Origin of the sequence: Clostridioides sp. ZZV15-6388 (assembly GCF_020657755.1) — a bacterium.
Taxonomy (GTDB): Bacteria; Bacillota; Clostridia; order Peptostreptococcales; family Peptostreptococcaceae; genus Clostridioides.
Map to the genome: position 1 here is coordinate 1 of NZ_JAGWCU010000019.1, position 57,671 is coordinate 57,671.

At 28.3% G+C, this 57,671-nt stretch carries 52 protein-coding genes and 2 pseudogenes (1 of these 54 running past the window's edge); 15 read left to right on the plus strand and 39 right to left on the minus strand.

Translation table 11 applies throughout. The features are described 5' to 3' along the window. Positions 1 to 857 precede the first annotated feature (857 nt). From KGF48_RS12275 to KGF48_RS12305, 7 genes are all read left to right on the plus strand, one after another. The gene (locus tag KGF48_RS12275; RefSeq protein WP_227868081.1) at positions 858 to 1,760 is read left to right on the plus strand and encodes an ABC transporter permease subunit; all 903 of its coding nucleotides are present in this window, start codon (positions 858 to 860) and stop codon (positions 1,758 to 1,760) included. Continuing rightward, the gene (locus tag KGF48_RS12280; protein WP_227868082.1) at positions 1,747 to 2,502 is read left to right on the plus strand and encodes an ATP-binding cassette domain-containing protein; all 756 of its coding nucleotides are present in this window, start codon (positions 1,747 to 1,749) and stop codon (positions 2,500 to 2,502) included. Before KGF48_RS12275 ends, KGF48_RS12280 begins: the two co-directional genes overlap by 14 nt. Positions 2,503 to 2,656: 154 nt before the next feature. Next, positions 2,657 to 3,694, plus strand: coding sequence for an ABC transporter substrate-binding protein (locus tag KGF48_RS12285; RefSeq protein WP_227841468.1), 1,038 nt, complete (start codon positions 2,657 to 2,659; stop codon positions 3,692 to 3,694). 799 nt (positions 3,695 to 4,493) lie between these two features. Beyond that, the gene (locus tag KGF48_RS12290; RefSeq protein ID WP_227868081.1) at positions 4,494 to 5,396 is read left to right on the plus strand and encodes an ABC transporter permease subunit; all 903 of its coding nucleotides are present in this window, start codon (positions 4,494 to 4,496) and stop codon (positions 5,394 to 5,396) included. Beyond that, the gene (locus KGF48_RS12295; RefSeq protein WP_227840084.1) at positions 5,383 to 6,138 is read left to right on the plus strand and encodes an ATP-binding cassette domain-containing protein; all 756 of its coding nucleotides are present in this window, start codon (positions 5,383 to 5,385) and stop codon (positions 6,136 to 6,138) included. Before KGF48_RS12290 ends, KGF48_RS12295 begins: the two co-directional genes overlap by 14 nt. A 153-nt stretch (positions 6,139 to 6,291) precedes the next feature. Next, complete coding sequence (locus tag KGF48_RS12300) at positions 6,292 to 7,314, plus strand: CD0873 family tyrosine ABC transporter substrate-binding lipoprotein (protein ID WP_227840085.1); 1,023 nt, start codon at positions 6,292 to 6,294, stop codon at positions 7,312 to 7,314. 32 nt (positions 7,315 to 7,346) lie between these two features. Further along, entirely contained in the window at positions 7,347 to 8,363 is a 1,017-nt protein-coding gene (locus KGF48_RS12305) for an ABC transporter substrate-binding protein (protein WP_227830166.1), read from the plus strand. 213 nt (positions 8,364 to 8,576) lie between these two features. Here KGF48_RS12305 and KGF48_RS12310 read toward each other — a convergent pair whose 3' ends face one another. The 4 genes from KGF48_RS12310 to modA form a co-directional block, all read right to left on the minus strand. Continuing rightward, entirely contained in the window at positions 8,577 to 9,134 is a 558-nt protein-coding gene (locus KGF48_RS12310) for a sugar O-acetyltransferase (RefSeq protein WP_227840086.1), read from the minus strand. 5 nt (positions 9,135 to 9,139) lie between these two features. Further along, a complete protein-coding gene (locus KGF48_RS12315; RefSeq protein WP_227830164.1) occupies positions 9,140 to 10,216 on the minus strand; it encodes a sulfate/molybdate ABC transporter ATP-binding protein in 1,077 nt (358 codons plus the stop codon). Continuing rightward, positions 10,217 to 10,900 carry a molybdate ABC transporter permease subunit gene (gene modB, locus KGF48_RS12320; RefSeq protein WP_227830163.1) on the minus strand — a complete coding sequence of 228 codons (684 nt, stop codon included), beginning with the start codon at positions 10,898 to 10,900 and terminating at the stop codon, positions 10,217 to 10,219. A gap of 148 nt (positions 10,901 to 11,048) precedes the next feature. Further along, on the minus strand, positions 11,049 to 11,861 hold the full coding sequence (modA, locus tag KGF48_RS12325; RefSeq protein ID WP_227840087.1) for a molybdate ABC transporter substrate-binding protein: 813 nt from the start codon (positions 11,859 to 11,861) through the stop codon (positions 11,049 to 11,051). Between the two features lie 192 nt (positions 11,862 to 12,053). Here modA and KGF48_RS12330 point away from each other — a divergent pair, with 192 nt between their 5' ends. Next, positions 12,054 to 12,983: a helix-turn-helix transcriptional regulator gene (locus tag KGF48_RS12330; protein ID WP_227840088.1), complete on the plus strand. Its 930-nt coding sequence runs from the start codon at positions 12,054 to 12,056 to the stop codon at positions 12,981 to 12,983. Positions 12,984 to 13,143: 160 nt separating this feature from the next. On the opposite strand, the gene KGF48_RS12335 is transcribed toward KGF48_RS12330, so the two are convergent. From KGF48_RS12335 to KGF48_RS12370, 8 genes are all read right to left on the minus strand, one after another. After that, on the minus strand, positions 13,144 to 13,593 hold the full coding sequence (locus KGF48_RS12335; protein WP_227868083.1) for a hypothetical protein: 450 nt from the start codon (positions 13,591 to 13,593) through the stop codon (positions 13,144 to 13,146). A gap of 283 nt (positions 13,594 to 13,876) precedes the next feature. Then, on the minus strand, positions 13,877 to 14,848 hold the full coding sequence (locus KGF48_RS12340) for an alpha/beta hydrolase (RefSeq protein WP_227840090.1): 972 nt from the start codon (positions 14,846 to 14,848) through the stop codon (positions 13,877 to 13,879). Between the two features lie 189 nt (positions 14,849 to 15,037). Continuing rightward, on the minus strand, positions 15,038 to 15,892 hold the full coding sequence (locus KGF48_RS12345; RefSeq protein WP_227840091.1) for a protein-ADP-ribose hydrolase: 855 nt from the start codon (positions 15,890 to 15,892) through the stop codon (positions 15,038 to 15,040). Positions 15,893 to 16,225: 333 nt separating this feature from the next. Next, on the minus strand, positions 16,226 to 17,170 hold the full coding sequence (locus tag KGF48_RS12350; protein WP_227840092.1) for an ATP-binding cassette domain-containing protein: 945 nt from the start codon (positions 17,168 to 17,170) through the stop codon (positions 16,226 to 16,228). Further along, positions 17,163 to 18,188: an ABC transporter ATP-binding protein gene (locus KGF48_RS12355; RefSeq protein ID WP_227840093.1), complete on the minus strand. Its 1,026-nt coding sequence runs from the start codon at positions 18,186 to 18,188 to the stop codon at positions 17,163 to 17,165. The genes KGF48_RS12350 and KGF48_RS12355 overlap by 8 nt, the downstream gene beginning before the upstream one ends. A 73-nt stretch (positions 18,189 to 18,261) precedes the next feature. Continuing rightward, positions 18,262 to 19,830, minus strand: a complete 1,569-nt coding sequence (locus KGF48_RS12360; protein WP_227868084.1) for an ABC transporter substrate-binding protein — start codon at positions 19,828 to 19,830, stop codon at positions 18,262 to 18,264. 115 nt (positions 19,831 to 19,945) lie between these two features. Next, the gene (locus tag KGF48_RS12365) at positions 19,946 to 20,857 is read right to left on the minus strand and encodes an ABC transporter permease (protein ID WP_227861965.1); all 912 of its coding nucleotides are present in this window, start codon (positions 20,855 to 20,857) and stop codon (positions 19,946 to 19,948) included. Beyond that, positions 20,841 to 21,827, minus strand: coding sequence for an ABC transporter permease (locus KGF48_RS12370; RefSeq protein ID WP_227840096.1), 987 nt, complete (start codon positions 21,825 to 21,827; stop codon positions 20,841 to 20,843). Before KGF48_RS12370 ends, KGF48_RS12365 begins: the two co-directional genes overlap by 17 nt. A gap of 349 nt (positions 21,828 to 22,176) precedes the next feature. Here KGF48_RS12370 and KGF48_RS12375 point away from each other — a divergent pair, with 349 nt between their 5' ends. After that, positions 22,177 to 22,611 carry a MarR family winged helix-turn-helix transcriptional regulator gene (locus tag KGF48_RS12375; RefSeq protein WP_255642517.1) on the plus strand — a complete coding sequence of 145 codons (435 nt, stop codon included), beginning with the start codon at positions 22,177 to 22,179 and terminating at the stop codon, positions 22,609 to 22,611. Between the two features lie 2 nt (positions 22,612 to 22,613). Further along, entirely contained in the window at positions 22,614 to 23,012 is a 399-nt protein-coding gene (locus tag KGF48_RS12380) for an HsmA family protein (RefSeq protein WP_227840097.1), read from the plus strand. A 120-nt stretch (positions 23,013 to 23,132) separates the two neighbouring features. Here the strand turns inward: KGF48_RS12380 and KGF48_RS12385 are convergent, their stop codons facing one another. The 5 genes from KGF48_RS12385 to KGF48_RS12405 all read right to left on the minus strand — a co-directional run bounded on the left by KGF48_RS12385 (position 23,133) and on the right by KGF48_RS12405 (position 27,977). Continuing rightward, complete coding sequence (locus KGF48_RS12385; RefSeq protein ID WP_227840098.1) at positions 23,133 to 23,357, minus strand: NifU family protein; 225 nt, start codon at positions 23,355 to 23,357, stop codon at positions 23,133 to 23,135. Between the two features lie 35 nt (positions 23,358 to 23,392). Continuing rightward, the gene (locus tag KGF48_RS12390) at positions 23,393 to 24,760 is read right to left on the minus strand and encodes a M20 family metallopeptidase (protein WP_227840099.1); all 1,368 of its coding nucleotides are present in this window, start codon (positions 24,758 to 24,760) and stop codon (positions 23,393 to 23,395) included. 82 nt (positions 24,761 to 24,842) lie between these two features. Further along, complete coding sequence (locus KGF48_RS12395; RefSeq protein WP_227840100.1) at positions 24,843 to 26,357, minus strand: DUF6179 domain-containing protein; 1,515 nt, start codon at positions 26,355 to 26,357, stop codon at positions 24,843 to 24,845. A 23-nt stretch (positions 26,358 to 26,380) separates the two neighbouring features. Next, a complete protein-coding gene (locus tag KGF48_RS12400; RefSeq protein ID WP_227868085.1) occupies positions 26,381 to 26,815 on the minus strand; it encodes a DUF6323 family protein in 435 nt (144 codons plus the stop codon). Between the two features lie 250 nt (positions 26,816 to 27,065). Beyond that, the gene (locus KGF48_RS12405) at positions 27,066 to 27,977 is read right to left on the minus strand and encodes a recombination protein NinG (RefSeq protein ID WP_227830147.1); all 912 of its coding nucleotides are present in this window, start codon (positions 27,975 to 27,977) and stop codon (positions 27,066 to 27,068) included. A gap of 304 nt (positions 27,978 to 28,281) precedes the next feature. On the opposite strand from KGF48_RS12405, the gene KGF48_RS12410 reads away from it, so the two are divergent. Next, a complete protein-coding gene (locus KGF48_RS12410; RefSeq protein WP_227868086.1) occupies positions 28,282 to 28,635 on the plus strand; it encodes a GIY-YIG nuclease family protein in 354 nt (117 codons plus the stop codon). Positions 28,636 to 28,969: 334 nt separating this feature from the next. Here the strand turns inward: KGF48_RS12410 and KGF48_RS12415 are convergent, their stop codons facing one another. The 10 genes from KGF48_RS12415 to treC all read right to left on the minus strand — a co-directional run bounded on the left by KGF48_RS12415 (position 28,970) and on the right by treC (position 40,462). After that, complete coding sequence (locus KGF48_RS12415) at positions 28,970 to 29,908, minus strand: cell wall-binding repeat-containing protein (protein ID WP_227840103.1); 939 nt, start codon at positions 29,906 to 29,908, stop codon at positions 28,970 to 28,972. A 102-nt stretch (positions 29,909 to 30,010) separates the two neighbouring features. After that, entirely contained in the window at positions 30,011 to 31,246 is a 1,236-nt protein-coding gene (locus tag KGF48_RS12420; RefSeq protein WP_227840104.1) for a glycosyltransferase family 4 protein, read from the minus strand. 44 nt (positions 31,247 to 31,290) lie between these two features. Continuing rightward, the gene (locus KGF48_RS12425; RefSeq protein ID WP_227840105.1) at positions 31,291 to 32,145 is read right to left on the minus strand and encodes a hypothetical protein; all 855 of its coding nucleotides are present in this window, start codon (positions 32,143 to 32,145) and stop codon (positions 31,291 to 31,293) included. 128 nt (positions 32,146 to 32,273) lie between these two features. After that, on the minus strand, positions 32,274 to 33,449 hold the full coding sequence (locus KGF48_RS12430) for a phosphoribosylaminoimidazolecarboxamide formyltransferase (RefSeq protein WP_227868087.1): 1,176 nt from the start codon (positions 33,447 to 33,449) through the stop codon (positions 32,274 to 32,276). Positions 33,450 to 33,547: 98 nt separating this feature from the next. After that, on the minus strand, positions 33,548 to 34,432 hold the full coding sequence (locus KGF48_RS12435) for a fumarylacetoacetate hydrolase family protein (protein WP_227868088.1): 885 nt from the start codon (positions 34,430 to 34,432) through the stop codon (positions 33,548 to 33,550). Positions 34,433 to 34,786: 354 nt separating this feature from the next. Then, a complete protein-coding gene (locus tag KGF48_RS12440; RefSeq protein ID WP_227868089.1) occupies positions 34,787 to 35,299 on the minus strand; it encodes a PTS glucose transporter subunit IIA in 513 nt (170 codons plus the stop codon). A gap of 60 nt (positions 35,300 to 35,359) precedes the next feature. Further along, entirely contained in the window at positions 35,360 to 36,142 is a 783-nt protein-coding gene (locus tag KGF48_RS12445; protein ID WP_227868090.1) for a sulfite exporter TauE/SafE family protein, read from the minus strand. Between the two features lie 92 nt (positions 36,143 to 36,234). Further along, positions 36,235 to 37,356, minus strand: a complete 1,122-nt coding sequence (locus KGF48_RS12450; RefSeq protein WP_227840109.1) for a radical SAM/SPASM domain-containing protein — start codon at positions 37,354 to 37,356, stop codon at positions 36,235 to 36,237. A gap of 64 nt (positions 37,357 to 37,420) precedes the next feature. Next, complete coding sequence (locus tag KGF48_RS12455; protein WP_227868091.1) at positions 37,421 to 38,785, minus strand: sulfatase; 1,365 nt, start codon at positions 38,783 to 38,785, stop codon at positions 37,421 to 37,423. An 18-nt stretch (positions 38,786 to 38,803) separates the two neighbouring features. Next, positions 38,804 to 40,462: an alpha,alpha-phosphotrehalase gene (treC, locus tag KGF48_RS12460; RefSeq protein WP_227868092.1), complete on the minus strand. Its 1,659-nt coding sequence runs from the start codon at positions 40,460 to 40,462 to the stop codon at positions 38,804 to 38,806. A 282-nt stretch (positions 40,463 to 40,744) separates the two neighbouring features. On the opposite strand from treC, the gene treB reads away from it, so the two are divergent. Then, entirely contained in the window at positions 40,745 to 42,184 is a 1,440-nt protein-coding gene (treB, locus tag KGF48_RS12465) for a PTS trehalose transporter subunit IIBC (RefSeq protein ID WP_227830135.1), read from the plus strand. Positions 42,185 to 42,295: 111 nt separating this feature from the next. Here the strand turns inward: treB and treR are convergent, their stop codons facing one another. From treR to nifV, 9 genes and pseudogenes are all read right to left on the minus strand, one after another. Next, positions 42,296 to 43,009, minus strand: coding sequence for a trehalose operon repressor (gene treR, locus KGF48_RS12470; RefSeq protein WP_227868093.1), 714 nt, complete (start codon positions 43,007 to 43,009; stop codon positions 42,296 to 42,298). A gap of 257 nt (positions 43,010 to 43,266) precedes the next feature. After that, positions 43,267 to 43,962: a CPBP family intramembrane glutamic endopeptidase gene (locus tag KGF48_RS12475; RefSeq protein WP_227841343.1), complete on the minus strand. Its 696-nt coding sequence runs from the start codon at positions 43,960 to 43,962 to the stop codon at positions 43,267 to 43,269. Between the two features lie 28 nt (positions 43,963 to 43,990). Next, positions 43,991 to 44,302 carry a helix-turn-helix domain-containing protein gene (locus KGF48_RS12480; RefSeq protein WP_227433351.1) on the minus strand — a complete coding sequence of 104 codons (312 nt, stop codon included), beginning with the start codon at positions 44,300 to 44,302 and terminating at the stop codon, positions 43,991 to 43,993. Between the two features lie 189 nt (positions 44,303 to 44,491). Then, positions 44,492 to 44,698, minus strand: a pseudogene (locus tag KGF48_RS12485) (NAD(P)H nitroreductase); the annotation flags it as partial. 143 nt (positions 44,699 to 44,841) lie between these two features. After that, entirely contained in the window at positions 44,842 to 45,336 is a 495-nt protein-coding gene (locus KGF48_RS12490; protein ID WP_227841341.1) for a GNAT family N-acetyltransferase, read from the minus strand. A gap of 33 nt (positions 45,337 to 45,369) precedes the next feature. After that, on the minus strand, positions 45,370 to 45,819 hold the full coding sequence (locus KGF48_RS12495) for a MarR family winged helix-turn-helix transcriptional regulator (protein WP_227830131.1): 450 nt from the start codon (positions 45,817 to 45,819) through the stop codon (positions 45,370 to 45,372). A gap of 249 nt (positions 45,820 to 46,068) precedes the next feature. Next, entirely contained in the window at positions 46,069 to 47,061 is a 993-nt protein-coding gene (locus KGF48_RS12500) for an isocitrate/isopropylmalate dehydrogenase family protein (protein ID WP_227482972.1), read from the minus strand. A 20-nt stretch (positions 47,062 to 47,081) separates the two neighbouring features. Beyond that, the gene (locus KGF48_RS12505) at positions 47,082 to 49,007 is read right to left on the minus strand and encodes an aconitate hydratase (protein ID WP_227841342.1); all 1,926 of its coding nucleotides are present in this window, start codon (positions 49,005 to 49,007) and stop codon (positions 47,082 to 47,084) included. A 24-nt stretch (positions 49,008 to 49,031) separates the two neighbouring features. Further along, the gene (gene nifV / locus KGF48_RS12510; RefSeq protein WP_227433357.1) at positions 49,032 to 50,225 is read right to left on the minus strand and encodes a homocitrate synthase; all 1,194 of its coding nucleotides are present in this window, start codon (positions 50,223 to 50,225) and stop codon (positions 49,032 to 49,034) included. A gap of 445 nt (positions 50,226 to 50,670) precedes the next feature. Here nifV and KGF48_RS12515 point away from each other — a divergent pair, with 445 nt between their 5' ends. The 3 genes and pseudogenes from KGF48_RS12515 to tnpA all read left to right on the plus strand — a co-directional run bounded on the left by KGF48_RS12515 (position 50,671) and on the right by tnpA (position 53,813). Beyond that, positions 50,671 to 51,798 (plus strand): DEAD/DEAH box helicase, encoded by a 1,128-nt coding sequence (locus KGF48_RS12515; protein WP_227830128.1) that lies wholly within the window; start codon positions 50,671 to 50,673, stop codon positions 51,796 to 51,798. A 275-nt stretch (positions 51,799 to 52,073) separates the two neighbouring features. Then, a complete protein-coding gene (iscB, locus tag KGF48_RS12520) occupies positions 52,074 to 53,426 on the plus strand; it encodes an RNA-guided endonuclease IscB (RefSeq protein ID WP_227843015.1) in 1,353 nt (450 codons plus the stop codon). Beyond that, positions 53,413 to 53,813: pseudogene (gene tnpA / locus KGF48_RS12525) on the plus strand (IS200/IS605 family transposase). Before iscB ends, tnpA begins: the two are co-directional and overlap by 14 nt. 247 nt (positions 53,814 to 54,060) lie before the next feature. On the opposite strand, the gene KGF48_RS12530 reads toward tnpA, so the two are convergent. From KGF48_RS12530 to KGF48_RS12540, 3 genes are all read right to left on the minus strand, one after another. Beyond that, positions 54,061 to 55,251, minus strand: coding sequence for a hypothetical protein (locus KGF48_RS12530; protein ID WP_227829635.1), 1,191 nt, complete (start codon positions 55,249 to 55,251; stop codon positions 54,061 to 54,063). A 485-nt stretch (positions 55,252 to 55,736) separates the two neighbouring features. Continuing rightward, a complete protein-coding gene (locus KGF48_RS12535) occupies positions 55,737 to 56,552 on the minus strand; it encodes an MBL fold metallo-hydrolase (protein WP_227868094.1) in 816 nt (271 codons plus the stop codon). 176 nt (positions 56,553 to 56,728) lie between these two features. Beyond that, on the minus strand, positions 56,729 to 57,671 hold the 3' portion of the coding sequence (locus tag KGF48_RS12540; RefSeq protein ID WP_227842805.1) for a glutamate synthase-related protein. It continues 509 nt past the right edge of the window; only the last 943 of its 1,452 coding nucleotides appear in the window; its start codon lies off the right edge, out of view — the gene reads right to left on this strand; it ends in the stop codon at positions 56,729 to 56,731.

The window sequence follows — 57,671 nt, forward strand, 5'->3', positions numbered from 1 at the left end:
ACATAAAAACTAACACCTCCTACACATAATCTATCATTCGTAGTGTTAGGTTGCAAGTATTATTCTGACTTTTATTTATATTAAGACCTTGCCTTTCATCCCCACATCTAAAGAAGGGGGCTTTTCGTAAATTTTATTGTAAACAACTTAAATAGAACCATCAAAAACAAGATTCCTAAAAATAATTTATAAAATAATAAAAATTCTGAATTAAAATAATCATTTAATTTATTATATCATATAATTTTGGTCATTATATTACTTCAAAACCTATTTTCATTAATTCTCTAAAAAGTTTATCTTTTGGCTCAATTTGTTTCTAAAATCCAGATGAATTTTAATTTTTATTTATAAATTAAAATTTAAGAAAACTACCCAATCCTATACATAAAACTTTTTTTATTCGAACTCAATTTTCTGATAATTTAATAATTTTTCAAAATTTATTATTGACTTTTATTTTTTACTGTATTAAACTAATTACTATACAAAATATAAAAACAAAATTTTCAAAATTATTAAATTAAAAGGAGAGGTAAATATGAAGACTTTATTAAACAAACAAGTACGATTTTTTAGTAGCCAATTTAGTTAGGGTTTGTAGCTAAGTTAAGACAAATTGTCATAACATAGATACAGACCCCTTAGGATTACCATTTTTAAGGATTGTATCTATGTTGGCTATAGTGATTGTTGTTAAAGTTTTTATTTTATCATCATATATAGAGCCACATGGATTATACTGTGTGGCTTATTCGTGTTTTTGCCATACAGTTATATATACTGTGTGGCTTTTTTATATCCAAAATTAAATTAAAAAATTTATTTTAAAATATTTTCAAAGGGGTGTTTTATTTATGTCAGGTATTATATCTGTAATGACGCAAAGTTTAATTTTATCAATCATGGCACTGGGGGTTTATATAACTTACAAAATCTTAGATTTTCCAGATATGTCTGCTGATGGTAGCTACACAATGGGAGCTTCTATTGTAGCCTTTTCTCTTACTAATGGGATTTCTCCTGTAGTAGCAACTTTAATGGCTATTTTATGTGGTTGTATTGCTGGTCTTGTAACTGGTGTACTTCACATTAAATTTAAAATATCTAACTTACTTTCTGGTATTTTAGTTATGGGAATGCTCTACTCTATCAACTTAAGAATAATGGGAAAATCAAATATCCCACTATTTAGTTTTAAACATTTATTCAATGGAGAAATATCTCCTATAGTTTTAGCTTTAGTATTTGTATTTATCTGTAAAGTGCTTTTAGATTTATTCTTAAAGACAGGTCTTGGATACACTCTAAAAGGTGTTGGTGACAACTCTCAAATGATTAAATCTTTGGGTATAAATATCGGTTCTATAAAAATATTAGGACTTATGATTTCAAATGGACTTATAGCTTTATCTGGCAGTTTGATGGCTCAATTCTTAGGATTCTCAGATGTAAATATGGGTATTGGAACTTTAGTACTTGGAATTGCTTCTATCATAATTGGTATTACATTATTTAAGAAATTCACTTTTATTAAAGATACTACTGCAATAATTGTTGGCTCTTTCATATACCAATTCACTATATACTTTGCAATGAGTTTAGGTATGTTATCAACTGATTTAAAACTGATAACTGCTATAGTTATAATAGCTTTCTTAGCTACTGGTAATTTAAATATCTCACTAAAAAAAAACAAGTGCAAAGCTAGTACCAAAAATAAATCTGAAAAAAGAGGTGTTATAGATGTTACAAATTAAAAATCTTTCAAAGAGTTTCCCAAATCCATACGGTCAACCTAATACTATATTTGAAAATTTATCAATTGACATAGAAGATGGTGAATTTGTAAGTATCATAGGTAGTAATGGAACTGGTAAATCCACTTTATTAAATATAATATCGGGTCTTATAAAAGAATCTTCTGGTCAAGTATTATTAAATAAACACAATCTATCTAATTTAGCTGAACATAGAAGAACTCAAATAGTAAGTAGAGTTTTTCAAGACCCAGGTTTAGGAACTTGTCCTTCTATGACAGTTAGAGAAAATTTATCTCTTGCTCTTAATAAGGGGAAATTGCTAAATTTAAAGAGATGTCTTCGTCATAAAACAAATGACTTGGAGCACTTACTTGAAGGAATTTCTCTAGATTTAAAAAAATACCTAGATATCAAAGTACAGTATCTTTCAGGAGGTCAAAGACAATCACTTTCACTAATTATGTCTAGTTTAGCAAGCCCTAAGGTTCTATTATTAGATGAACATACAGCGGCACTTGACCCAAAGACATCAAATGAAGTAATTGAATTAACTGATAAAATTGTAAGAGAAAAAAATATAACTACTCTTATGGTAACTCACAACTTAAAGCATGCTCTTCAATATGGAGATAGATTAATAATGCTTCATAAAGGTGAAGTTGTCTTAGATGTAAATGGCAGAGAAAAAGAAAAATTGACTATAGAAGAAATCTTAGAAAAATTTGAATATGCTGTTTAAAAAATAGCTATCACAATAATTTAATCTTAGTTTACTTACAAATTGGTTTATTTATAAAATATTTTTAATATCATAATATTTTTAGCAATACTACAATAATTCATATGAATATATGAACATATATAACAATAAAACTTTTGAGGGGGATATAAAAATGATTAATAAAAAAAGATTGGTAAGTTTAATTTTAGCAGGAGTACTAGGAGTATCAATGCTCACTGGATGTTCTCAAAATGGAGGCTCTGATGCTTCAAAAGACAAAGAAAAAACAGACAATAAAGAAATAAAAAATATAGGAATCACTCAATTAGTAGAACATCCATCTTTAGATAAGGCAAAACAGGGATTCATAAAAGCACTAGAAGATAAAGGTTATAAGGATGGAGATAATATAAAAATAGACTTCCAAAATGCACAAAATGATATGCCTACTACACAAAGTATTGCAAGTAAATTTGTATCTGATAAAAAAGATTTGATATATGCTATATCTACACCTTCAGCTCAAGCAGCTTATAATGCTACTAAAGATGTACCTATAATAATGACTGCTGTTACAGACCCTGTAGAGGCTGGATTGGTTAAATCTCTTGAAAAACCAGGTGGAAACGTTTCAGGTACATCAGATTATCTTTCAATTGATAAAACACTAGAATTGGTTAAAACTTTAACTCCAAAAGCAAAGAAAATAGGCGTTATATACAATACTAGTGAAGTTAATTCAAAAATACAAGTTGATTCTCTACATGATTATGCTAAGAAAAATAATTATGAAGTTGTTGAAAAAGGAATCAGTTCTTCAAGTGAAGTTAACCAAGCTATTTCTAGTTTAGTTGGCAAAATAGATGTTTTATATGTTCCTACTGATAATTTAATAGTTTCTTCTATGCCTATAGTTTCTAAAGTAGCTAATGAAAACAAAATACCTATAATAGCTTCTGAAGAAGGCTCTGTATCATCTGGTGCTTTAGCTTGTTGTGGAATAGACTATGAAAAACTAGGTTACAAGGCTGGAGAGCTTGCTATTGAAGTGTTAGAGGGTAAACCTGTTGGTGATATACCTGTTACTATGTTAGATGAAACTGAAATAATAATCAATGAAGATACACTAAAAGCACTTGACATGCAAAAGCTATCAGCAGATAATATAAAGTATATAAAGTCAGATAAAAATGCAAAATCTGCAGAGTAAAATGTAGTAAATTCAAAAAAGTAGGTAATATGAAAACTTTATATAGTAAGTACTCTTATCCACCCTAACCCTTTGAAAATTGTACTTATTGTAGCAATTTATTGCATATAAAGTTATTCATTTTCCATAAAGTCGTCTATTTTGACGACAGATTATGAAAGTTATATAACTTTCTAATCATTATTTAAGCTGTCTAAATAGAAATTTAAATTTCTTAGACAGCTTTTTTTTATAAATTTTAATAGCTACAGCTTTACCTCCATTCCATATTTTTCTTTAATTAAATATTTTTTCACAAAAATTCCATTTAATTTACAAGTTTAGGATAACGTTTTTTTCAATTGATGTATTCTCTTTTAAAAATTCCAAGTATACACTATGTAGTATCTTAATTAAATTTAGCAGTTGACTTTTATTATTGTATAATTTATAATTTATAACAAGTCAAGAATACATATAATTTTCTGACTAATTAAAATATTAAAAGGGAGAGATAATTATGAATACTTTATTAAACAATAAAAAATATTATTATTACTATAGCCACTATTTCTAGGGTTTGTACCTACGTTTTAACATAGATACAGACCCCTTAAGACTAGCAAAACTTTGGGATTGTATCTATGTAGGCTATATTGTTTATAGAGTTTTCATTTAACTATATAAGAGCCACATAGATTATACTATGTGGCTTATTCGTGTTTTTACCACATAGTTGTGTATACTATGTGGTTTTTTTATATACAAAATTAGCAAATAATTAAAATTATAAAAATATTTTCAAAGGAGTGTTTTATTTATGTCAGGTATTATATCTGTAATGACGCAAAGTTTAATTTTATCAATCATGGCACTGGGGGTTTATATAACTTACAAAATCTTAGATTTTCCAGATATGTCTGCTGATGGTAGCTACACAATGGGAGCTTCTATTGTAGCCTTTTCTCTTACTAATGGGATTTCTCCTGTAGTAGCAACTTTAATGGCTATTTTATGTGGTTGTATTGCTGGTCTTGTAACTGGTGTACTTCACATTAAATTTAAAATATCTAACTTACTTTCTGGTATTTTAGTTATGGGAATGCTCTACTCTATCAACTTAAGAATAATGGGAAAATCAAATATCCCACTATTTAGTTTTAAACATTTATTCAATGGAGAAATATCTCCTATAGTTTTAGCTTTAGTATTTGTATTTATCTGTAAAGTGCTTTTAGATTTATTCTTAAAGACAGGTCTTGGATACACTCTAAAAGGTGTTGGTGACAACTCTCAAATGATTAAATCTTTGGGTATAAATATCGGTTCTATAAAAATATTAGGACTTATGATTTCAAATGGACTTATAGCTTTATCTGGCAGTTTGATGGCTCAATTCTTAGGATTCTCAGATGTAAATATGGGTATTGGAACTTTAGTACTTGGAATTGCTTCTATCATAATTGGTATTACATTATTTAAGAAATTCACTTTTATTAAAGATACTACTGCAATAATTGTTGGCTCTTTCATATACCAATTCACTATATACTTTGCAATGAGTTTAGGTATGTTATCAACTGATTTAAAACTGATAACTGCTATAGTTATAATAGCTTTCTTAGCTACTGGTAATTTAAATATCTCACTAAAAAAAAACAAGTGCAAAGCTAGTACCAAAAATAAATCTGAAAAAAGAGGTGTTATAGATGTTACAAATTAAAAATCTTTCAAAGAGTTTCCCAAATCCATACGGTCAACCTAATACTATATTTGAAAATTTATCAATTGACATAGAAGATGGTGAATTTGTAAGTATCATAGGTAGTAATGGAACTGGTAAATCCACTTTATTAAATATAATATCGGGTCTTATAAAAGAATCTTCTGGTCAAGTATTATTAAATAAACACAATCTATCTAATTTAGCTGAACATAGAAGAACTCAAATAGTAAGTAGAGTTTTTCAAGACCCAAGTTTAGGAACTTGTCCTTCTATGACAGTTAGAGAAAACTTATCCTTGGCTCTTAATAAAGGTAAGTTATTGAATCTAAAAAAATGTCTTCGTTATAAAAGAGATTTTCTAGAAAATTTATTAGAAGGAGTTTCTCTGGATTTAAAAAAATACCTAGACGTACAAGTACAATTTTTATCAGGAGGTCAAAGACAATCACTTTCATTAATTATGTCATGCTTAACAAGCCCTTCGGTTTTATTACTTGATGAACATACAGCGGCACTTGACCCAAAGACATCAAATGAAGTAATTGAATTAACTGATAAGATTGTAAGAGAAAAAAATATAACTACCCTTATGGTAACTCACAACTTAAAGCATGCTCTTCAGTATGGAGATAGATTGATAATGCTCCATAAAGGTGAAGTTGTCTTAGATGTAAAGGGAAAAGAAAAAGAAAAATTAACAGTTGAAGAAATATTAGAAAAATTTGAATATGCAGTTTAAAAGTATCTATTATGATAATTTAATTTTAGCTTAGTTACAAATTAGTTTATTTATAAAATAATTTTAAAGTCATAATATTTTTAGCAATACTACAATAATTCATATGAATATATGAACATATATAACAATAAAACTTTTGAGGGGGATATAAAAATGATTAATAAAAAAAGATTGGTAAGTTTAATTTTAGCTGGTGCTCTTGGAGTATCTATGCTTACAGGATGTTCACAAGGTGGAGACTCTGGCAATTCTAAACAAGAAAATAGCTCTAAAGATAAAGAAGTGAAAAAAATTGGTATAACTCAATTGGTTGAACATCCAGCATTAGATGCTACTAAAACAGGATTTGTAAAAGCCTTAGAAAAAAATGGATTTAAAGATGAAGAAAATATTGATATAGATTTCCAAAATGCTCAAAATGATATGCCTACTACACAAAGTATTGCAAGTAAATTTGCATCTGATAAAAAGGATTTAATATTTGCCATATCTACTCCATCTGCTCAAGCAGCGTACAATGCAACTAAGGATATACCTATACTTATAACTGCTGTCAGTGACCCTGTTGCTGCTGGCTTAGTTAAATCAATTGAAAAACCAGGTGGAAATGTATCTGGAACATCAGATTTCGTTTCTGTGGAAAAAGGCTTAGAACTTCTTAAAATATTTGCTCCTAAGGCAAAAACTATAGGAGTTATGTACAATACTAGTGAAGTTAATTCAAAAGTTCAAGTGGATGCTTTAAAAGAATATGCTTCTAAAAATGGTTTTAAAGTTGTTGAAAAAGGGATAACTACTTCAAATGAAGTCAATCAGGGAATTTCTAGTTTAGTTGGTAAGATAGATGTTTTATATGTTCCTACTGACAACTTAGTAGCTTCTTCTATGCCTATAGTTTCTAAAATAGCTACTGAAAATAAGATTCCAGTTATAGCAGCTGAATCTGGTCCAGTTGAAAAAGGTGCTCTTGCTTGTCAAGGTATAAACTATGAAAAGCTTGGTTACAAAACAGGTGAAATGGCTGTTAAAATTTTAAATGGTGAATCAGTTTCTGATATGCCTGTAGCTACATCAGATGATACAGATATCATTGTTAATGAAGATATATTAAAAGCTTTAGGTATGGAAAAACCTTCTAATGAAAATATTTCTTATGTAAAAACTAAACAAGAATAAATATAATAGATTTTTATGAGGGAGTGGTCAAAATGAAGTCCAGTAAGTTGATAAATTTAATTTTAATTGGTGTTCTTAGTGTATCCACCATTACAGGTTGTTCTAAAAATAATGAGGATGATTCAAATAAATCATCTGATAAAAATAATGAAATTAAAAAAATTGGTATTACTCAATTAGTTGAGCATCAAGCTTTAGATGCATCTAGAGAAGGATTCATTAAAGCTCTAGAAGATAATGGATTTAAAGATGGTAAAAACATAGAAATAGATTATCAAAATGCTCAAAATGATATGCCTACTACACAAACTATAGCTAGTAAATTTGTTTCTGATAAAAAAGATTTGATATTTGCTATATCTACTCCATCTGCTCAGGCAGCATACAATGCTACTAAAGATATACCTATACTTATAACTGCTGTAACTGACCCTGTTTCTGCTGGATTTGCAGATTCTTTAGATAAACCAGGTAAAAATGTTTCTGGAACTTCCAATTTTACACCTATTGATAAGAGTTTAAAGGCTCTTGATATACTCATCCCACAAGCAAAGACTATAGGTGTTATATATAATACTAGCGAGGTAAATTCTAAAGTTCAAGTTGATAACTTGAAGAAATATGCAAATGATAAAGGTCTTAAAATTGTTGAAAAAGGAATTAGTTCTTCTAGTGAAATAAATCAAGCAGCTTCTAGTTTAATGGGTAATGTAGATGTTATTTACGCTCCTACAGATAATTTACTTGCATCTTCTATGCCTATAGTTTCTCAACTTGCTACTAAAAACAAAATACCTATAATAGCTGCAGAAGAGGGTATGGTAAAAGGTGGAGCATTGGCTTGCCAAGGTATAGATTATGAAAAATTAGGTTATAAGACTGGTGAGATGGCTGTTAAGATTCTAAAAGGAGAATCTAAAGTTTCAGATATGCCTATAACAAGTTTAGAAGAAACTAATTTAATTATTAATGAAGATACTCTAAAGGCACTTTCTATAGATAAACCTTCTGACGAGAATATAGTTTATATTAAAACTGAAAATAAGTAATTTGACTACTCCAATTAATATAAAATATTAAAACAAAGTAAAATTCAATGAGATTTTTGTATACAATTAATATGCCTGTTTTTATGAGTTTTTCCAAGCATAAAAACAGGCATATATTTTTATTTTAATATATTGTCTATTCAATTTTACATTAATATACTGCTTATCCAAAGATAATATGTAAATACTCTTAACTTATTTATATAAATAAGCTTATTCTTCTATTTTCTTTATTACTCTACATGGATTTCCAACTGCTATAGTATTTGGTGGTATATCTTTTGTCACTACACTTCCTGCACCTATTACCACATTATCACCTATAGTAACTCCTGGAGTTATAATTGCTCCTCCACCTATCCATGCATTATGCCCTATCTTTACAGGTGAGCCATACTCTATTCCTGAAATTCTAAGCTGTGCATCAATTGGATGATAAGCTGTATAAATTTGAACATTTGGAGCTAACATTACATTATCACCGATTTCAATTTTACATACATCTAAAAAAATACAGTCATAATTTGCAAAAAAATTTTCACCTACATGTATATTATATCCATAGTCACACTTTATACTTTGTTCCACATTTATTTTATTACCAACTGAACCAAATAGTTGTCTTAAAATATCTGCTCTCTTTTCATACTCATCTTCCAAAGTATTATTAAATAATCTAGTTAATTTTCTACAATACTCTCTCTCTTTTACTAACAATTCATCATTTGCATAGTAACCTTGACCTGACAACATTTTTTCTTTTTCAGTCATATAATTTACTCCTTTTCGTTGTAATTGTACTTAAAGCAAAATAAATATTCCTGTGGAAAATCTAAATAAATGCTGTCTCCCTTCTCAAATCTCATTTTGTTTTTTTCTAATTCTATTTGAATAGGCATACTTTCACTAGATAAATTATGGTTTCTAGCATATATAGTATATGTAAATGGATTTTCTATGATGTTAATTAATTGAAAACATAACTTGCCATCTAAATTTTCACTAGAATCTAAAACCTTAATATGATGCTCTCTGATTCCCACATATTCTATATTATCACCTATGTTTCCAGTTAATGTCAACTTACATCCCCAATCTGTGGCATAAATAGTATTTTCATCTATTCTATTTAATCGAGATATATTTTTACATCCTGTTATTTTTGCTTCTATAAGATATTTTGGAAACTCAAATAGTTCTTTTTTAGGTCTTTTGGGAAGACCTTCTCCTTTATTATAAACCATAATATCATCACAAACTCGGTAAGCTTCTTCAATATCATGAGTAACAAACAATATATCTCCCTTATAGTCTTTTAACATGTTCATAAGTTCTTTTTCCATATTACTCCTCAAATGATGGTCTAATGCAGAAAAAGGTTCATCTAAAAGTAGTATATCTGGAGATGTAGCTAATGCTCTAGCTAGTGCCACTCTTTGTTGTTGCCCGCCAGATAATTGCCAAGGATATCTCCCCTCAAATCCATTTAATTTAAGTATTTCTAAATATTTCATTATTATTTCCTTTTTTTCATCTTTACTTAACTTTGAAAGACCAAGTTCGATATTTTGGCTTACAGTCATATGTGGAAATAATGCATAATTTTGAAATAAAAAACCAACATTTCTTTCTTGTGTTGATAAATTTATCTTTTTTTCAGAATCAAACAACACTCTTTCATTTAATATAATCTTACCTCTTGTAGGTTTTTCAAGTCCTGCTATACATTTTAATGTCATACTTTTTCCAGAACCAGATTCACCTAAAAATCCTAAAATTCCTTTTTCCTGTTCAATTTTTACTTTTAATTTAAAAGAGGATAAATCTTTTTCAATATCTACATATAAACTCAACTATCTACACCTCTTTCCTATTATTTTCTGCTGGAATTCCGACCAATAATTTAATAATAAAATCATTGCTATAGATATTGCTACAATAATCATAACCCACATCATAGCTTTATTCATATCTCCACCTTCAACTGCAAAAAATATAGCGATTGGCATCGTTTGAGTTTTCCCAGGTATATTTCCAGCTATCATAAGTGTAGCACCAAATTCTCCAAGTGCTCTGGCAAACGACAACACAAGTCCACCTATTATCCCAGGCCAAGCTAATGGTACTGCAATCTTTAAAAAAACTTTCCATTCATTAAGACCTAAGGTTCTAGCAGCAGACAACATATTGTTATCAATTTGTTCAAAAGCTGACCTTGAGGTTCTATACATCATAGGAAAAGATACTACTACTGCTGAGATTACAGTTGCTGTCCAGCTAAATATTAAGGTTTTATCAAAATTCAGTAAAAATTTACCTACAAAGCCATTTTTCCCACATAACAACAATAAAAAGAATCCAACAACTGTGGGTGGCAAAATTAATGGAAGTGTAAATATACCATCTATAAGACCTTTCCACTTACCTCTATAGTTAGCCATAATATATGACACAAATATTCCTATTATAAAAGTTATTATCGTTGACAAAAAAGCTGTCTTAAGTGATATCCATAAAGGTGACCAATCTGTCCCCATTTTTTCCCTCCTTAATTTAAATGGAAATAGTGAAATTAATAAATCTATTAATTTCACTATTTCCATTTTATTATAATATACAATTATTTTCAATTTTCATTTATTTATATACAATTTCGTTTTAATTATATATAAATTATTTTTAAACTTATTCTACTTTTTTATATCCAAATTCCTCAAAAATCTTTTGTCCTGCATCACTTAATAGAAATTCTTCAAATTTCTTAGCAGAATCTGCATTTTTACTAGCTTCAATTACTGCAACTGGATATGTAATAGGTGAATGAATTTTTTCATCTGTTTTTTCAACTACTTTTATTTTATCATTATTCACAGTATCACTAAAGTAAACGAATCCAACATCTGCATTTCCTGATTGTACCCATGCTAAAACTTCTTTTACATCTTTTGCAAACACTAATTTATCTTTTAATGTATCTTTTAAATTTAAATTAGTTAATACTTCATCTGCATATTTACCTGCTGGAACACTTTCAGCTTCTCCAACTGCAATTTTCTTTACTTTATCTGTAGTTAAGTCTTTCATACTAGATACATCGCTACCAGCAGAAGAAATAAGAACTAAATCATTTTTAACTAAATCTTTCATAGTATCAGAAACCAATAACTTTTCTTCATCTAAAGCTTTCATTTGTTTTTGACCTGCTGAAATAAATAAATCACATGGTGCACCTTGTTCTATTTGTTGTTGAAGCGAACCTGATGCTCCGTAGTTAACTGTAAGTTTTACATTGGAATCAACTTTTTTATATTCTTCTTCAATTTTTGCCATTGCTTCTTTTAAACTTGCTGCAGCTGATATGTTTAATTCTACTGCCTCATTACTTTTACTTGTTTGTTCTTCTTTTCCATCATCTTTTGGACTTTCTTTACTACTACATCCAACCGTCCCCAAAGTTAAACATGCAACTAGTCCTAATATTCCCAATATTTTTTTCATAATACTCTCCCTTTTTGTAAATTTGATACATATTTTAATTCGTTTTATCATGTTTTATCATGTTTTGTTATGTATAACTTAATTATATATACCTGCTAATAAATTTTCAAGTAAATTATTTATATTACTTTTAAATATTTTTCTACATTTTTCTTTTTTTAATGTTAAAATAACCTTATATGGAGGTGGATTATGGACTCATTATCATCTTTGACACCTGTTGAAGTAGCTGAACTATTAAAAATAACAAAAAATACTGTATATGAATTAATCAAAAGAGGTGAGCTTCCTTCTTACAAAGTAGGTAAAAAAATAAGAGTTGATATTAAAGATGTTGAAGAATATATCAACAATCAGAAAACTGGTAAAATTAAAGATACACATTTTAACAATAAAAATATAGATATTGATAATAATTATAAAATTATTATTTCTGGTCAAGATGTAATATTAGATATTTTAGCTAGATCTGTTGAAAAAAAATTAGATAGAGCAAATACATTTCGCTCTTATATAGGCAGTTATAATGCTCTATATGAATTGTATAATGGCAGGGTTTCTATAGCATCATCCCATCTATGGGATTTTGAAACAGATGAATATAATAGTACTTTTGTTAAAAAACTGTTACCAGGAATCCCATGTGTACTTATAAATCTAGCTTATAGAATGCAAGGTTTTTACGTTGCTAAAGGAAATCCTAAAGAAATAAAAAATTGGAAGGATTTAACCAGACCAAATATAACACTTGTAAATCGAGAAAAAGGGGCTGGAACTAGAGTTTTGCTCGATGGCAAGCTTAGACTTTTAAATTTTAATGGCACTGATATAAATGGTTATTATAATGAAGAATTATCACATTTAGGCGTAGCAAGCAAGGTTTCTCGTGGTATAGCTGATGTTGGATTGGGCAATGAAAAAGCTGCTCTACAAGTAAACAATATTGACTTTATTCCTCTTCACAAGGAACGCTATGATTTGGTCATAAAAAAAGAAGACTTAAAAAACCCTGTCTACCAAACTATAATTAGTATAATTAATTCAGCTGAATTTAAGGCTGAACTTCAAGGTCTTGGTGGATATGATTTAATTGACACAGGTAAAGTCATAGCAGAAGTTTAAAAATAAAAATCGCAATCTATTTTTACATGATTTATAAATTAATAGTAAGGTAAATTGCGATTTTTATGTATATCAAAAAACTTAACCTATCAAAGGAAACTATACTATTCATCTTAATAGTCATATATAGAATTCAATACACTAAACAGTTAAATATATATTAATATATATTTACATAATAGTATTTTTCCTTAATGTAGATTAACGCGTTATGTGTTTTAAATATGAATAATTCTCCTATCTTGTATACATGTGGTAAAATAAATGAGTTTAATAGGTTATATACAAAGTTGCTTTCTTCTTGTATTTTCTCAACTAACAAATTATTAATAAAATTATCTCTTTCATTTTCAATAACTTCACTCCAATTTATTTTAACTTTTAATATGTATCTTCCTACTAAGTATACACATTCTGCAACAAATAATAACAATACTATATAGTCGGCTCCTCCTGGTTGATATAAACTTCCTGATACTAAGGGTTTAGCAAAAAAGTTATAAAAATTTAAAGTATCTCCTGTATAATCAAAAAATATCAATAGTAATCCCAAAACTCTTAATGCTCTCATATTCAACATGTCTTTTTCTTTATTATTTTTGTTTTTCATATATACTACCTCTCTTTTCATTAGATTTTGTTGTATATAATACTAACTCTTTTATTTGAGGTATAAGTGAATTTAATTGGTAGTTATTTTCATTTTCATAATCAATTAATTCATATTAAACATTTATATTTAATATGAAAAAGGGACTGAATCAAAATAGAGATAAGCCTCTTTTTCATTGTTGAAATGATGAAAATATAGTTGATTTCATACAAAAAAGAGTGCCTCATGAACTAAAAAGTTCATTTTGAGACACCCCCTTGAAATATACAACTAATTTCTATTAATTAATAATACTACTATCTATAAACTTGAAAATTCTATTGAAATATGCTCTACTATCAGAGTCATATCCAGCGACATGTTCAACACCTTCTATAAGCCATAGCTCTTTTTTATTATGTTTGACTAAGTCATACATTGTTTGGCTATTTTGATAATTACAAACAGTGTCTTTTGTTCCATGTATAAATAGTATAGGAACATTACTCTTTTCGATTGCCTTATATGGCTCTACATCACTATACCAAAATCCAGATTTAAATTTATTATACAAATCTCCACATGCTACTACATAATTTACTAATATATTTGGTATATGTTTTTCTATTACTCCCATTCTAATGGCATCCTTCATTTCAGAATATGGAGAATCTAATATATAAAAATCGACCTCTTGACTTTCTGAATTTATAGCTGTATGCATAGTAGCCGTTCCTGCACCCATAGAAAATCCATGGATTCCCAATTTACCATCTGGGAATTTATTTTTTACAAACTTAACCATACTATCTAAATCATATCTCTCATAAAGACCAAATGTGAAATTATCGCCTCCACTGTTACCAGTATTTCTTTGATTGTAAATCAATACATTATAACCTTTATCTAAGTATTCATATGCTATTTTTAACATTTCATAGTGACTACTTCCAATTCCATGAACAACTATAATAGTATTTTTTGTTTTTATATTTGAATTTATAAAAAGACTTTCCAGTTTGTAATTATTAGAACTTTGTATCATTAACTCCTCTGTCTTGTAGTTTTTCAATTTATCTAATGGTTTATCTTTTCTCTCAGAAAATACTTTTACTATATCCTCTTTTTTTATTAACTGTTCTGAGCCAACTGAGCTATCGTACACCAATTTTCCAAATATGTACGATATGATTAATAGTATTAACAGAAATATAACTGACACAACTATTACTTTATTTGTTAAACTAATATAATTTTTAAAACTATTTTTCATATTTATTTACCATTTAATTTTCCTATATTGTGTTTTTTAAAAGTAATACAATCACTACTTATACTACTCTTATGATTTCTATTATACCTATTAATCTACTAAAATTACAAATTATATTTTTTTAATCATTAATATTTATAAGCTATTACCTCATCTAATAAATATTACTATATACTTTATTGACAAGTACTATCTAAATATTCTTCTATATTTTTCTTCTTCCTCTTCTGTGAATACATTAAATACAACTTTTAAATTTTTCTCAGGATTTTCTTTTAACCATAATCTCACCCTATTTACAGCAAGATTAGCTGCTTCTTTTTTTGGATATCCAAATACCCCTGTAGAAATACCACAAAAAACGATATTCTTTATTTCATCAATTTCTCTTATAGTATTTAGAGATGATTTGTAGCAATGTAGTAATTGTTTTTCCTGCTCTTTACTTGGCTGACCACCAGATACAATAGGTCCAACAGTGTGTACTACAAATTTTGCAGGTAGACAATAACCTCTAGTTATTTTAGCATCTCCTGTATATTCTAAATGTCCTTGTTTTTTTATTATTTTGTCACAATCTTCTCTAAGTCTAGGACCTGCACATGAATGTATCTCATTATCTACACATAAATGTAATGGTTGTAGGCATCCCAATAACTTATTATTTGCAGCATTCACTATTGCATCTGCTTTTAAATTAGTTATATTTCCTCTCCATATAGCAATACCTTCCTCTACTTCTTCTATATCATTTACATCTACTAACTCTTTTTCTTCACATTCAATTAACAATAAATTATGTAACATACTCAGTATCTCTGGAGCAATTTCTTTTGGTGGATATACATTAAGAAGTCCTCTAAGTATATCTCTAGGCTTGATTTCATCATTTGATAAATTGTATATTTTAGAAGGAACTTCTTTTGAAAAATATGCAATTAAAGTGTTTATATTTTTCTTTTTTTGTTCGTCAGTTAGAGGTTTGATACTTCTATCAAAATCCTCAAATAAGTTTACATCATCAGCATAATCTCTCCACTTCATAGCTATCTCTCCATTCTTGTATTTTAGAATTATAAAAAATAATTATGTATTATGTACATACTTATTTATTTCTATAAACACTTACATAAATCCTGTTAAAAGTGTAAATTTTTTAATATTAATATATTTAAAGACAAAATATAGAACTATTTTAAGTATTTTATAGAACCCTTTATAGAAATAATATGCTACTTGCTAACACTTTAAACATAAAATTTTTAAATATAATAATTAAAGGCGAAAGCTTCTAAAACTGACACTTTTACACATAAATTTATACACATAAAAACCACTCTAAATGTATATACTCTCTTACCTAGAGTGGTTTTTACGCTAAACAACTTTTAAATTTTGTTGGTATTTATCTATATCTGATTTAGAAGCATATACAAAATGACCATCTGAAACCTCAATCCAACTTGATAACTCATCATTTGAACAAGTATACATACTAGAATTATATTCCACTCTATTTCTTAGCTTAGCATATCTTGGGTCAGGAATAGGAATTGCAGAAAGTAAAGACTTTGTATATGGATGAATAGGATTATTATACAACTCTTCTGAATCTGCTAATTCTACTAATTTTCCATTATGCATAACTCCTATACGGTCACTAATATGTCTCACCATAGATAAATCATGCGCTATAAACAAACAAGTTAAGTTTTTTTCTTGCTGTAACTTTTTAAATAAATTTACTATTTGTGCTTGTATAGATACATCTAAAGAAGCTATAGGTTCATCAGCTATTATAAACTCTGGGTCTACTGAAAGAGCTCGAGCTATACCAATACGTTGTCTTTGTCCACCTGAAAAGTCAGAAGGATACTTATTTGCATAGCTTCTATCAAGTCCAACTAAATTTAACATCTCATAGACTTTATCTAGCCTTTCTGATTTATTTTTACAGACACATTGAATTTTAAGTGGTTCTGAAATTATATCTCCAATTGTCATACGAGGATTTAATGATGAAGTAGAATCTTGAAAAATAATCTGCATACTTTTATTTACATCTTTTTTTACAAATTTATATGCTTTTTTATCTGAGATACAATTTCCCTTATAAATTACCTCTCCACCAGTAGGCTCATGTAACTTTATTATAGTTTTACCAGTTGTAGATTTTCCCGAACCAGATTCTCCTACTAAACCAAATATCTCTCCTTTATATATATCAAAGCTTATATCATCAACTGCTTTTACAGTAGTACTTTTATCCAAATGAAAATATTGTTTTAAATTTTTTATTTCTAGTATTTTTTCTTTATTCATTAGAAATCACCCTTCCACCATTTACCCTAACTGGTATATTTATTTTAGGTGCATCTGGATGCAATAACCAAGTTGCTGCACTGTGTGTATCATTAATTTTAAACATTGGTGGCTCCTTTTCATAATCTATCCTAAGAGCATTTTTATTTCTTACTGCAAATGCATCCCCCTTTGGAGGATTTAATAAATTTGGAGGCATTCCAGGTATATTATACAAATACTCTTCTTGTGAATCTAAAGTAGGTAATGAACCTAATAATCCCCAAGTATATGGATGTCTAGGGTCATAAAATATATCTTCTACTGTTCCTATTTCTACAATCTTACCTGCATACATAACTGCTATCCTATCAGCCATAGTTGCAACTACACCTAAATCATGAGTTATAAATATTATTGATAAACCTATTTTATTTTGTAGTTCTTTTATTAAGTCAATTATCTGAGCTTGTATAGTCACATCCAAGGCTGTTGTAGGCTCATCAGCAATTAATACTTCTGGATTACAAGCCAGTGCTATAGCAATTACTATACGTTGCCTCATTCCTCCTGAAAAATGATGCGGAAATTGTTTAAATCTTTTTTCAGGATTATCTATCCCAACTAATTCAATAAGTTCTATAGCTCTTTTTTTAGCTTCACTTTTACTTATGCCTTGATGGATTACTATAGCTTCAGTTATTTGCTTTCCTATTGATATGGTTGGATTCAAAGATGTCATAGGGTCTTGAAATATCATTGATATATCTCTTCCTCTAATATCTTCCATTTCTTTCTCAGATTTTTTAACTAAGTCCTTTGATTTAAGTAGAACCTCTCCACTTTTGATATATCCATTATATGGAAGTATCTTCATCAAACTTTTACATAATACAGATTTTCCACAACCAGATTCTCCTACTATAGCTAGTGTTTCACCCTTCTTTAGAGTAAAAGACACATCTCTCACAGCTTGTACTTCACCTTCTTCAATTTTAAAGCTTACAGATAGATTATTAACCTCCAATAAATGTTCCAAAAACCATCAACCCCTATGCTATTCAAACCTTAGGGATATATTTTATCCCTAAGGTTTCTAATTAATCTAACTATTATTCTATTGTCCAATCAGCTATGTTCCAGAATATACCTACACCATGATGACCTAAAACTGTATCAGGTGTTAAACCTTTTATATTTGGTTTTCCAACATATATGGCATCTATATAAGCAATAAATGTGTATGGCATATCTTTAGTCATCTCTACTTGGAATTGTTTATATAACTTTAATTTTTCATCTTTATTTTCTGTTTCTCTTGCTTGTTGAAGTATTTTATCTATAGTAGGATTAGAATAAGCATTATAGTTTGCACCTTTATCTGTTCCAAATACTTTATATGTATGGTCATCTGGGTCAAATGGACTTCCCCAACCGATTAAATGTGCATCTTGATTAGCCCAATCTGTTTCAGTTACAACTACAGCTTTAGCATCAACACCTATTTCTTTTAACTGCTGTGCACATATTTTAGCCATATCAACTCTAACTTGGTCACTTTCACCAGCTGTTATTTCAAAAGCTAATTTAGTACCTTCTTTTTCATATATTCCATCAGAACCTAATTTCCAACCTAATTTCTCAATTTCTTGCTTAGCTTTTTCTGGATTATACTCAAATTTCTCTATATCAGGATTATTATATGGTCCCATTTGTAAAGGTGAATATGCTGGTACACCATGTCCCAATAATACACTATCAACTATTGCTTTTCTATCTATTGCATAACTTAAAGCATTTGGTAATCCTTTAGCCTTTTCATCTTTAAAGAATTTAGAATTGAAGTTATATAGTATCCCTCTATAATCTGCAGTCTTCATTATATTTACTTTAAAATTCTTTTCGTCTTTCTCAAAATTAGACATATCTTTAGGAGTTACTTGTGCTAAATCTAATTCGCCTGATTTTAATTGCATTGCTTTAGCTTTGTCATCTGGTACAATCTTAAATACTACTTTATCTAGACCTGGCTCTTTTACAAAATAATCACTATTTTTAACAAGTGTTATACTTTGACCTTTATCCCATTTTTCAAGTTTAAATGGTCCAGTACCTATTGGTTTTTGATTAAATCCATCAGTAGCTATATCCTTACCTTCTAATGCATGTTTTGGTAATATTCCAACTGTTAGATAATCAAGCATTGCTGTATTTGGTGCTTTTAAAGTAATTTTTATAGTAGTATTATTAACTACATCAATTTTTGTTATATCTTCATAATTTGATGCTATTTCAGAAGCATTGTCTGGATTCATTATAGTTTCCATTGTGAATTTAACATCATTTGCTGTAAACTTCTCTCCATCATGCCATTTAACATCATCTCTTAAATTAAACGTATATGTATTTGTTGCTTCATCAAATTTCCAATCTTTTGCTAGACAAGGAACTACTTTATTATTTTCATCATGAGCTGTTAATCCATTAAATATCAATGAATTTATTTCTCCATGTTCATATAGTGCCGGATTTATACTTGTATAGTCATTACTTCCATAAACAAGCACTTTACCATCGTTAGGTTTATCTGTTTTTTTGTCCCCATTTCCTGCACTAGAACAGCCTGCCATTAGACTAAGTATCATTACTAGACTTAAAACTTTTAATTTCTTTAATTTCATGATGCTCCCCCTTTTGCCTTTAATAATAAATATTTTTTAAAGCTTTGACCCCATTTATTTAAATAGATATTTCAAATACCTTAGTATTTGCTTATTTAACACTTGAAACGCTGATTTATAAATTACTTGATTTTTTATTATTGCTCTTTCTTATATAATTACCAATATTAGTTATACAAACCAATGTAGTAACTAAAAATATACCTGGAATTAGGATAACCCACCATCTATTTGAAAGCAGTGCTTCCTCTGATAAAGATAGCATACTTCCCCAAGAAACAATTTCTATTGGCAAACCAATTCCTAAAAAACTCAGTGTTGATTCAGTTCCAATAGCTGCACCTATATTTGTTACTACCATAAACATTATTGATGCAACAAAATTTGGAAGTAAGTGCTGTTTTAATATATAGAAAAATCCTCCACCCATACTTTTAGCTGCTAGTATGTACTCACTATTTCTTATTTGTCTAACTTCAGTCCTTACAATTTTAGATATATTCATCCAGCTTGTTATCCCTATTACGATGGACATAGATATTGGATTTGAATTCCCAAGTATCGCTTGTACAAATATTATAATTAATATTGATGGTATACTAAGTATGATTTCTGTAAATCTCATCATTGCATCATCTACAAGTTCAGATGCTGAACCACTTATGCTACCATAAACAATTCCTATGATAGTTGATATTATTGTCGAAAATATTCCTATAAATAAAGATATTTTTCCTCCATACCATATCATAGAATATATATCTCTTCCCATTGAATCTGTTCCAAAGAAAAAATCTTTACTTGGAGCTAAATTAGAACTTACTAAATCCATATATGTTGGCTCATGTGTCATTATCAAAGATGAAAATACACTTCCAATAACTATAATGGATAAAATGATGATTGATATATATGGTAACTGTTTAAATTTTTCAAACAGAGTTTTTTTTATTTCTATTTGTTCGTCTTCTACTATTGAAATATAATTTTCTCCTACAATCTCAAAATCACTACATTGCAGCTTCATTGTTATCACCTCTATCGTACTTCATTCTAGGGTCTATTTTATTGTTTATAATTTGAGCTAGCATATTTCCAAATACTACTAAAGCCCCTGTTATTAGACATAAAACTAATAACATATTATAATCGTGATACTTTGCACTCTCAAAGCAAAGAGTTCCTAACCCAGGATAAGAAAAAACCTTTTCAACTACATAAGTTCCTCCTAATATGTGAGGTATTGAAATAGCCATAATGCTTATATAGGATGGCATTATATTTCTCAGGCAATGCTTAAAAACAATGGTTCTATTGTTTAAACCTTTTGCTTTACATAGCAATACATAATCTTCCCTTATTTCTTCTAGCAATTTATTTCTTATCATATATGTGTAATACCATAAATGGCTCAATATAAGTACTGTAAGAGGTAATATTAAATGAGATATCCTACTTGATATACTAGATTCCTCTCCCATTGAATAAGCTCCACTACTTGGAAGTATACTTAAATTTATACTGAATATAAGTATAAGAACTAAAGCAACCCAGAATGATGGAATACAGTTGGTTATTGTTCCTAGTTTACATATAATCCTATCTATGAGCTTGTCTTCATGCAATGTACAAAAGATTCCAAGAAGTAATGCTAGCACAAAGGTAAGTATATATCCTGACCCACCTAATATGATAGTGTTTATATAAACATCATTTATAACAGAAGTAACATTTTGCTTATATTTAAATGAAATTCCAAATTCGCCTCTTGATGCATCTGAAATCCATTTTATATATTGACTGTATATTGGTTCGTTTAGACCAAGTTTTTTCATAGCATTTTCTTTCTCTTGAGTACTCATTCTTTCTACACCATCTCCATAGTAAGAAATTAATGGGTCTCCTGGAGCAAGTCTTGCCATATAAAAAACTACAAAAGATAATAAAAACATTACTAAAATAAACTGCAACAACTTTTTAACTATATCCTTTAACAAACCTCTATTCCCCCTTTGTTGCAATAAAAAAAACCACCAAAAGCAAGCGTCAATCGACGTTTAAACCTTCGTGGTTTTATTATCATTAAATAAAAATTAAATTTTAAATATTTATCTATAAACCAATTTTAGCATCATTTATGTTGTGTGTAAACAAACTTTTGAAAAATTGTTAAAATTTCATCAAATTGTTTTATTTTTACCTAAAATAAAATTTTTATGATGTTACGAATCTCTTATTTTATATAATTATTAAGTTTTTTATTATATAATTATTGGTTTTATATTGACTATTTATTAAAACTATATTATATTAGTTTCTATGCAAACTATCTAAGAGGTGATTTTATTGAAAACTAATTATGATTGTTTTAGAATAGCTATGCTTCTCAAAGAACTCTATTCTAAAACAATGTACACAGTGGAAGAAAATTTTAAAGAAAATGGATTGACACATCAACAGATTATAGTTATAAAACTAATAGCTCATAATCAAGAGCTAACAATATCACAACTATGCGATGAGATGTCTTTAGCTAAAGGAACTGTATCAGGTATAGTCAGTAGGTTAGAACAAATTGGCTATGTAGAAAAGTTCAAAAAATATGATGATAAGAGAAATACATATATTAAATTTACAGAAGATGGACTTGAATTTGCCACAAATTTTAAAAGTAAAATGCAAGAAAGCTTTGATGATATTTTTAAAAATTGTGATGAAAAAGAATTAAATGAATTAGTAAAAAATCTTAGAAATATATTAGCAAAAATAAAGGAGAGATAATTATGAATTTTAAATTAATACTTGCAATAGTGTTTATAACATCAGCTTTAATTTTTTATACTATAGGTGTATTTGGAGAGAGAAAAGCTAAAATTTTAAAAAAGAAACATGTAATTATATTTTGGCTTGGTTTAATATTTGATACTTTAGGAACATTTACAATGAGTAATATAGCTAATAGCCACTCTTTTGAAGTAAAATCTGTATTGTCCCAAAATCTTCATAGTATAACAGGTCTCTTAGCAATTGTGCTTATGCTTTTTCATGCAGGATGGGCTACTTTTGTTTTGTATAAGGATGATGAAGATAAGAAAAAATTCTTCCATAAGTTTAGTATAGTTGTATGGACTATCTGGTTAATTCCATACTTTATAGGTATGTTTATTGGTATGGCTGGATAATAAGTAAAAAAAGTGTGTAAGAAAATGAATATACACTTACACACTTTTTCATATCTATCTATAATGTTTTACTTACTCTTTTACACAACTTCATAAATCCTTATGTATAATTTAAATTTATTAAACACCTAATACTTGAGTTACTCCTGGAACTTCGCTTACCAAAACATTTTCAATAATAGCTTTTATTGTCATAGTTGCTCCTGGACATCCACTACAAGCACCTTGTAATCTAACTAAAACTACTCCATTCTCATTTACATCTATAAGCTCTACATCTCCACCATCTCTTTGTAATACAGGTTTTATCTTTTGTTCAAGCACTTTTTCAACTTGTTCTCTCATAGTTATTCCCCCCAGAAATATTTTTATTACCAAGATTATACCAATGGTTTAAATTTTTGTCCATCTAATGATTTTTTAAATTCTATATTTGCCTCATCAATAACCTTAGTATTCATAAATACATCATAAGCACTACAAGCCAATACCTTAGCTGAATTTATCATAGCTGAAAATCCTATACTTGAACCAGCTGATGCACATGACTGCCATGTATGGCTTGCCACACCAACAGGCCATGCTGCCATTGCAAATTGAGCTACTGGTATCACATAACTTACATCTCCTACATCAGTAGAGCCAGCTAATCCTTTACCTTCTGCTCCATCAGCTATACCATGATGTATATAACTGTCCATAATAGATTTATCATCTTGGAATGCTGTAGCTACACCTAGTCTCTCTTCCTTAGTAAGAGTAGCACATAATTTTTTTGCAAATTCTTCTTCTTCAGGAGTAGTTTTAGGAGGACCAACAAGAATCATATTATTGTATACTAAATCAGTTAAACACTGATTTGGTATATAATCATAAATCCCATCAGTAATTACATACTCCATTTCAGTCTCTGTCATCATAGCTGCTCCTTGTGCCACTTTTATTAGCCTGTCAAGAACATGCTCTGCATCCTTTGCTTTTTTACCTCTTATAAAATACCAACTTTCCGCAAAACCAGGAACTACATTAGGTCTTCCCCCACCATTAGTTATAACATAATGCATTCTTATAGAGTCAATTACATGTTCTCTTAAATAATTTGCTCCTACATTCATAAGTTCAACAGCATCCAATGCACTTCTACCATTATGAGGGGCTTGAGCTGCATGTGCTGTTATTCCCTTAAACTTAAATCTAGCAGATAAATTTGCCAGACTTCCACCTCTCCATGTGGCATTTATATCAAAAGGATGCCATGTAAATGCGCAATCTACATTATCAAAACATCCATTTACACACATTACAGTCTTTCCTCCACCTTCTTCTTCAGCAGGGCAACCGAAATACTTTATTGTTCCATTAAATTTACTTTTTTCCATTAGTTCTTTAATAGAAACGACTGCTCCTACACCTGCTACACCCAATAAATTATGACCACATCCATGTCCAGATTCTCCCTCTACCAATGGATTTTTTTCTGTACTCACAGATTGTGATAGTTCTGGCAAAGCATCATATTCGCCAAGTATTCCAATTACTGGCTTCCCTTCTCCAAAACTTGCTATAAATCCAGTAGGTAAATTGTCTACTTCTTCAATTTCAAATCCTTTTGACTTTAGATATTCCTTTTGAATACTGCTTGCATACTTTTCTTCAAAAGCTAATTCTGGATTTTCCCATATTTTTTTAGATAAATCAATTAATTCTTCTCTTATCTCCTCAATATTATTTATAATATATTCTTTCATAATCTCCTCCACAGATATGTATTTTTGATATGCTTTACAAATTATATTATATACTAACATTCTATTTATTCACAATTTTTTGTTAATTAATTTGATTTATATATTCTTCTATACAATGTATTTTTTCCTTATTTTGTCTCTTCATAAATTCAATGTACTCTCTTTTCCATAGTGTAGTTTCACTATTTTTATTTAATAAGAATTCCAACAAATTAATTTCTTCCATTCTCATATCTTCATAAAATACTACACTTCCCAGTATTGCCAATTCAAATTCACTTAATGAAGCAAATAGCATTAGATAATCATCCCCAAATAAGCACTCAGATTCAAGAATATCAATAAAGTCTTTTTTTGCATTGATGTTTTCCTTTATTATTTTTATTTTTTCAATTATAGAAGTACTCTCTAGTACAGCATTGAATATCGCTCTAAATGAATCATCATCTAATTTATTTTCATCATCAACAATATACTTTTCTAAAGGTTCACTTTCATTCTTACTTACAGTTATCATACTTTTAAAAGTGCCACTTTTTATTGAACTTAATACAGACTCAATAAATATCTTCTCATATGCTTTTATGTATTTTATCATGGCTTCATCTTCTATATTTAATCTTTCTATCAATACATCAATTGCTTCTTCAAGCAATAAAACTATTTTTTCATTTATTGTACTTTGTTTATCGAGTTCTTCAGAATCATTAAAATCAAAACTATTATTTTCTTCAATAAATTCAACTACATTATTTTCCTCATATACCTTAATTTCACCTTCAAAGATATGATTGTAGATGTTTCTAAATTGTTTTTCTAAAAATTCATATTCATATTCTGAAATTTTCAAATTAGTTGATTCATTGCCTAAAATTGTAGAGAAAATAGAGTTATTTATAATAAGTTCAAATAAGTTTATAAGTATAACATCACAATCTATTTTATAAGTTATTCCATAATCATAAAATAATTTTTCTCTATCTTTCTTTTTAAATAAATTACAAAATCTATTTTCTATATCTATACTCTCAATATAATTTTTTACATAATAAATTCCTTGAATATCCATATCATCTAATGCCAATGGATAATCTATACTCACTGGAATATCATAGGCTTCAAATTTTATACTATAGTTTTTAAAGAAACCAGACAATTCCATTAAAGTATCATTATATGCTATTGAGTTAGTATATAATTTTCTACTTTTCATTAGTTCATAAAATTTTTCTAACTCAAGTAAATCATATTCAAGAATTTTAATGCCTTCTAAATATATATTCTTAATATTTTTAGACGTCAATCCTACAATTCTTTTTTCTATATTTTCAAGTTTACTTACATATGCATCAATAGCATACCAAATTGAAAGCAATAATTTTTCAGCAACTTCAGTCTTTACTGATGTACTTTGACCATTTGTATATTTTTTAATTAAATTTATAAGAATTAAGGATATTTCCTGTTGTATGTTATATACTTCTCTCTCATTTATTACTTTACAATCCATACATTCTTTAAGTAGAGATATTGCATATTGATTTTTTATTAGATTATTTTCGTTTATATTGATGTTGGTTAGATTATTATTTGACATAGTAAGTTTCCCCTCTCATTAGATTAAACTTCTCCAAATTTAAACTTTTTTGCAAATTCATCTGCTTCCCCTCTTACATTATCCATATTCCCTGTAAATTTTTCATAAAGTTCATCAAGTATTTCTATAATTTCATCATCACAAATTTTATCATCTGTTTCATTTTTTAAGTAATAAAAGATTTCTTGCATATCATTAATAGTCTCTAAATAATCATCCATATTTGTAAACTGTGATGTATATATATTTTCTATTAATTTTTTTGTAACTTTTATCTCCAATTCTATTCTTCCATATCCCTTTAAAGTATCATTTCTTGAAGTTATTATATCTTTTACATCCTCCTCTGAAAGTACTAGACCATAACACTTAGATTCTTTATTAGTTTCAAGCAATTCATTTCTTTCTATTTCCTTTAAATTTTGATGCATAGAACTCAAAATAATAGGTGATATCATTTTAAAATTCTCCTTTTCCATTTTTCTATTGACTTTTAACTTATTTTATGATATATTTAAATTAGTATATATATCAACTCACAAAACTACTTATAATAGTATTATTATAAGTAGTTTTTGTCAACTCAAAATTACTATTTTAATTAAATTTTGCAATAAAAAAATATATCATTACTCAGATATATTTTTTATAACTATTTATTCATTTAATAGTTATTTATAATTAAAATCTAAACAATGATATATTAATTTACTTATCTTTTTTAGCTCTACTTCTGCTTTTCTTTACATTTGAGCAATTTCTACAGGAAGGTGAACAGTATTGAGATTTAGAATTTGTAGGTATATAAATCTTTCCACAATACTTACATTTATTTAAAGATGCAGGTTCACTTGTAATTGCAAATGCATATATAGTTTCAATAGCTGTTTTTAAAGAATTAAATTCCCATGCAATAGTGGGTTTATCTAATTGACTTATAGAAAATCCTATCTTTTGAGGGTTAAACCCTCCAGACATAATAGTCACACTTTCAGTTAATAAGTTAGACATATTTTTATAGACACAAATTTGATTAAAATGTCTACACATATCCTTAGCAAAATTTACAATCCAATCCAATTGTTCTGTATAAAACCTTGAAAATACTAAATCCAAAATCAGTGGTCTTTTTCCAAAAAACTTAGGTGATTCCTCTCGTTTTGATACATCTATACCTCGTTTATATTTTTTAAAGTATACATCTTCATCACTTGCAAATGGGATAAACATATTTACATACTCATCAGTATTCAATATATTCTCTTTTGTAATATAATTCTTTTCAATCATCAGTACTCTTTCTTCACCAACAATATCTCTATTATATACACTTGAATAAATCAATCCTAACAATCCATATTTCTTTACAAATTCAAGTACTTCTTTTTTTAATCTCATTTCTTTAGTTTCTTTTGATATATCTTGTAATGCTTCTTGTCCTATGCGAATTATATCTACTATAATTTCATCTGCAACATCAAATGGATTGTACATAGTAAATACAGCATCTTCTGTTGGTACTATATACAGTTCATCTTCTTCAGTAATTTTATATTCATAATCACTATAGCGAATCCAATCACTAGCAAAATTTCCAATTAATTCTATATTTTTATTCATATTAATAATTTCCTCCCTTTCATAATAATAATTCCCTTTCAATGTAATAGTTAATATTTATTTACTATTACATTTTTAGTTTATTCTATAATTTTCATCATGTCAACTCTTCTTTTTAATTTTATATAACATTAAATCATATAATAACTCTAATTAGCCTAAATATTAATACTAAGCAATAGTAAAATTATAATTAATTTTATCAAAATCTATTTACATTTCTAATTAATATCTTTATAATTAATATGTAATATATAAATAATTTTACATATTACATATTATTATAAAGAGAGGTACTCAGAAAATGGATAGAAAACGTGAATTAAAACAACTATACAGGGAAATGAAATTTGACATTGGTGTATTTATGATAAAAAGTGATATTACTAAAAAGATTTATCTTGGAAAAAGCAATGATATAAAAAGCAAGTTTAACTCCCTCAAATTTCAACTTTGTGCTGGGTCATGTATGGTAAGAGATTTAAATAATGATTGGAAAAAATATGGAGAAAAAGCATTTACATTTGAAATTTTAGAACTTATAAAACATGATGATAATAAAACTGAAAAAGATTACTTAGAAGAATTAGATATTTTAGAAATAGTTTGGTTAGAAAAGCTAAAAGAAGATAACTCTTATGAGATTTATTCTTTATAAAAATACGCATCATATCTTCTTTTTTGATGTGAACATGATAGGATGGAATTGTCATACAATTTTGTGTATGACTCCATTCATCTTGTCATTTATGAGGATAATTGATTCTTATATATGAATAGCTCATGCATTATTTTTTAACATATACAGTTCAATTTTAGTATATAACTTTGATACATAATTTTAATAAAAAAAATCTTCTAATTGATTTTTGTCATAAAATCAACTAGAAGATTTATATAGTTTAATATTTATACACTATATATCACTAAAATATAAGCATTATACTTACTTTTACTATATATTATGTATTCATTTTACTGATAACATTCTATTATTTTGTAGCTTCTAAACATTGCTCTATAACATTCTTATCATTTATACCTATTGCAGTGACTTTATTAGCATTATTTAATACACTCTTATCACTTTTATCTGAAACTAAAACAACAGGAGCGTTTTTAGCCATTGGTGAAGCAACTAAAGCATAAACTAAATCATCTCCACTTGCCACATAAAACTCTTTTGTTTCATTATAAAACTTCTTAATTACATTCTTATTAGTTTCATATCTATCACTACCATCAATTCTTGTTGCTCTATATCTACTTACTATATAATCACTTAGTGCAGATTTTCCTCCAACAGCATATACTGGAACAGGTGAAACACCAAACCATGGGTCTAAATCTGTATCTTCTTCTGCTGAAGCTATATCTTTTGTCAATAAAATAGGAGCACCATCTCTATACGCAACAGATGCAACACTCACTGCGTCAGCTTCATCTTTAAATCCATTTACTAAAAACGTCTTATCACTGCTTTTTATCTTTTCTATTTCAGCTGCAATTTTATAACTTGTATCTACTCTATCTACTCCATCAATTCTTATGACCTGCATTCTTCTCATAAGTAGCATTTTTTCTACATCTTTACTTATAGTATTTTCGCCACCTATTACATATATCTTAGTAACTCTATTAAGCCTTTGTAAAGTGGCTTCTGGTATATCATCCTTATTAGTTAATAAAATTGCTGCATTATTTACCCCTGCAAGACCACTAGCAGAAATACCATCTACCATCGTAGAATCAGAATTGATAAGTACAGCTGTTGTATAATCTTGCTTATCTGCAATAATACCAGCTGTTTCATATTTATCTGTTCCCTGGATATTTTCGATTTTATCTAGTGCATTTGCTGATGTTGGAAAACTAACACTTAATAATAATGCTGAAATACCTAATGCTAATATTCTTTTACTAAACTTCATAAATTACCTCCCTCAAAATAAATATATTTAGTATCAGTATAATATAAATTCGCTTAAAAGTAGTGTAAAAATAGTTACACTTTTTTTATAATTTAAATCACTCTAAATTAGACACATCTCGTCCATTAAAATAACTTCATTCATCCTATAAGCTAAACCATCCCATGTTTTTTTTGACATATCTACAGATGACCTTTTCTCCAAATGAGACAATAGATATTGTATTTTAAAATCTATTGCATTACATAAATTCTTCTCAAAGATAGATAACTCTTCTTCGTTTGGAATACCATCTAAACTCATAGAAGGCAACATTACATATTCTATCTTTCCAGAATCATTAATCTCACTACCAATCCATTCTCTAACGCCAGGAATATCAGTGGTAATTACATCAAGTCCACATGATAAGGCCTCTAAAACTACAACTGGCAACCCTTCATAAAACGATGGTAAAACAAATATATGTGACTTATTAAATAACTCAGCTAAGTCACTTTGGTCTAATTTTCCTAAGAAATTCATTTTAAATGGAGATTGACTTGCAAGCTTAACAATCTCATTATAAGATTCAACATCACTTCCTGTACCTGCAAAATTGACTTCTATTAAATCTTTACGATATACTAGTCCAGATATAGCTTTTATAAATGGAATCAATCCTTTTGATTTGCATATCTTTCCTGCAAATACTATCCTTATCTTATCATTTTTTATTTTATAATTTTTATCATAAAATACACTATCATTATATCCACTACCAATTACAACTACTTTACTGTCGCTTACTCCAAAAGTCTTTATAATATCATCTTTTTGCTTTTTATGAAGAGCAAATATTAAATCCAAATTTTTTATATTTGATATTATATATTCTTTTTCTAAATCGATAGTATTTAACTGTCTTAAGCAAGTCCCATGACAAACAGACATAACTTTAATATCTTTCACAATCTCTCTGACAAATGCAGTTAAAAGATATAAATGATGACATATTATAATATCTGGCTTAAAATCTTCCATAGCTCTGTCTATATTTATTTTAAATTGATGTTTTAATCTATTTAGCATTTCTACATTTAAATCTCTATATCTAGTACTTTCATATGGCATAGAATCACTCATTCCTACAACAGGAAAATTTAGTTCTCCACAATTATACTTTACTGGATAAAAACTTACATCACTTGAAAAACAGTTTACATTGTCATTAACATCTATCCCTGCAATTACAGCTTGCTCATGACCTATTTTTTCAAACCCTTTTATCATACCACACATGTATATTCCACTACCCGTACTATTTGGTTTTTGTGTTATTATATGAAGAATTTTCACTTTTTTACTTACCGCCCCTCTAAAATTAAACAATTTCATATAATCTAATCGTTATATATATCCAGATACAAACAGGAAGAATCATCTTTTACTTTGAATCTTGGAACCTTAATTGCTTTATAGTCATTATCCTCAAAGTCTCTAACTTTATTATGTATATATCCTATGCCAAATTTTTCTGCTATACGTATCAATTCTTCTTCTTTTATGAGGTTATACCTATCACAGGCACTTGTAAAACCATCACTTGTTAACATCAATTGAAAATCTTTTTTTATTTCTAAGTATCCGTATATTGAGTTTTCTACAGCATCCTCATCAAAATCCAATATCCAGTATCCATCTTTAGTATTCTTTTTCAATCTATTGCTTACTATTGTATCCATGACACTTGACTTTATCTCATCAAAAGTCATTTCTTCTAAATTAGAAAGCTTACTCATTTCATCAAACACAGCATTATCAAATTTACAAATAGTTCTATCTTTTATGACTTTAGAATCTCCATTTTTAATAAATAAAGAACAATCTCCTAATAAAAAATACTCTACTTTATTTTCATGAAATTTAATAATAGCTATAGAACTTGATGGTAAATCTAATTTTTCCACCTTTATTCCATTTAATTTCATCTCATACTCTTTTTTAATTTCTATTATCCCACTATTGATAATGCTCTTTAATGATTCTTCTCTATTCATATTTTTATATAAATACTTATTCCACCACTGAACATACCATCTTGCATCACTTTCATTTGATATTAAGTTTTTTCCATTGAGCCCTGTTGCACCATCCAAAACCCATGCTCCAAATGGACTTATACCAACTACATCTTCATTAAATTTAGCTGTACCTTGACTACACAATAGGCTATAGTCTCTTATATTTAAAGCCATATCATCCTCCAAATTGAATATCTAAAAATAAAGTTCTATTTAAAATTATACAGCAAATAAAAAAATCTACAACAAAACTCGTTGTAGATTTTTAATTTAATCAGTATTTATTTTATATTTTTTATACTTTAGTGATGGAATAATCTATTTTTAGTAAATGCCATAACTATATTGTACTTGTTACAAGTTAATATAACATTATCATCACGAATAGAGCCACCTGGTTGTGCTATAAAACTTACTCCACTTCTTTTAGCACGTTCTATATTGTCTCCAAATGGGAAAAATGCATCAGAACCAAGAGCTACTCCTGTTAAAGTTTTAAGCCATTCTCTTTTACCTTCTCCAGTAAGAGGTTCTGGTTTTTCTTCAAATAAATTCTGCCATATACCATCAGCAAGTACATCCATATAATCATCAGAAAGGTATACATCAATAGTATTATCTCTATCTGGACGGCCTATATCTTTTTTAAATTTTAAATTTAATACTTTAGGATGTTGACGAAGATACCAAATATCTGCCTTATTACCTGCAAGTCTAGTACAGTGAATACGTGATTGTTGTCCTGCACCTACTCCTATTACTTGTCCATCTTTAGCATAGCAAACTGAATTTGACTGTGTATATTTTAATGTGATAAGAGCTATAATTAAATCACGCTTTGCATTATCTGTAAAGATTTTATTATCAGTTGGAATATCTTTTAATAAGTCTTCATTTATTAATATTTCGTTTCTACCTTGTTCAAAAGTGATTCCATAAACATCCTTTGTTTCAATAGGTTCAGGAGTATAATTTTCATCAATTTTTACAATATTGTAATTCCCTTTACGCTTTCCTTTTAATATCTCAAGAGCCTCGTCTGTATACCCTGGGGCTATTATACCATCAGAAACTTCTCTCGCTATAATAGTCGCAGTCTCCTTATCACACACATCTGAAAGTGCTATAAAATCTCCATAAGAAGACATTCTATCTGCCCCTCTTGCCATTGCATAAGCACAAGCTAATGGAGAAAGCTCTAAATCATCAACAAAGTATATTTGTTTTAAAGTATCTGATAAAGGTATTCCTACTGCTGCACCTGCTGGACTTACATGTTTAAATGAAGTTGCTGCTGGAAGACCAGTAGCCTCTTTCAATTCTTTTACAAGTTGCCAACTATTAAATGCATCCAAAAAATTTATGTATCCAGGCTTTCCATTTAATACTTCTATAGGAAGTTCTCCATTTTTCATATAAATTTTTGATGGTTTTTGGTTTGGATTACATCCATACTTTAGTTCTAGTTCTTTTGCCATACACTCATCCCTCTCTATAGTAAATTAATCTTGAATTTGACTAATTCCATATTAATTAAATTATTCGTACTAATAAAATTATATGGCATATTTATCCATTAATCAACTATATTTTTTAAAACTCCTATCCCTTCGACTTTACATTCGATTACATCACCATGTTTTAAATATACTTGAGGATTCATTCCCATAGCAACACCTGCTGGAGTTCCAGTTGAAATTATATCTCCTGGCTTTAGAGTCATTCCTCTTGATAAATCACTTATTACAGTAGGTATATCAAATATAAAGTATTCTGTATTAGAATCTTGTCTTACTTCTCCATTTACCACACTACTTATATCTAGTTTTAAAGGATGCTCAAATTCTTCTTTATGTACTATGCAAGGTCCCATAGATGTATGTGTATCTAAACTTTTTCCTCTATACCACTGCACGTGTTTATCTTGAAGTGCTCTTTCACTTATATCATTCATTATTGTATATCCAAATATATATTCATAGGCATCTTCTTTTGATATGTTTATACCTTCTTTTCCTATAATTACTGCAAGTTCTGATTCATAATCCAACTTTTCTACTAAATCTCCATGTAAACTTATCTTATCATCCACTCCAATTGCCTTATCTGCTCTTTTAGAGAAATAAATTGGATAATCTGGCATAACTACATTTTTTATAACACCATCTGGAATTTCATTGACATGGTCTTTATAGTTTAGACCTAAACATATAATATCTTTTTTAGGTCTTACAATTGGGGAACATAATTTCACTTCTTCTAACTTATAACACTTTGCATTTTCAAATGAATGTTTTTTTATTTTTTCTAAATCTCCAGTAGATACATTTTCAATAAAATCATTCATATCTGTATATAATTTGCTTAATCCCAAACTATTAATTTCATATATACTATTTGTTTCTGAGTTAAATACACCTATATTTTCTTCATTGCCAGTACAGAAAGTTACAAATTTCATTTCTATTCCTCCATTCAATAAGTTGATTAATAATATTTTATTTTTATTAGTTTATATCAATTGTAATAGATAATATATATATGTCAATATATATTTAAAAATAGAGTTCTAAAAAGTACAACAATTCATAAATATCAGAAATTATCAAAAATAAGATAATTAGTAAAAGTAATATAATTATAAGAAGATTATTTTAAAAAACTTTATTTATGCAGATAAATTTTCTATAAAACAAAATAAAAAAAGGTACCCTTAATAAAATAAGCATACCTACACTCTTTCAATATTATTATATCTAGCCATTTTATAGTTATAATATTTTTTATTTAGACAAAAACTCTTGGTAAAACCTATTTACTTATAAACTTTCATTAAATCTTCTCCAATACATATATCTCCGGTTCTTAAAATTTCAACTTTATCTATGTCATAAGAATTGGTTATAACTATAGGAGTTATTACAGATTTAACGCTTTTCTTAATTTTTTCTAAGTCAAATCTTATAAGTTTTTGCCCACAGTAGACTTTATCTCCTGCATTTACTAATACTTCAAATCCATCTCCATTCATCTTTACAGTATCTAATCCTATATGTATTAGTATCTCCAAATCATCTTCACTCTTTATGCATATAGCATGTTTAGATGGCAAAAATACTTGAATTACCTCCCCATAAACAGGAGAAGATACGACTCCTTCTTGTGGTTCTATAGCAATCCCATCACCTAGCATTTTACTAGAAAAAGCACCATCAGGAACATCAGTTATACTTAATACTTTCCCTGTAAGTGGCGATTGTAATACTCCTTTTATATAATTACTTTTTACTTCTTCATTTTTATTTTTTGAGAATAACTTTTTGAACATATTAAATCTCCTCATTCCAACAATTTAAATTGACTTCTCGTGTTATCTACATTATACACTTTAATTCATAAAATATATTACTTGAAATATACTGTATATATTTATTCCAGTAATAATTATAGTCATATACGAGAACATATATTTAACTCTTTTGTCATCCATATTTTTACTAATCGAGGAACCTATAATTCCTCCTAATACTGCTCCTATTATCATAAAAGGTAATCCAGATAAATCATATATACCAAACCCTGTATTTATGAAAACTGTAACTAACTTTGAAATATTAGAAAATAAAATAGTTATAATGGAATTAAACGCAGCTTCTTTAGCTGATAATCCAAATAATATTGTAAACACAGCCACATTTATAGGACCTCCACCTATTCCTAAAAATGAAGATATAACCCCTAAAAAAATGCCAACAATAAAATATGTAATGTTAGTATTAAACTTAACATTTAAACTTTTATCTTTATATAAATAAACCATTACTAACAAAATAATCATTATAATATTTTGAGTTATTTTTATTATAGAAGGATTATTTACATATGAAATAGATAAATCTAATAACCTTTGACCTATAGTACCTCCTAATACTGATGCTCCACCAATTAAAATAAGTCTAAAATTTATTTTAAAAAATTTTGATTTAATTTGTTTATATACAGAAACAATTGCCATCGATAATACAGTAAATGATGATAACACACTTATTGTCGAAACATCAAATACTCCAATCAAATCTAGCACTGGCTTTATTATTACCCCTCCACCAATACCCGTTATAGCTCCTATAGTTGTTGAAAGTATAGCTATTACAAATAAAATTACATTCATTTAAAATCATCCTAACTAAATTTACTCTGCTCAAAACCCTCTAATTATACATAATTTTTAATCACTTTAACTTAGAATTCTAAATACTAAAATTATTTTAGTATTTGATTTTTATATACTAATACCGATATTTTTTCTAGGTCACTAAAAGTAGACATTAAAAATTCTTTATATCCACAGTAATTGTTACTAGAATCAATATACATAGAATTTTTCATTCTTTTGCATCCACCACCACATATTTTGTAAAAATTACAATTTAAACAAATATTTTCTTTGTCTATATCTTTATGCAAAAATTCTTGCATTTTAGATTTTCTTAAAATATCCAATAAAGTGTTATCTTTTATATTACCTAAATTAAAGTTATCTAGTACATAAAAATCACATGGATATACACTTCCATCAGCCTCTATTACAAATTGTGGTTGGCATTTTCCAATTATCCCACAGGTACTAGGAATTCCTGTAATTAAAATGGATATAAGATTATCAAACAAATTAATACTTATATAATTTCCTTTATTGAACTCATTTTTCCAAAGCTTAAATATTATTTTATAAAAGTATGCAAAATATTTAGGTTCTAAAGAGTACTCTGACTTAGTTTTACAGTCTAAATCATCTAAACAAGGGATAAACTGTATATACTTCACATCATTTGCTTTTATAAAATTAAAAACCTCTTTTGGATTAAGTGCAATCTGATTTGTCAAAACACATAGTATGTTAAAGTCTATTTTGTATGTTTCCAGTAGTTTTTTTGTATTTATTACATCTATATAACTTCCCTTATTATTTGAATATACACGATTTTTATCATGTAAATCTTCTAGTAAATCTAATGATAATCCTACTAAAAAATTATTTTTCTTTAAGAACTCACACCATTGATTGTCAATAAGAGTTCCATTCGTTTGAATAGAGTAGTTTACTGTTATATTTTTTTCCATTTTACTAACATACTCAATAAAATATTGGAAAAATTTTAATCCTGCTAAAGTAGGTTCTCCACCTTGAAAAGCAAATGTAACTCTATCTCCATTATCCAAAATTTCAAATGTATTATTTACTATATTTTTTACAGTGTCCTCCTGCATAATACCATAGGATTTTATTTCTCTTAAATCGCTCACATTTGCATAAAAACAATATTTACATCTCAAATTACATAACGATGAGACTGGTTTAATCAAAACTGATATACTTTTCATTATAAAAAACCTTCTTTTTTATATATTTTTACTTATTTAATGTTTTTTACTTGTTTAATATTTTCTACTTATCAGATAATAGTCTATAATATTCTTCTCTTCCTGGATAAGCTCTACCCTCTTCTATTTCTGTTTTCCATCTACTTGAACCTGTCCCTTTTACAGGTCCTTTTAAAAGTGGGTCATTCGTTTCTAACATCCAATTATCAACTTTCTTTCTCAATTCATTTGCTATGTCTTGATAATCTGAATCGTTTATTAGATTATTTTCTTCTAGTGGGTCTTTTCTTAAATCATAAAGTTCTTCTTTATCATTAGGAACATAAAATTTATCTCTAACAGCTTTACCTGATAAACTCAAATGTGAATCAACTGTAATATATACTTTAGGCCCATCTTCAAAATTTCTGACATAGCTATATTCATTAGTCCTTATGCCTCTCATTGGTCTATATTGGTCATGCCATGTCATCTCTGTAAAGAATGAGTCTCTACCTATATCTTCACTTGTTTTTAATAAATTGGCAAAACTTTCTCCATCTATATTCTTAGGAATTTCAGCTTCAATTAAATCTAGTATAGTTGGCAATAAATCAACATTACATAATAGTGCTTCTTTTTTCACATTTTTTTGAGAAGAATTAGGTAATAAAATTATAAGCGCTGTCTCTAATCCTGCTTCTTTTAGCATTCCTTTCGCTCCTGGAAATGCAACTCCATGGTCTGTTGTCAGTATAACAATTGTATTTTTATCTAATCCTGTTTCTTGTAATTTATTGTATATTTTGCCTATTGCCTCATCCAGTACTTTTGCTGAACCATTATATAAAGCTATATCTTTTCTTACATCTTCTGTATCAGGTAAAAACTTAAATACTTCTACTTCATCCAATTTATCTGCATAAGGTTCATATTCATCAAAATCTCTATGTGTTTCAAAAAATCCTACACTTAAGTAAAATGGCTTTTCTTGATTTTCTTTATATTCCTCTAAGAATTTAACTACCTCTTTAGCAACCTTAGGAGCTCTATCCCCTGGAACCGCTATAAAATTATCATATCCTAAGTCATAGGTTGAAGAAAATACTCTATCTTTTATTGGTGGTGCTTCATTTATTGTTTCATGGCTTAGCCCTATTAATGTTGTTTCATATCCGTTTTTTTGTAACTCCATAGGAAGTGTTGTATGTTTAGAATCTATACAAAAACCTAGATGTGCAAGTCCCATTAACCCATTATTATGAGGGTATAATCCAGTTAATATACTTCCTCTACTTGGACTGCATTGAGGTGCTGCACAAAAATAATTATCAAATTGAATTCCTTCTTGAGCTAATTTATTTATACATGGGGTTTCCACATTATATCCATAGTTACTGAATTTTCTACCACTATCATGAGAAATCATAAGTAAAATATTTGGTTTCATTAATACTACCTCTTTCCATTATTTTTTTATATCCTTACTATAAAATGCTACTGTTTCATAAGGTCTTAACTTTAACTTAGGTTCTAAATCTCGCTTTTCATAGTTCCCTATCAAATATGTAAGTGATTTTCCTAAAAATTCCTCACTAATCTCAACTTCAACTTCACAATCATAGAAGTTGTTAAATACTATCAATCTTTCATTTTCTAAGCTTCTAACATAAGCATAAACTTTATCATCATCTAGTAAAATTCCCTTATAGGAGCCTTCAGATATAATATTTAATTGCTTTCTTAAAGATATTAACTTTTGATAGAAATTAAAAATTGACCCTTCTTTAAGTTCCTTTTCAACATTTATCTCTTTATAATTTTCTGCTATTTTAATCCATGGCTTTCCATTTGTAAAACCTGAATTTAATTTGTCTGACCACTGCATAGGTGTACGACTATTATCTCTGGATTTGGACTTTATAATATTCATTATTGTTTCTTTTTCGATTTTATTTTTTAAAAATTCATTATAAGCGTTATGAGTTTCAACATCTAAATAATCATCTATTTTTTCAAAGTTTGGATTTGTCATACCTATTTCTTCACCTTGATATATATACGGAGTTCCTCTTAATAGATGTATTGTAGCAGCTAACATTTTTGATGCTTCCACTCTATATTCTTCATTACAAAATCTGCTAATAGCTCTTGGTTGGTCATGATTATTCCAAAATAGTGCATTCCATCCACCACCACTTTCAATCTTTTCTTGCCATTCATTTAAGAGTTTTTTCAGCATCATAAAGTCAAAAGGTATATCGTTCCACTTTTCTCCATTTTTATAATCTACTTTTAAATGGTGAAAATTAAATGTCATTGAAAGCTCTTTTTCTTCTGGAGAAGAATATAAGATACAATTTTCAATAGTTGTTGAAGACATTTCTCCAACAGTTGTTATGCCCTCAACTCTTCCAAAAGTTTCTTTGTTCATTTCTTTAATAAATTCATGGACAATAGGTTTATCTGTATACATTTCTTTTCCTAGATTATTTGTAGAATCGTTCAATTCTTCATCTTTACCAATCACATTTATTACATCAAACCTAAACCCCTTAACACCTTTATCTATCCAAAAATTTACAACTTTATATAATTCTTCTCTAACATTAGGATTACGCCAGTTGAGGTCAGCTTGTGTAACATCATATAAGTGTAAGTAGTACTTATCTGTATCTCCAAATTTTCCCCAAGCATTTCCTCCAAATTTAGATTTCCAATTTGTTGGTAGTTGATTATTTTCTTTGCCCTCTCTAATAAAATAGAAATCTTGATACTTTTTATCTCCTGCCAAAGCTTTTTTAAACCATTCATGTTCTGTTGATGTGTGATTTAAAACCATATCCAGCATCAATTCTATATTATATTTTTTACTTTCATCTACTAACTCTTCAAAATCCTCCATAGTTCCAAACATAGAATCTATTGATGTATAGTCAGCAATATCATATCCATTATCCCTTTGTGGAGAAACAAAAAATGGGTTAATCCAAATTATATCTACACCTAATTTATATAAATAAGGTAATTTCTCTCTAATTCCTTTTAAATCTCCTATCCCATCATCATTAGAATCATTAAATGATTTTGGATATATTTGATAAATAACTTTCTTCTTAAAATCCATATGCAAATTTCCCCCTTTCATTTTTGTCTAGACAAGTTTTATATTTTTATAATAAACCTTTTTTTTGTTAAAATCAATATTTACTCTAAATAAAAAAACATATTCCCTATAATCCTTCCATATTTCCTCTTACTTTTCTGATTTTCCAATAATATACAATTTATCTTTTAGCAATTAAATTTTAAAAATATTTAGGATAACGTTGACATAAAAATTTCTCTATGGTATATTATTTTCAAGATTTGTCTATACAACATCGTATTTTAAGAGGGAGGTAATTTTATGAGCACATTAAAAGAAAATACACATCATAAAGAGCAGGTTGAGCAAATCCTTGAAGCAATTGGGGGAGTAGAGAATATAATCTCTGCAACACACTGTATTACTAGATTAAGATTTGCTCTAAACTCAGAAAGTAAAGTTAATATAAAGCAATTAGAACAAATAGATATAGTGAAAGGAAGCTTTACCTCAAATGGTCAATTTCAAGTTATTATAGGGCCAGGTCTTGTAAATAAAGTTTATGCTACATTAATAGAAATTACTGGACTTAAAGAAGCAACAAAGGCTGAGGTTAAAGAGATTTCTAATAAAAAATTAAATCCACTTCAAAAAGCTATAAAGGTGTTGGCAGATATATTCATTCCTATATTGCCTGCTATAGTTGCCTCTGGTTTGTTGATGGGTATAAATAATCTACTTGCTAACCCAGGAATTTTCTATGAACAACCCTTTTTAGAAGTTCATAGTAATTGGGCTGGTATATCTAATATGATTAATCTTATAGCAAATACTTCTTTTTCATTTTTACCTGCACTAATAGGTTGGTCAGCTGTCAAAAAGTTTGGAGGAAATCCTGTACTTGGTATTGTATTAGGTCTTATTTTAATTAATCCAGATTTAATGCCTGGTGCACAATACTCTAAAACACCTGAAGCTGTTACTTACTGGAATATATTAGGTTTTAATATTGCTAAAATAGGCTATCAAGGACAAGTAATCCCTGTTTTATGTTCTTCTTATCTTTTAGCGACAATCGAAAAGTTCTTAACTAAAAAAATTCCTGAGATGGTTCAGCTTATTTTTGTTGCTCCTCTTACATTGTTAATAACTGGTTTCTTAACATTCTCTATCATAGGACCTATAACAATGTCATTTGCCAATTTAATTACAAGTGGAATTCTTGGATTGTTTGAAATTAATGCAGTACTTGCAGGAGCACTTTTTGGATTCATATTGTCTCCATTAGTTATAACAGGTATGCATCACTTATTCTTAGGTATAAATTTACAAATGATAGGTACTTTAGGATTTGCTACATTATGGCCAATACAAGTTATGGCTAGCCTTGGGCAAGGCGCAGCAGCTTTGACAATGTTTTTTATATTAAAAAATAAAAAAATCAAGGGTGTTGCATTAACAGCTTCAATTTCAGCTTGGTTAGGTATTACTGAACCTGCAATATTTGGTATAAACTTACGTTATCGTTTCCCATTCATAGCATCTATGATAGGTGCAGGTATAGCTGGAGGAGTTGTATCTTACTTTAATGTTAAAGCAAGTTCTATAGGTATATCAGGGTTACCAGCGTTTTTATCTATATTTACAGACCAATGGAGTGTTTACTTCTTAGCAATGGGGCTTTCTATAGCCATTACTTGTATCCTTACATACATATTCTCAAAGAGCAAATACTTTAATAAAGAATTCATAGAAAATTAAATAATATATAGTCTAATAAAAAAAGAGTGTCTAAATATACTGAAACCCAATCATTAGAATTTTGATTCAACAATTGAGGGTACAGTACAAAACAGACACTCTTTTATATAATTAAAGATTTCTTCTTCTTGCAAAATCTACAAATCTAAATTTATCAACTCTATGTCTAGATTCATGATACTGAAATAATCTTGTATCTTCTAAGTAAACTTCACTTCGTATCACTACAACATGTGTATCTGTTCCAACATCTAGCAATATTTTATCTTCTTCTGTAACAGGAGCTACTGTTACTTCTTTATTTGCATAACCTATTTTTAGTTCTAGATTTTTCTCTATATAATTAAATATTGAACTTTGAACTGCTGTTAATGGTATTTCTGGTATTATTTCAGATATAAAGTAATCTTTATCTAAAATAACAGCTTCTCCATTAATTTTTCTAAGTCTTTCAACTGCTATAACCTTAGTTTTTGTGTCTATACCCAGCTTTTTACAAATTTCTAAAGGCATAATCTCCTTTTTATTTTTTAGTACACTTATTTCTGTATCTAAATTTTTATTCTTTTGTAATTCATTGAAACTAATCAACCCTGACCCTTCTATTTCAAATTTATTTATATCTAAAACAATAGCCCCTTTACCTTGTTTTTTTTGTATAAACCCCTTCTCCAATAAAAGCGACTGCGCTTTTCTAATAGTTTCTCTTGATACTCGATATTTTTGAGCAAGCTTTACTTCTGTTGGTAAAAGCTCTCCTACTGCATATACATTATTTCTTATATCTTTCTCTAAATCTAAATATATTTCATAAAATTTCTTCAAGTAAATCACTCTCATTCATAATTAGTTTTAGTTTGTACACTCATCTCATTTTATATAAATATCATATTATGGGCTAAGCTGTCAAATAGTCTTGTTAATCTTTAAAGCAATAAATTACATAAGTAATATAATTAATTTCTTAAAATAATTTCCTACAAAAAAATAAACTCCAAATATTAGAGTTTATTATATATAGCTATCATTCATTACCTTTATATGCTTGTTACAAGATAATTATATTATTTAAGTAGATATAATCATATTATCGGTCTAATAAGTATAGTAAACAGACTTCTCAATATTATACAAAAGCTTACATCTTTAAATCTTGACTTAACAATACCAAGTAAAACACCAAAAACAGTACCTATAATAATTTTTGAAATAATAACTTCAAATGTATAGTAAGAGTTATTATATAACATTATGTAATTATGTATAACATCTATATATCCTATATTATAAATACCAGATAATATAGATGTTATACATATAACTTTACTCTTTGATTTTATAAAATTGTTTAAATAATTCCATATGTACTCTCTAAAAAATAATTCTTCAAATACTGGAACTATTAATACAGATAAAGTCATCATAGTTACATAAAAAAACATATAGCCTCTATTGTAATAAATTGAGATTACCACTAGAGATAAAGCTACTATAAAAAGTATCAAATTACATCTTTTTATAAGTACATTATCTTTATTTTCATTGAAAGCTTCTGTGATTTTTCTATTTCTCACCTTGTTATACAAAGAATTATTTTTTAAAAATAAAATTAATGATAACCCAACTATTGTAAAAGAAATTAAATTTACAATGTTAAAATTTTCAAGGGTAAATTCAAATTGACTTAGAAGTATATAATTTAAAATCATCCTTACTATCTGAACTATAAACATCAATGAAATAGAATCCATTATACATTTTTTATAACTATACTTCATCCCCAATTTAAATCACCCCATGTATATACTAATCGTAAAGTCCATTTAATACTCTACTCACAGTTGCTTTACTCCAACTTGTTTCACTTGAAATTTCTTTATAGCTTAAACCATCTCTTCTCAAGTTTTTTATATTATTTATATCATCATCAGTAATTTGTTTTTCCTTTGGCTTAAGACTATTTTTGTAGCTTCTAAGTCTATCTAATTCTGATTTTAAACTATCTACTTCAAACTGTTTTTTTTGAAGCTTACTCTCATAAGAGTCTCTCATTTCATTAAATTCTTTGATGTAGTTTACTTTCCAATCCTCATCAATCTTTGTTTTAAATATACCCATATTTGAACCTCCTTAAATTTTGTTACTCTAGTTATGTATCGATTATAAACATTAATTTCTATACTTATCTTTAAAATCCTTGTACATAACCCCTATATAAGTTAGTAAAATTCAGATATATTTTTACAATTTTAAATATATATTAACAATATCAAAAAAACATACTGTCTTAATATAATATATTATACATTAAAATTTATTAAAATGAACTTTTTCATAGTCCAAATCAGAGTCACAGTATGATTTTTTTTCTTCATCAGGGTAGCCTATAGAAATTATACATTCTACACTGTACTTATCAGGTATGTTCAGTTCATCTCTAATATATTTATCAGCATCTATACTATCATCATGCATCCTATTTCTTACTTGTATCCAGCAAGAACCTAATCCAAGCTCATGAGATTGAAGTTACTTCTTCTTTTTTTTAGAAATTCAATCATCTAAATCAACCCTTTCATAATAGCATACATTTTCTTTACATAATGCCCTACTAATACTGGAAATGTATTCTCTAGCCTTTGTATTATAAATACTTTTTATAATATTTTATCATAACAATAGAAAGATTTCTCTTTTCCTAGGAAACTCATTTCACCAATTTTGATAAATCCACATTTTATAAGCAATGAATTCATCTTTGAGTTTATTGAATATGTATCACTCTTTAAATATGATACATCATTTTCTTTAGCTAATTCTTCAGCAAAATCAACTAGTTTAGATGCAATTCCCATCTTTCTAAAACTTGGATTTACTGCCATTCTATGTACTACCATAGCCTTCTCATTAGACGACCAATTTAAATCTATATATTCTTTAGGTTCATCATAATTAATACATATAAATCCTGCTATCTTTCCATCTACTTCTTCTACATATAAATCTTGTTTATCAATATCAGAAACAAAGTCTTTATCTGATGGATAGTTTTCATCCCATTGTGTATTATTATAGCCTTTCATTTCCTCTACTGTTGATTTTATAATTCCCATGATACTATCTAAATCATTTATATTTGCTTTTCTAATCATAAAAATATCTCCTTATATTCATATATTAATTTACTACCTTTTTACTTTAAACCATTCTTCTTCTATATTTTTTCTCATTTTCTCTAGTATATTGTTTGCTGTTTGCTTCTCTTCATCTGTAAGATTATTAAAACAGATTTCTATACTTCTATTTTCTTCTTCAATTATTAACTCATATACTTCTAAAGATTTATTAGTTGGAGTTAAATTGTATCCTCTTTTATCAAACTCATCTTGCTTTTTATCCACATATCCTGCTTTTATTAACTTCTGTATAGCTTTGGTTGTAGTAGCCTTATCTACTTTTAACACATTTGATAATTCTACAAGGTTTATACCAGGATTTTCACAAATTCGTGTTAAAAAAGTAAATTGCCCTTTTTGTAACTTTAATTCTTTGTACTTCATATCATTTATTGAATTTACTGCTCTAGATAAAGTACCAACTTCTCTTAATATATTACTGTCTAAAGTTTTAATCAAATACACCTCCAATCAATACCTCTAAATTTAAAATATATTTAGTTGAACTTTCAACTATATTTGTATATTACTATATATTGGTTGAATATTCAACTAAAAAAATAACTTTTTTACATTTATTTTTATTCATATTTTTGAATGGATGCTTATAAATATATAATTACAGAGCTAAAAAAGAGCTGTTAATTGTCCCATATACAATTAACAGCTCTTTTTAGGCTTACATCATATTATTACTATAAACAACAACTAAATATATTTACATACCTCATCTGCAAATTCAGTAGTTGAAGCTGAACCACCTAAGTCTACAGTTAATTTACTTCCATCAAGAAATACTTTTTCTAAAGCTGTTTCTATCTTTTGTGCATTTTCATATTCCCCTAGGTATCTAAGCATCATTACTGACGATTGAATAAGAGCTGTTGGATTAGCTTTATTTTGCCCAGCTATTTGTGGAGCACTTCCATGAACAGCTTCAAATATAGCACAATCTTTACCAATATTTGCACTTGGAATTATACCTAAGCCTCCAACAAGACCAGCTCCCAAATCAGATAGTATGTCTCCATAAAGATTTGGCATTACCATTACATCGTAGTTTTCTGGATTTAAAACTAAGTTCATAGCTGCTGCATCTACAATTAAATCATCATACTCGACACCATGTTTTGATGCTACTTCTCTAAATACATCTAAAAACAAGCCATCAGACATTTTCATTATGTTTGCTTTATGTATAGCTGTAACTTTTTTTCTCTTGTTATCTTTAACATAGTTACATGCAAAGTCAACAATTCTCTCACTTGCACCTCTTGTTATTATCTTTATACTTTCAGCTGCATAATCACCTATCTTATGTTCTATACCAGCATATAAGTCTTCTGTATTTTCTCTTACTACCACTAAATCAACATCTTCATATCTTGACTTTATACCTTTAAAACTCTTAATTGGTCTTAAGTTAACATATAAATCTAATGCTTGTCTTAAAGTTACATTTACACTTCTAAATCCTTTCCCTACAGGAGTAGTGATTGGACCTTTTATAGCTATTTTGTTCTTTTTTATACTATCTATAATATATTGAGGAAGTGGAGTTCCATATTCTTCAATAACTGCTTCTCCTGCATTAACCTCTTCCCATTCTATCTCTACCCCAGTAGCTTCTACAACCTTTTTCATAGCTTTCGCAACTTCTGGTCCTATTCCATCTCCTGGTATAAGTGTCACTTTATACATTAATATTCCCTCTTTTCATATTAATTAGCTTGATTCTTAGTGTAATTTAATTTTCCACCTGCTTTTAATACATCAACTTCTTTTGCTGATAATTCTACTTTAACTTTGAAAGAAGTTCCTTTGCTTAAATTCTTAACCTCTAAAACACCACTATCTAAATTATCTAAAATATTTGGTATTTCCAGACTATCTAAAAGAGATAAATTTTCATAATCTTTTTCATCACAAAACTCCATTGGAATTATACCACTGTTTATTAAATTGGCTTTGTGTATTCTTGCAAAACTTTTCACTATTACTCCTTTAACACCAAGATACAATGGTGCTAAGGCAGCATGTTCTCTACTTGAACCTTGTCCATAGTTGTCTCCACCAATTATAAATCCACCATCATTATCTTTTGCTCTTTGAGGAAACTCTGTATCTACAGTATTAAAACAATAATTTGCAAGATATGGTATGTTACTTCTAAAAGGAAGTAACTTAGCATTTGATGGCATTATATGGTCAGTAGTTATATTATCTTCTGTCTTCAATATTACTTTTCCACTTATAGACTCACTTAGTTCTGTATTAAGAGGGAAAGGCTTTATATTAGGACCTCTAACTACTTCTACATCGCTTCCTACATCAGAAGGCTTTATTATCATACTATCATCTATTAAAAATTCATTTACATCTAAGTTTTCAAATTTAACATCAAATTCTCTTGGGTCTGTAAGTTGTCCCTTTATAGCACTTACTGCTGCTACTTCTGGGCTCACTAAATATACTTGTGCTGATAGAGTTCCACTTCTTCCATAGAAGTTTCTATTGAAAGTTCTTAAAGATACAGAATCAGTTCCTGGAGATTGACCCATACCTATACATGGCCCACAAGAGTTTTCTAATATTCTAGCTCCAGCACTTATTATATCTCCTAAAGCTCCATTTCTAGCTATCATTTCCATAACCTGTCTTGAGCCTGGTGCTATTACCAAACTTACATTCTTATGAACTTTGTTGCCTTTTAAAATTTGGGCTACTTTCATTAAGTCTTCATAAGAAGAATTTGTACAGCTTCCTATCGCAACTTGGTCTATTTTAATCTTTCCTATATTTTCGACTTCATCTACATTGTCTGGACTATGAGGTTTTGCAGCTAATGGTTTTAATTCATCTAAGTTTATAGTAATCTCTTCATCATAAATTGCATCTGAATCAGATTTTAGCTCCATCCAAGCATCTTCTCTTCCTTGACTCTTAAAAAACTCTAGTGTTTTTTCATCACTTGGGAATATTGAAGTAGTTGCTCCAAGCTCAGCTCCCATATTTGTTATTGTGGCTCTTTGTGGAACAGATAGATTTTTAACACCTTCTCCTCCATATTCATAGACTTTACCTACGCCACCTTTTACAGTTTGTTTTCTCAACACTTCTAATATTATATCTTTTGAAGATACCATATTATTTAATTTTCCAACTAAGTTTACCTTACAGACTTTTGGTGCTTTTATATAGTATGCTCCTCCTGCCATAGCTAGAGCAACATCCAATCCCCCAGCACCAATAGCCATCATACCAACACCACCAGCAGTAGGTGTGTGGCTATCAGAACCCAAAAGTGTATCTCCTGGTGTTGAAAATCTTTCTAAAAACACTTGATGGCAGATACCATTTCCTGGTTTAGAAAAATAAACACCATATTTATCAGCTACTGTTTGTATATATTTATGGTCATCTGCATTTTCAAATCCTTGTTGTAACATATTATGGTCTACAAATGCAACGCTTCTTTTTGTTTTTACTTTATCTATGCCCATAGCTTCTAATTGAAGATATGTCATTGTTCCAGTGGAATCTTGTGTTAAAGTCTGGTCTATTTTTATCCCAATTGAATTGCCAGCAACAGCCTCTCCATCCACTATATGTTTTTTTATTATTTTATAAACTATATTATCTCCCATACTTTCCTCCTAAACAATTATATCTTAAATATATGAACCTCTAACTGCTTCTTCTTCTGTTGTACCTTTTTCATGTGCTAGTATATCACAATATAATTGAAGAATCTCTTTATCCATCAAACTTCTTTTCAATCTTATAGATGTAGCTCTTATGGCATTTAATAATTTGGTAGCGTTTTCTGGAGAAATATACATTTCATATTCACTCAATTTATTTATTACTGCTGCTCTTCCTGAATGCTTTCCTATTACTATCTTTCTTTCAAGATTTACTTCACTTGGGTCAAATGGTTCATAGTTATGTGGGTCTTTTAAAGCTCCATCTGCATGTATACCTGATTCATGTATAAACATATTATCTCCAACTACTGGTTTCCATGTAGGAAGTATTCTTCCTGATGCTTGTGACACATACTCACATATCCCTCTAAACTTTCTAGTATCTACGTTATTTAAATCACATTTATAGATGCATTTAAGTGCCATTAAAACTTCTTCTAACGCTGCATTTCCAGCTCTCTCACCTAAGCCATTAACTGTAACTCCAACATAGTTTGCTCCTGCTGCTAATCCTGCAAGTGCATTTGCTGTTGCCATACCAAAATCATTATGTGTATGCATTTCTATGTCAAAATTAGTTCTTTCATAAAGAGTTTCTATTGCATTTTTTATAGAAAAAGGATTCATAACTCCTACAGTATCACAATATCTAAATCTATCTGCTCCTGCTTGCTTTCCAACATTTATAAACTCAGTTAAGAAGTCGATATCCGCTCTTGAAGCATCTTCTCCATTTACTGAAACATATAATCCATTTTTCTTTGCAAATTCAACTGTCTTAGCCATGTTCTCTAAAACCCAACCTCTAGAAGTTCTAAGTTTATTTTCTATATGAATATCAGATACTGATATTGATATGGCTACTGCATCAACACCACAAGAAATAGATTCTTCAACATCTTTTATCACTGCTCTATTCCAAGCCATTATATCTGCTTTTAAATTTCTATTGCATATGTGCTTTATTACATTTTTTTCGTCTCCACCCATAGTAGGTATACCAACTTCAATTTGGTCGACACCTAAATCACTTAACATCTCAGCAATCATTATTTTTTCTCTATTCGCAAATACAACCCCAGCTGTTTGTTCTCCATCTCTTAAAGTAGTATCTACTATTTTGATTTCCTTTGCTCTATCTTTTGATATAATGCACATATTAATGCCCCCCTTAGTATACATTTAGTTTTAATAATATTAGGTCTTATTTTTCAGTGATGTCTCTAACTTTTGATTATTTTTTTATTTTTTATTCATTTTAATTTCATTTGCAATTTATTTTTTTAGCTTTTCATATCTTGTAATCTATTATATTACTTTATATTAATTATTGCACTATATTTTTTCCTTTTTGTGAAAACTTCTTAAAAATGAAAGTTATTATGTTTTTCTTGCATTTTAATTTAATTTATAAATAGATTTATTTTCAAAAAACCTTTTAAATTAAACCTCTAAAATTCTAGCTAAAATTTAATTTAATCTACACTATATTTTAAGAGTTATACACTATATTTTTAAACTATATAAATAATAATCGAAAAAATTACTAAAAATACTTACAAATATGATATTATTAATTGATTAATAAAATAGAAAATTTTTCATGAAAGGTAAGATAATAATGGATTTTAAGAGCTTAGGAATTAGCGAAGATACTATAAATATTATAAAAACATCAGGAATAACAACACCTACACCTATACAAAAAGAAAGTATTCCTTTAATAAAATCAGGAAAAGATGTCATAGCAGAAGCTCAGACTGGGACAGGTAAAACACTTGCTTTCTTGCTTCCGATATTTGAGAATATATCATTGGATATAGATGATATACAAGTACTTATACTGTCTCCAACTAGAGAACTTGCTATTCAAATAACAGAAGAAGCTATAAAACTTAAAGAATCTAAGGATATAAATATTCTAGCAGCTTATGGTGGAAAAGACATTGGTTCTCAGATAAAAAAACTAAAAGGAAATATTCATATGATTATAGCAACACCAGGTAGACTTCTAGACCACTTAAATAGAAAAACAATTGACCTTAGCAAATTAAAAACTTTTGTTTTAGATGAAGCAGACCAAATGTTGCTTATGGGATTTAAAAATGAGGTTGAAGCTATTTTAAAAGAAACTTCAAATAAAAAACAGACATTATGCTTTTCTGCAACTATGGATTCTCAAGTTAAAAAATTAGCTTATAGATATACAAAAAATCCTGTTGTTGTTTCTATTGAAAAAGAAGAAATTACTCTTACTAATATAAAACAAGAAGTAGTAGAAACTACAGATAGAAAGAAATTAGATGCTTTATGCAGCGTTTTAAATGAAGACAATCCTTTTATGGCTATAATATTCTGTAGAACTAAAAGAAGAGTTGACAACCTTGAAGAGGCTCTTGCTATACGAGGATATAATTGTCAAAAGTTGCATAGTGATATCGCCCAATCAAAGCGAGAAAGAATAATGAAATCATTTAGAAATTTAGAAATACAATATTTAATAGCTACAGACGTAGCTTCTCGAGGTCTTGATATATCAGGAGTAAGTCACATATATAATTACGATTTACCAGAAACGCCTGAAGACTATATTCACCGTATTGGTAGAACTGGTAGAGCTGGAGAACAGGGTTATACTTGTGCTTTTATTGACCCTAAAAACGAGAGAATATTAAGTGAAATTGAAACAGCTATAGAATCTAAAATTAATAGAAGAATTGTAAAATTATAATATATAGGCTAACTATCAAATTGTCAACTGCCAACTACCCTAAAGGGTAGTGGCTTGTAGGAGATTACAAGTTAGTTGAATAGCCTAAGTTTTAACTACGTTATGTAAGAATATATAGGTACTTTAGGATACTTCTCTAGTCCTAAACTCTACAGTGTATCATTAAACATCACTGATGGCAGGCGAAGTGTGGTATATTTAAAACCTTTCATAACATTGGCGAAGAGAGCTTACCACCGTAAGGTGAGGTTAAATTATCTGAAAGGATTAATATTATGGTGTATGTAATTAGCTTTGAAGGAAAACCGTTAATGCCTACTAATAATGCAAAAGCTAGAAAATTATTAAAACAAAAGAAAGCTACTGTTAAAAGAGTTAATCCATTTACTATACAATTACTGTATAAAACGGATACTGAATATATTCAATCTGTAACATTAGGGATAGATAGCGGATATTTAAATATAGGATTTTCAGCTATAACAGATAGTAAAGAATTGATAGTTGGAGAAGTAAAGTTGCTTCAAGGTATGAAAGATAGATTATTAGAAAAAAGTCAATATAGAAGAATTAGAAGACAAAGATTAAGATATAGAAAACCTAGATGGAACAATAGAAAAATAGAAAATGGATGGTTAGCACCAAGTTTACAACATAAGTTAGATACTCATGTTAAATTTATAGATTATCTTAATTCAATACTGCCTATTAAAAATATAGTAATAGAGGTTGCCAACTTTGATATACAAAAAATCAAGAATCCTGATATATATGGAGTAAAGTATCAGCAGGGAGAACAAATTGGTTTTTGGAATGTAAGGGAATATGTACTTCATAGAGATGGACATAAATGTCAAAATCCTAATTGTAAGAATAAGAATAAAGAACAGATATTAGAAATTCATCATATTAAGTACAAGAGTGATAGTGGTTCTGATGCTCCTAGTAATTTAATAACTTTGTGTAATAAGTGTCATACATCTCCTAATCATAAAAAGGGTAAATTTCTGTATGATTGGTGTGAAAATGGTAAAAAGGTTAAAGATTTTAAAGATGCTACATTTATGTCAATGATAAGATGGTACTTATTGGAACAGTTGAAAGAAAAATATACTAACATTAAAGCAACTTATGGTTATTTGACTAAAAATCATAGAATTGAACATGGTATAGAAAAAAGTCATTTTAATGATGCTTTTGCTATAGCTAAAGGTGTTAATCAAGTTAGAAATTTAGAAGTATTTAAAGTTGAACAATCAAGATTAAACAATAGAAGTCTTGAAAAATTCTATGATGCTAAATATATAGATAATAGAACTGGTGAGAAAGTTTCTGCAAGTGAACTTAATTGTGGAAGAAGAACTAGAAACAAGAATTTAAATTCTGAAAATCTTAGAGTGTTCAGAGGTCAGAAAATATCTAAAGGTCAAAGAAGAATAAGGAAGCAAAAATCATTGTATCAGCCAAATGACTTGATTAAATATGATGGAAAAGTTTATACAGTTAAAGGCAGTCAAAATGAGGGGCAATATATAGCTTTAAAAGAAATCAAAAAAGTGCCAAATGTAAAACTAATTAAACCATATATATTTAAGAAGGGATTGAATTGGAGTTGTGGATTATGTTAGTAGAAATCATTCTAAGTGTTTGTTATTGGTACATCTGATATTTGTATGTAAATACAGAAAAAACTTGTTAATTAAATTTGGTGATGAAATTAAACATATTCTTAGTAATATAGCAAAAGAAAAAGATTTAATCATAGTGAAATGGAAGTTGATAAAAATCATGTGCATCTATTAGTTAAATATAGACCAACAATTTCTATATTAGAGATAGTAAGATGGTTTAAGCAAATTTCAACTTATAGGATTTGGAGAATTAACAATAACCAATTATATCTTAACAAATATTTCTGGAAGGAAAAAACTTTTTGGTCAGATGGATACTTTGCTTGTAGTATAGGAAATGTTTCTAAAGAAACTATTGAAAGATATATACAAAGTCAGGGATAGGCTTACATCCACTAACCTAAAGGTATAGTGGTTTTACGCCTTAATTTATAAAAATTGAATAAATAAAAATGTATGTGTACTTATCTTGGATAAATTCACATACATTTTTATATTGTTTCATTTTAATAATATTGTTAATATCATTTTAAATTTTTTCTGATATTAATCTTATATTAATTTTGCACTTAAGTCATCATTAATGAATCTTTTATAGAACATCTTTTTATACTTAAGCTACTAATTTATACTATAAATTCTCAACATTCTCATCTAAATCTGCTGGCCATTTAGCCTCTGGATGTTCTTTTGCAAATTTCTTATTCTTATAATGACCCAATGTTAGAAAAGGTATAACTATAGTGAATAGACCAAGATAACCACAATATCCATATCCATACTTAACTATGTTACTTAACCCTGTAAGAGATATAAGCATTGATACTACCATTATTGCACATGCTGTAAATACTCTTCTTTTCATTTTTGAAGAAAGGAAAGAAAGTGCTTTATGGTCTTCAAATCTATTTACAAGACCAAATATTGTAGTTACTCCTGTAGACATCAAACAAAGGAATAGTGCTACATTATAAATTATGTATATAGTGTTATTTCCAGATTGACCTGCAACATAAAGAGTAGGAAGCGTTGTTTGTCCAGCAGCAGTAAATTCTCTATACCATCCCATTAGCATAGTTACAGCAAGCCCCAACGCAACTGCATTCATAACAAATGAAACTATCATTGCTTTAGTAGCTTCTTTGGAATTTTTAAGAAGTGGTCTTGAACAGCTTGCAAGTGTAGGTATAACAACTGATTGGAATCCTGCATAAATAAAAGTATTAAGTATTGGCTTAAAGTATCCAGGTGTGAAGCTTGTTCTGTTTGAGAATATTTCAGATATTTCTGGTACCTTAGCTTTTATACCCACTATAAAAATAGTAAGAGTACATACTAATATAGCTATGGTCATTGCTGTTGCTGCTTTAGATACAAGCATAGCTCCAAATATAGTAAAAATAAGAAGTACAATTCCGATAATAAAGACGGCTATAAAATAATTAATTCCTATACTCTGAAAAACTGCTGCTGCACCTGCTATAACAGCGCTTACAGCTATTAAAACCATTAGATAATAATATATCTCCCATATTATTTCAAGTTTTGGATATGGACTCCAAAGTTCACAAAATAAATCCTTATAATTCTTACAATTATTATTATTATACATTATAATAACTTCTCTCATCGTAGCAGTAAGTATAATCATTGCTAAAATTGCCATGAGTGGTGCAATCCATCCATATTGCACATAATACTGAGTTTCTTGATTTCCTGTAGCAAACCCTCCACCTGCATGCGAACTAAAAAGAACACTTGCAACTCCAAATATAGCTAGAATAGAGCCTGTTGCTTTTGCTTTTTTTACATTTTTTTGCATAAAATCATCCTCTCTAGAAATAATAGTAAAAAATTTATAATTTAACATACATTTGACAAAATAATAACATTTTTGTCAAGTTAATTCAACAGTAATTTTTCTAAAAATTTACAATTTTAATTTTTTTATTTCTAATCAGGTAAATTTCATGCGTTTATTTTATTATTATGAATTAATAATATTTTTATATTATGTTTTGTTATATGAAACTGTTTTTATAATGTTAAATTTTTTACAAATGGACTTATCTAATTAGATAATGATTAACATACCTATAATAGTTATAATCATTTATTACTATATTTGCATTCTTATTGAAATCATTAAGACTTATATATAAAAATAAATTTATATTTAAAATAATATTGTATTTAGATAAACTAATTTAATTTACTTCTCTTTATATCATCATTATTAATACATAATAAAATTATCTACTAATGAAAATATTAAATAATTAAAAACATCTTTTTTTTAAATTAATACTATATGCTTATAGTTAATCCTACTCCAACTTCATTTACATTTAACATTTCATTCATCTTAGCCTTTACCTTAAAAGAAACACAGTGACAAGGATACAACATGTTTATTTCTTCTTTTTTCAAATATTGAATAGTACTACCTAGTCTATCATCCAATTCAAAAAGATGAAAACCACCCAAGATTCCAACAATTCTATTATCACCACATACTTTTTTGGCATATTCCACTATATTACAAATTCCACTATGAGAACATCCTGTAACAATAAAAATACCTTTATCAGTCTTACATGCTATAGCCGAATCATCTAAAACATAATCATCATCCCATAAATTTTCTGATTTATATTTTCCTATTTTTGCTCTTTTTTCAAAGTTATTTATAGAGGGAATCTCTCCTAAGAATATACAATTTTCACTTATCTTAAAAGGTTTACTCTTTGGTTCATACATAAAAGTATTTCTAGCTTTCTCAATAGAAAATGGTGCTCCTATATTATCACCTCCACATTTTTTAGGTTTAAGACAATTAGGGTGTGCTATAAGCTTAACTTTAGATAAATCATATTTATTTGCTAAAAATTGAATACCCCTTGTATGGTCATTATGTCCATGAGAAAAAATAACATAAGTCAAGTCTCCTAAATCTATATCCATTTTTTCAGCATTTGATATAAATACCTCTGAATAGCCTGCATCAAATAAAATTCTATTTCCATCAATCTCAATATAATAACTAACTGCTGGTTCTCCAACAAAGTACCTATCAATATATGTATTATTATCAACGAGAACTTGTATCTGCATCTTTTCCATAATAATCACTCCTTAAATTGTTGTTTAGTTTAATAGTACGATATTACAATGTATTTTACAATTTAATCTCTTCAATTTCACATTAAAAAAGAGAATTCTATAATATAAAATTCTCTTTTTATTAAATTTATTTTCTTTTATAAACTCGTATTATTAGATAGTTTTAAATTAAAAATTTATACATGTTGTATATTCGTATAATTTGATATCTCAGAGTTAACTGTATATAAATCATCAACGCTCAAATCATGTATATCTTTATGACCAGAAATTCTAGCAAAAGTCTTAAGCTCTTCTAAACTAACATTTAAGAAATTTGCCACTCTATTTGCACTATTTTCCATATGTAATCTTTTTCTTAATTCCTCATCTTGAGTAGCTACTCCTACAGGACACTTACCAGAACCACATATACGATATTGTTGACATGCTGCTGCCATAAGAGCAGAACTAGCAATTGCAATTGCATCAGCTCCCATAGCTATGGCCTTAGCAAAGTCAGTAGATATACGAAGACCACCTGTTATAACTAAGTCTATATCTAATCCATGTGTATCTATGTATTTTCTAGCACGATAAAGAGCAAATATTGTTGGAACTGAAGTTGCATCCTTAAGTAACTTTGGACTTGCTCCAGTAGCTCCACCACGTCCATCAATAGTCATAAAGTCAGGTTTAGCATAAGCTATAAATTCCATATCTCTCTCAATGTGCCCAGCTGAAATTTTAATACCAATTGGACGTCCTTCTGAGACCTCTCTAAGCTCATCTACAAGTTTCTTTAAGTCTTCTTTTGATTGTATTTCTTCAAAACAAGATGGACTTATAACATCTTGTCCTACAGGCTTATTTCTAACTTTGGCAATTTCTTCAGTTACTTTTTCACCTGGAAGATGACCTCCCATACCAGGTTTTGTTCCCTGACCAATTTTTATCTCTATAGCATCAGAATTTTTAAGATTTTCTTCAGTTACACTATACTTATTTGGGACATATTCAAAAATATACTTATATGAAGCTTCCATTTCTTCTGGTAATATACCACCCTCACCACTACACATAGCTGTTTTATTTTTAGCTGCACCTTTTGCTAAAGCTATTTTTAATTCTTTAGACAAA

Bases quoted from the DNA above. Each gene is read 5' to 3' on its own strand.
- KGF48_RS12285 (WP_227841468.1), top strand. From the start codon at position 2,657: ATGATTAATAAAAAAAGATTGGTAAGTTTAATTTTAGCAGGAGTACTA.
- KGF48_RS12310 (WP_227840086.1), bottom strand. From the start codon at position 9,134: ATGACTGAAAAAGAAAAAATGTTGTCAGGTCAAGGTTACTATGCAAAT.
- KGF48_RS12290 (WP_227868081.1), top strand. From the start codon at position 4,494: ATGTCAGGTATTATATCTGTAATGACGCAAAGTTTAATTTTATCAATC.
- KGF48_RS12335 (WP_227868083.1), bottom strand. From the start codon at position 13,593: ATGAAAAACAAAAATAATAAAGAAAAAGACATGTTGAATATGAGAGCA.
- KGF48_RS12360 (WP_227868084.1), bottom strand. From the start codon at position 19,830: ATGAAATTAAAGAAATTAAAAGTTTTAAGTCTAGTAATGATACTTAGT.
- KGF48_RS12345 (WP_227840091.1), bottom strand. From the start codon at position 15,892: ATGAAGTGGAGAGATTATGCTGATGATGTAAACTTATTTGAGGATTTT.
- nifV (WP_227433357.1), bottom strand. From the start codon at position 50,225: ATGTGCATTATATCAAAAGATAGAGCAAAGGAAATCAAAATAGTAGAT.
- KGF48_RS12305 (WP_227830166.1), top strand. From the start codon at position 7,347: ATGAAGTCCAGTAAGTTGATAAATTTAATTTTAATTGGTGTTCTTAGT.
- KGF48_RS12275 (WP_227868081.1), top strand. From the start codon at position 858: ATGTCAGGTATTATATCTGTAATGACGCAAAGTTTAATTTTATCAATC.
- KGF48_RS12390 (WP_227840099.1), bottom strand. From the start codon at position 24,760: ATGAAAGAATATATTATAAATAATATTGAGGAGATAAGAGAAGAATTA.
- KGF48_RS12340 (WP_227840090.1), bottom strand. From the start codon at position 14,848: ATGAAAAATAGTTTTAAAAATTATATTAGTTTAACAAATAAAGTAATA.
- KGF48_RS12395 (WP_227840100.1), bottom strand. From the start codon at position 26,357: ATGTCAAATAATAATCTAACCAACATCAATATAAACGAAAATAATCTA.
- modA (WP_227840087.1), bottom strand. From the start codon at position 11,861: ATGAAAAAAATATTGGGAATATTAGGACTAGTTGCATGTTTAACTTTG.
- KGF48_RS12480 (WP_227433351.1), bottom strand. From the start codon at position 44,302: ATGGGTATATTTAAAACAAAGATTGATGAGGATTGGAAAGTAAACTAC.
- KGF48_RS12425 (WP_227840105.1), bottom strand. From the start codon at position 32,145: ATGGCTTTAAATATAAGAGACTATAGCCTATTGTGTAGTCAAGGTACA.
- KGF48_RS12380 (WP_227840097.1), top strand. From the start codon at position 22,614: ATGAATTTTAAATTAATACTTGCAATAGTGTTTATAACATCAGCTTTA.
- KGF48_RS12300 (WP_227840085.1), top strand. From the start codon at position 6,292: ATGATTAATAAAAAAAGATTGGTAAGTTTAATTTTAGCTGGTGCTCTT.
- treC (WP_227868092.1), bottom strand. From the start codon at position 40,462: ATGGATTTTAAGAAGAAAGTTATTTATCAAATATATCCAAAATCATTT.
- iscB (WP_227843015.1), top strand. From the start codon at position 52,074: ATGGTGTATGTAATTAGCTTTGAAGGAAAACCGTTAATGCCTACTAAT.
- KGF48_RS12450 (WP_227840109.1), bottom strand. From the start codon at position 37,356: ATGAAAAGTATATCAGTTTTGATTAAACCAGTCTCATCGTTATGTAAT.
- KGF48_RS12445 (WP_227868090.1), bottom strand. From the start codon at position 36,142: ATGAATGTAATTTTATTTGTAATAGCTATACTTTCAACAACTATAGGA.
- treB (WP_227830135.1), top strand. From the start codon at position 40,745: ATGAGCACATTAAAAGAAAATACACATCATAAAGAGCAGGTTGAGCAA.
- KGF48_RS12365 (WP_227861965.1), bottom strand. From the start codon at position 20,857: ATGAAGCTGCAATGTAGTGATTTTGAGATTGTAGGAGAAAATTATATT.
- KGF48_RS12385 (WP_227840098.1), bottom strand. From the start codon at position 23,357: ATGAGAGAACAAGTTGAAAAAGTGCTTGAACAAAAGATAAAACCTGTA.
- KGF48_RS12500 (WP_227482972.1), bottom strand. From the start codon at position 47,061: ATGTATAAAGTGACACTTATACCAGGAGATGGAATAGGACCAGAAGTT.
- KGF48_RS12330 (WP_227840088.1), top strand. From the start codon at position 12,054: ATGGACTCATTATCATCTTTGACACCTGTTGAAGTAGCTGAACTATTA.
- KGF48_RS12535 (WP_227868094.1), bottom strand. From the start codon at position 56,552: ATGGAAAAGATGCAGATACAAGTTCTCGTTGATAATAATACATATATT.
- KGF48_RS12280 (WP_227868082.1), top strand. From the start codon at position 1,747: ATGTTACAAATTAAAAATCTTTCAAAGAGTTTCCCAAATCCATACGGT.
- KGF48_RS12430 (WP_227868087.1), bottom strand. From the start codon at position 33,449: ATGGCAAAAGAACTAGAACTAAAGTATGGATGTAATCCAAACCAAAAA.
- KGF48_RS12295 (WP_227840084.1), top strand. From the start codon at position 5,383: ATGTTACAAATTAAAAATCTTTCAAAGAGTTTCCCAAATCCATACGGT.
- KGF48_RS12455 (WP_227868091.1), bottom strand. From the start codon at position 38,785: ATGAAACCAAATATTTTACTTATGATTTCTCATGATAGTGGTAGAAAA.
- KGF48_RS12490 (WP_227841341.1), bottom strand. From the start codon at position 45,336: ATGATTAGAAAAGCAAATATAAATGATTTAGATAGTATCATGGGAATT.
- KGF48_RS12505 (WP_227841342.1), bottom strand. From the start codon at position 49,007: ATGGGAGATAATATAGTTTATAAAATAATAAAAAAACATATAGTGGAT.
- KGF48_RS12350 (WP_227840092.1), bottom strand. From the start codon at position 17,170: ATGAATAAAGAAAAAATACTAGAAATAAAAAATTTAAAACAATATTTT.
- KGF48_RS12515 (WP_227830128.1), top strand. From the start codon at position 50,671: ATGAAAGGTAAGATAATAATGGATTTTAAGAGCTTAGGAATTAGCGAA.
- KGF48_RS12415 (WP_227840103.1), bottom strand. From the start codon at position 29,908: ATGAAGTTTAGTAAAAGAATATTAGCATTAGGTATTTCAGCATTATTA.
- KGF48_RS12475 (WP_227841343.1), bottom strand. From the start codon at position 43,962: ATGAAGTATAGTTATAAAAAATGTATAATGGATTCTATTTCATTGATG.
- KGF48_RS12405 (WP_227830147.1), bottom strand. From the start codon at position 27,977: ATGAATAAAAATATAGAATTAATTGGAAATTTTGCTAGTGATTGGATT.
- KGF48_RS12435 (WP_227868088.1), bottom strand. From the start codon at position 34,432: ATGAAATTTGTAACTTTCTGTACTGGCAATGAAGAAAATATAGGTGTA.
- modB (WP_227830163.1), bottom strand. From the start codon at position 10,900: ATGGGGACAGATTGGTCACCTTTATGGATATCACTTAAGACAGCTTTT.
- KGF48_RS12410 (WP_227868086.1), top strand. From the start codon at position 28,282: ATGGATAGAAAACGTGAATTAAAACAACTATACAGGGAAATGAAATTT.
- KGF48_RS12400 (WP_227868085.1), bottom strand. From the start codon at position 26,815: ATGATATCACCTATTATTTTGAGTTCTATGCATCAAAATTTAAAGGAA.
- KGF48_RS12530 (WP_227829635.1), bottom strand. From the start codon at position 55,251: ATGCAAAAAAATGTAAAAAAAGCAAAAGCAACAGGCTCTATTCTAGCT.
- KGF48_RS12440 (WP_227868089.1), bottom strand. From the start codon at position 35,299: ATGTTCAAAAAGTTATTCTCAAAAAATAAAAATGAAGAAGTAAAAAGT.